At 59.5% G+C, this 57,671-nt stretch carries 50 protein-coding genes and 1 other RNA gene (1 of these 51 running past the window's edge); 18 read left to right on the top strand and 33 right to left on the bottom strand.

The window, feature by feature from the left end:
- Window positions 1-164 precede the first annotated feature (164 nt).
- From ftsZ to ACXHRN_RS06760, 6 genes are all read right to left on the bottom strand, one after another.
- Window positions 165-1,961 (bottom strand): cell division protein FtsZ, encoded by a 1,797-nt coding sequence (gene ftsZ / locus ACXHRN_RS06785; protein WP_488640569.1) that lies wholly within the window; start codon window positions 1,959-1,961, stop codon window positions 165-167.
- A gap of 143 nt (window positions 1,962-2,104) precedes the next feature.
- On the bottom strand, window positions 2,105-3,436 hold the full coding sequence (ftsA, locus tag ACXHRN_RS06780; RefSeq protein WP_488640568.1) for a cell division protein FtsA: 1,332 nt from the start codon (window positions 3,434-3,436) through the stop codon (window positions 2,105-2,107).
- Complete coding sequence (locus ACXHRN_RS06775) at window positions 3,433-4,359, bottom strand: cell division protein FtsQ/DivIB (RefSeq protein ID WP_488640567.1); 927 nt, start codon at window positions 4,357-4,359, stop codon at window positions 3,433-3,435. The genes ftsA and ACXHRN_RS06775 overlap by 4 nt, the downstream gene beginning before the upstream one ends.
- Complete coding sequence (locus ACXHRN_RS06770; protein WP_488640566.1) at window positions 4,347-5,273, bottom strand: D-alanine--D-alanine ligase; 927 nt, start codon at window positions 5,271-5,273, stop codon at window positions 4,347-4,349. The genes ACXHRN_RS06775 and ACXHRN_RS06770 overlap by 13 nt, the downstream gene beginning before the upstream one ends.
- Before the next feature lie 236 nt (window positions 5,274-5,509).
- Entirely contained in the window at window positions 5,510-6,700 is a 1,191-nt protein-coding gene (locus ACXHRN_RS06765; RefSeq protein WP_488640565.1) for a calcium-binding protein, read from the bottom strand.
- A gap of 109 nt (window positions 6,701-6,809) precedes the next feature.
- Window positions 6,810-7,715 (bottom strand): LysR substrate-binding domain-containing protein, encoded by a 906-nt coding sequence (locus ACXHRN_RS06760; RefSeq protein WP_488640564.1) that lies wholly within the window; start codon window positions 7,713-7,715, stop codon window positions 6,810-6,812.
- 107 nt (window positions 7,716-7,822) lie between these two features.
- On the opposite strand from ACXHRN_RS06760, the gene katG reads away from it, so the two are divergent.
- Window positions 7,823-10,009: a catalase/peroxidase HPI gene (gene katG / locus ACXHRN_RS06755; protein ID WP_488640563.1), complete on the top strand. Its 2,187-nt coding sequence runs from the start codon at window positions 7,823-7,825 to the stop codon at window positions 10,007-10,009.
- Window positions 10,010-10,184: 175 nt separating this feature from the next.
- Here katG and ACXHRN_RS06750 read toward each other — a convergent pair whose 3' ends face one another.
- Complete coding sequence (locus ACXHRN_RS06750; RefSeq protein ID WP_488640562.1) at window positions 10,185-10,385, bottom strand: hypothetical protein; 201 nt, start codon at window positions 10,383-10,385, stop codon at window positions 10,185-10,187.
- Between the two features lie 678 nt (window positions 10,386-11,063).
- Here ACXHRN_RS06750 and ACXHRN_RS06745 point away from each other — a divergent pair.
- Window positions 11,064-11,267: a hypothetical protein gene (locus ACXHRN_RS06745; protein WP_488640561.1), complete on the top strand. Its 204-nt coding sequence runs from the start codon at window positions 11,064-11,066 to the stop codon at window positions 11,265-11,267.
- A 211-nt stretch (window positions 11,268-11,478) separates the two neighbouring features.
- On the opposite strand, the gene ACXHRN_RS06740 is transcribed toward ACXHRN_RS06745, so the two are convergent.
- Window positions 11,479-11,715, bottom strand: a complete 237-nt coding sequence (locus ACXHRN_RS06740) for a DUF4189 domain-containing protein (protein WP_488640560.1) — start codon at window positions 11,713-11,715, stop codon at window positions 11,479-11,481.
- A 106-nt stretch (window positions 11,716-11,821) separates the two neighbouring features.
- On the bottom strand, window positions 11,822-12,580 hold the full coding sequence (locus ACXHRN_RS06735) for a MauE/DoxX family redox-associated membrane protein (RefSeq protein ID WP_488640559.1): 759 nt from the start codon (window positions 12,578-12,580) through the stop codon (window positions 11,822-11,824).
- Between the two features lie 70 nt (window positions 12,581-12,650).
- On the opposite strand from ACXHRN_RS06735, the gene ACXHRN_RS06730 reads away from it, so the two are divergent.
- Window positions 12,651-13,067, top strand: a complete 417-nt coding sequence (locus ACXHRN_RS06730; protein WP_488640558.1) for a MerR family transcriptional regulator — start codon at window positions 12,651-12,653, stop codon at window positions 13,065-13,067.
- A 3-nt stretch (window positions 13,068-13,070) separates the two neighbouring features.
- Here the strand turns inward: ACXHRN_RS06730 and ACXHRN_RS06725 are convergent, their stop codons facing one another.
- The 13 genes from ACXHRN_RS06725 to mraZ form a co-directional block, all read right to left on the bottom strand.
- Window positions 13,071-13,898: a GGDEF domain-containing protein gene (locus ACXHRN_RS06725; protein WP_488640557.1), complete on the bottom strand. Its 828-nt coding sequence runs from the start codon at window positions 13,896-13,898 to the stop codon at window positions 13,071-13,073.
- Window positions 13,899-14,025: 127 nt separating this feature from the next.
- The gene (murB, locus tag ACXHRN_RS06720) at window positions 14,026-14,997 is read right to left on the bottom strand and encodes a UDP-N-acetylmuramate dehydrogenase (RefSeq protein ID WP_488640556.1); all 972 of its coding nucleotides are present in this window, start codon (window positions 14,995-14,997) and stop codon (window positions 14,026-14,028) included.
- Complete coding sequence (gene murC / locus ACXHRN_RS06715) at window positions 14,994-16,409, bottom strand: UDP-N-acetylmuramate--L-alanine ligase (protein ID WP_488640555.1); 1,416 nt, start codon at window positions 16,407-16,409, stop codon at window positions 14,994-14,996. The genes murB and murC overlap by 4 nt, the downstream gene beginning before the upstream one ends.
- A complete protein-coding gene (gene murG / locus ACXHRN_RS06710; RefSeq protein ID WP_488640554.1) occupies window positions 16,406-17,533 on the bottom strand; it encodes an undecaprenyldiphospho-muramoylpentapeptide beta-N-acetylglucosaminyltransferase in 1,128 nt (375 codons plus the stop codon). Before murG ends, murC begins: the two co-directional genes overlap by 4 nt.
- A 5-nt stretch (window positions 17,534-17,538) precedes the next feature.
- Window positions 17,539-18,693, bottom strand: a complete 1,155-nt coding sequence (gene ftsW / locus ACXHRN_RS06705) for a putative lipid II flippase FtsW (RefSeq protein ID WP_488640553.1) — start codon at window positions 18,691-18,693, stop codon at window positions 17,539-17,541.
- A 114-nt stretch (window positions 18,694-18,807) separates the two neighbouring features.
- The gene (gene murD / locus ACXHRN_RS06700; RefSeq protein WP_488640552.1) at window positions 18,808-20,199 is read right to left on the bottom strand and encodes a UDP-N-acetylmuramoyl-L-alanine--D-glutamate ligase; all 1,392 of its coding nucleotides are present in this window, start codon (window positions 20,197-20,199) and stop codon (window positions 18,808-18,810) included.
- A gap of 6 nt (window positions 20,200-20,205) precedes the next feature.
- Entirely contained in the window at window positions 20,206-21,306 is a 1,101-nt protein-coding gene (gene mraY, locus ACXHRN_RS06695) for a phospho-N-acetylmuramoyl-pentapeptide-transferase (RefSeq protein WP_488640551.1), read from the bottom strand.
- A 21-nt stretch (window positions 21,307-21,327) separates the two neighbouring features.
- Window positions 21,328-22,752, bottom strand: coding sequence for a UDP-N-acetylmuramoylalanyl-D-glutamyl-2,6-diaminopimelate--D-alanyl-D-alanine ligase (locus ACXHRN_RS06690; protein WP_488640550.1), 1,425 nt, complete (start codon window positions 22,750-22,752; stop codon window positions 21,328-21,330).
- Between the two features lie 3 nt (window positions 22,753-22,755).
- A complete protein-coding gene (locus tag ACXHRN_RS06685; RefSeq protein WP_488640549.1) occupies window positions 22,756-24,213 on the bottom strand; it encodes a UDP-N-acetylmuramoyl-L-alanyl-D-glutamate--2,6-diaminopimelate ligase in 1,458 nt (485 codons plus the stop codon).
- Window positions 24,214-24,258: 45 nt separating this feature from the next.
- On the bottom strand, window positions 24,259-26,013 hold the full coding sequence (locus tag ACXHRN_RS06680; RefSeq protein ID WP_488640548.1) for a peptidoglycan D,D-transpeptidase FtsI family protein: 1,755 nt from the start codon (window positions 26,011-26,013) through the stop codon (window positions 24,259-24,261).
- Entirely contained in the window at window positions 26,013-26,432 is a 420-nt protein-coding gene (ftsL, locus tag ACXHRN_RS06675; protein ID WP_488640547.1) for a cell division protein FtsL, read from the bottom strand. Before ftsL ends, ACXHRN_RS06680 begins: the two co-directional genes overlap by 1 nt.
- Before the next feature lies 1 nt (window position 26,433).
- Window positions 26,434-27,450, bottom strand: coding sequence for a 16S rRNA (cytosine(1402)-N(4))-methyltransferase RsmH (rsmH, locus tag ACXHRN_RS06670; RefSeq protein WP_488640546.1), 1,017 nt, complete (start codon window positions 27,448-27,450; stop codon window positions 26,434-26,436).
- 20 nt (window positions 27,451-27,470) lie between these two features.
- Window positions 27,471-27,908 carry a division/cell wall cluster transcriptional repressor MraZ gene (mraZ, locus tag ACXHRN_RS06665; protein WP_488640545.1) on the bottom strand — a complete coding sequence of 146 codons (438 nt, stop codon included), beginning with the start codon at window positions 27,906-27,908 and terminating at the stop codon, window positions 27,471-27,473.
- Between the two features lie 614 nt (window positions 27,909-28,522).
- Between mraZ and ACXHRN_RS06660 the strand changes: the two genes are divergently transcribed.
- Window positions 28,523-29,668 (top strand): hypothetical protein, encoded by a 1,146-nt coding sequence (locus ACXHRN_RS06660; protein WP_488640544.1) that lies wholly within the window; start codon window positions 28,523-28,525, stop codon window positions 29,666-29,668.
- A 40-nt stretch (window positions 29,669-29,708) separates the two neighbouring features.
- Here the strand turns inward: ACXHRN_RS06660 and rnpB are convergent.
- Together rnpB and ACXHRN_RS06650 are read right to left on the bottom strand one after the other, a co-directional pair.
- Window positions 29,709-30,099, bottom strand: an RNA gene (rnpB, locus tag ACXHRN_RS06655) — RNase P RNA component class A.
- 80 nt (window positions 30,100-30,179) lie between these two features.
- Window positions 30,180-31,373 (bottom strand): NAD(P)/FAD-dependent oxidoreductase, encoded by a 1,194-nt coding sequence (locus tag ACXHRN_RS06650; RefSeq protein ID WP_488640543.1) that lies wholly within the window; start codon window positions 31,371-31,373, stop codon window positions 30,180-30,182.
- Window positions 31,374-31,562: 189 nt separating this feature from the next.
- Between ACXHRN_RS06650 and ACXHRN_RS06645 the strand changes: the two genes are divergently transcribed.
- Together ACXHRN_RS06645 and ACXHRN_RS06640 are read left to right on the top strand one after the other, a co-directional pair.
- A complete protein-coding gene (locus tag ACXHRN_RS06645) occupies window positions 31,563-32,678 on the top strand; it encodes a GSCFA domain-containing protein (RefSeq protein WP_488640542.1) in 1,116 nt (371 codons plus the stop codon).
- 15 nt (window positions 32,679-32,693) lie between these two features.
- A complete protein-coding gene (locus tag ACXHRN_RS06640; RefSeq protein WP_488640541.1) occupies window positions 32,694-33,383 on the top strand; it encodes a hypothetical protein in 690 nt (229 codons plus the stop codon).
- 79 nt (window positions 33,384-33,462) lie between these two features.
- Here ACXHRN_RS06640 and ACXHRN_RS06635 read toward each other — a convergent pair whose 3' ends face one another.
- On the bottom strand, window positions 33,463-34,221 hold the full coding sequence (locus tag ACXHRN_RS06635) for an N-acetylmuramoyl-L-alanine amidase (protein WP_488640540.1): 759 nt from the start codon (window positions 34,219-34,221) through the stop codon (window positions 33,463-33,465).
- Window positions 34,218-34,928, bottom strand: a complete 711-nt coding sequence (locus tag ACXHRN_RS06630) for a TerB family tellurite resistance protein (protein WP_488640539.1) — start codon at window positions 34,926-34,928, stop codon at window positions 34,218-34,220. The genes ACXHRN_RS06635 and ACXHRN_RS06630 overlap by 4 nt, the downstream gene beginning before the upstream one ends.
- A 444-nt stretch (window positions 34,929-35,372) precedes the next feature.
- Here ACXHRN_RS06630 and ACXHRN_RS06625 point away from each other — a divergent pair, with 444 nt between their 5' ends.
- The 3 genes from ACXHRN_RS06625 (at window position 35,373) to ACXHRN_RS06615 (ending at window position 38,643) form a co-directional block, all read left to right on the top strand.
- Window positions 35,373-36,248 carry a DMT family transporter gene (locus ACXHRN_RS06625; protein ID WP_488640538.1) on the top strand — a complete coding sequence of 292 codons (876 nt, stop codon included), beginning with the start codon at window positions 35,373-35,375 and terminating at the stop codon, window positions 36,246-36,248.
- 82 nt (window positions 36,249-36,330) lie between these two features.
- Window positions 36,331-37,542, top strand: coding sequence for a pyrophosphate--fructose-6-phosphate 1-phosphotransferase (locus ACXHRN_RS06620; protein ID WP_488640537.1), 1,212 nt, complete (start codon window positions 36,331-36,333; stop codon window positions 37,540-37,542).
- A gap of 387 nt (window positions 37,543-37,929) precedes the next feature.
- Window positions 37,930-38,643 (top strand): transglycosylase SLT domain-containing protein, encoded by a 714-nt coding sequence (locus tag ACXHRN_RS06615; protein ID WP_488640536.1) that lies wholly within the window; start codon window positions 37,930-37,932, stop codon window positions 38,641-38,643.
- 31 nt (window positions 38,644-38,674) lie between these two features.
- Here the strand turns inward: ACXHRN_RS06615 and ACXHRN_RS06610 are convergent, their stop codons facing one another.
- Entirely contained in the window at window positions 38,675-40,099 is a 1,425-nt protein-coding gene (locus ACXHRN_RS06610; RefSeq protein ID WP_488641848.1) for a serine hydrolase domain-containing protein, read from the bottom strand.
- Window positions 40,100-40,204: 105 nt separating this feature from the next.
- Entirely contained in the window at window positions 40,205-41,794 is a 1,590-nt protein-coding gene (locus ACXHRN_RS06605) for a putative bifunctional diguanylate cyclase/phosphodiesterase (protein ID WP_488640535.1), read from the bottom strand.
- Between the two features lie 166 nt (window positions 41,795-41,960).
- Here ACXHRN_RS06605 and ACXHRN_RS06600 point away from each other — a divergent pair, with 166 nt between their 5' ends.
- From ACXHRN_RS06600 to ACXHRN_RS06585, 4 genes are all read left to right on the top strand, one after another.
- On the top strand, window positions 41,961-43,205 hold the full coding sequence (locus ACXHRN_RS06600; protein WP_488640534.1) for a BtaA family protein: 1,245 nt from the start codon (window positions 41,961-41,963) through the stop codon (window positions 43,203-43,205).
- Entirely contained in the window at window positions 43,205-43,867 is a 663-nt protein-coding gene (locus tag ACXHRN_RS06595; RefSeq protein WP_488640533.1) for a class I SAM-dependent methyltransferase, read from the top strand. The genes ACXHRN_RS06600 and ACXHRN_RS06595 overlap by 1 nt, the downstream gene beginning before the upstream one ends.
- A gap of 187 nt (window positions 43,868-44,054) precedes the next feature.
- Window positions 44,055-44,843, top strand: coding sequence for a glycoside hydrolase family 25 protein (locus ACXHRN_RS06590; protein WP_488640532.1), 789 nt, complete (start codon window positions 44,055-44,057; stop codon window positions 44,841-44,843).
- 155 nt (window positions 44,844-44,998) lie between these two features.
- The gene (locus tag ACXHRN_RS06585) at window positions 44,999-46,195 is read left to right on the top strand and encodes a lytic murein transglycosylase (protein WP_488640531.1); all 1,197 of its coding nucleotides are present in this window, start codon (window positions 44,999-45,001) and stop codon (window positions 46,193-46,195) included.
- 107 nt (window positions 46,196-46,302) lie between these two features.
- Here ACXHRN_RS06585 and ACXHRN_RS06580 read toward each other — a convergent pair whose 3' ends face one another.
- Window positions 46,303-47,691 (bottom strand): cation:proton antiporter domain-containing protein, encoded by a 1,389-nt coding sequence (locus tag ACXHRN_RS06580; RefSeq protein WP_488640530.1) that lies wholly within the window; start codon window positions 47,689-47,691, stop codon window positions 46,303-46,305.
- Window positions 47,692-47,778: 87 nt separating this feature from the next.
- Between ACXHRN_RS06580 and ACXHRN_RS06575 the strand changes: the two genes are divergently transcribed.
- Window positions 47,779-48,699, top strand: coding sequence for a DMT family transporter (locus tag ACXHRN_RS06575; protein ID WP_488640529.1), 921 nt, complete (start codon window positions 47,779-47,781; stop codon window positions 48,697-48,699).
- 446 nt (window positions 48,700-49,145) lie between these two features.
- Here ACXHRN_RS06575 and metF read toward each other — a convergent pair whose 3' ends face one another.
- The 4 genes from metF to ACXHRN_RS06555 all read right to left on the bottom strand — a co-directional run bounded on the left by metF (window position 49,146) and on the right by ACXHRN_RS06555 (window position 53,634).
- Entirely contained in the window at window positions 49,146-50,036 is an 891-nt protein-coding gene (metF, locus tag ACXHRN_RS06570) for a methylenetetrahydrofolate reductase [NAD(P)H] (RefSeq protein ID WP_488640528.1), read from the bottom strand.
- A 1-nt stretch (window position 50,037) separates the two neighbouring features.
- Window positions 50,038-51,051 (bottom strand): ArsR/SmtB family transcription factor, encoded by a 1,014-nt coding sequence (locus ACXHRN_RS06565; protein WP_488640527.1) that lies wholly within the window; start codon window positions 51,049-51,051, stop codon window positions 50,038-50,040.
- A 184-nt stretch (window positions 51,052-51,235) separates the two neighbouring features.
- A complete protein-coding gene (gene ettA / locus ACXHRN_RS06560; protein WP_488640526.1) occupies window positions 51,236-52,885 on the bottom strand; it encodes an energy-dependent translational throttle protein EttA in 1,650 nt (549 codons plus the stop codon).
- Between the two features lie 107 nt (window positions 52,886-52,992).
- Window positions 52,993-53,634, bottom strand: coding sequence for a ribonuclease T2 family protein (locus ACXHRN_RS06555; protein WP_488640525.1), 642 nt, complete (start codon window positions 53,632-53,634; stop codon window positions 52,993-52,995).
- Between the two features lie 367 nt (window positions 53,635-54,001).
- On the opposite strand from ACXHRN_RS06555, the gene ACXHRN_RS06550 reads away from it, so the two are divergent.
- The 4 genes from ACXHRN_RS06550 to ACXHRN_RS06535 all read left to right on the top strand — a co-directional run.
- Window positions 54,002-54,949 (top strand): alpha/beta hydrolase, encoded by a 948-nt coding sequence (locus ACXHRN_RS06550; RefSeq protein ID WP_488640524.1) that lies wholly within the window; start codon window positions 54,002-54,004, stop codon window positions 54,947-54,949.
- A complete protein-coding gene (locus ACXHRN_RS06545; protein ID WP_488640523.1) occupies window positions 54,949-55,869 on the top strand; it encodes a DMT family transporter in 921 nt (306 codons plus the stop codon). The genes ACXHRN_RS06550 and ACXHRN_RS06545 overlap by 1 nt, the downstream gene beginning before the upstream one ends.
- 97 nt (window positions 55,870-55,966) lie before the next feature.
- Window positions 55,967-56,755: a TerC family protein gene (locus tag ACXHRN_RS06540; protein WP_488640522.1), complete on the top strand. Its 789-nt coding sequence runs from the start codon at window positions 55,967-55,969 to the stop codon at window positions 56,753-56,755.
- 36 nt (window positions 56,756-56,791) lie between these two features.
- Window positions 56,792-57,671, top strand: partial view of a thiamine pyrophosphate-binding protein gene (locus ACXHRN_RS06535; RefSeq protein WP_488640521.1) — the 5' portion only. The gene runs 782 nt beyond the window's last position; the window shows 880 of its 1,662 coding nt (coding positions 1-880); it begins with the start codon at window positions 56,792-56,794; the stop codon falls past the right edge of the window.

Raw genomic sequence — 57,671 nt, 5'->3', positions numbered from 1 at the left:
GGCGTTCACGCTCCCCATGCGAACCCACGCTGAAAATAGAGACGGCAGGCCCGCAATCCAAATCAATGTTTCTTTCCAATTGTAACGATATGCCAGACATAGACTGAAGGCCCGGATTTCTCCGGGCCTTCACGCTACCAGCCGGTGTAAGTGCCGGTATCAGTTCAGTTCGTCTGCCGGCGCAGAAAGGCCGGAATATCGAACTCTTCCGACTCCTGCGACTTCTGTTGAGTCGGAACCTGACGGCCCTGATCGTCGAGATTTCCCCGGCGCGGAGCGTAGAGGCTCGCTTCCGGCGACAGCGCCCGGCGCTGCTGCGAGGCAGCCGACGGAGCACCCGATGTCAGGTCGGACGGAACATGCTCTTCTTCCTTGCGGCCGAGCGACGATGTCAGGCGCTTGAGCAGGCCCATCGGGCCGCGCTCTTCTGCCTGCGCCGTGTGACCAGCTGCGCGATGCTCGATCTCGGCCTTCACCACCGGCGGAAAGTCTTCGACCTTGGGCATGCGGCTCTGTTCTGCTTCCATCCGCACGGAGGCCATCAGCGACGGTTCCGAGCGAACTTGCTGCTGGTAGGCCGGAGCGCTATCCTGCATGGCCGGGCGGACCGGTTGGGTGTAAGCAGGTTCGACCTGGTGCATGGCCGGCTGCGGAGCCGGGGCAGCGACGCGCGGAGCGGCTTCAGCCGGGGCCGCAAACAGCTTGCTGGCCGGACGGAAGCTGTCCTGGGCGGCTGGCGCCTGGGCAAATTCCTGCATCATCGGTTCGGCAACCGCGATTTCCAGTTCCCGCTCGAGTTCCATTTCCGCGGCGCGGATGGTGTCGGCGATCGGGTCCGGTTGGGCGGCCATCTGCGGCTGCGGAGCCGAAATCGGCTGCACAGGTGCGCTGATGGGCGCTGATGCGACCGGCTGGCTCACGGTAATCTGCGGCCGGACAACCGGACGCTGAGCAGCCGGTCGTACTTCAAAAGGGCGCTGATCACCCGCGGCTGTTGCGCGATCGATACCCGTCGCGACAACAGAGACGCGGATAATGCCTTCCAATGCTTCGTCGAATGTGGCGCCAAGGATGATGTTGGCGTCGGGATCGACTTCTTCACGAATACGGGTTGCCGCCTCGTCGACTTCGAAGAGGGTCATGTCGCGACCGCCGGTGATAGAGATCAGCAGGCCCTGTGCGCCCTTCATCGAGGTCTCGTCGAGTAGCGGGTTGGCAATGGCTGCTTCGGCAGCTGCCAGTGCGCGGCCCTCATTGGAGGCCTCGCCGGTACCCATCATCGCGCGGCCCATTTCCCGCATGATCGAGCGGACGTCGGCGAAGTCGAGATTGATGAGGCCTTCCTTCACCATCAGGTCGGTGATGCAGGCGACGCCGGAATAGAGCACTTGGTCTGCCATCGAGAAGGCGTCGGCAAACGTCGTCTTGTCGTTGGCGATCCGGAAGAGGTTCTGGTTCGGAATGACGATGAGCGTGTCGACGGACTTCTGCAGTTCGTTGATGCCCATGTCGGCGATGCGCATGCGGCGCTGGCCTTCGAACTGGAACGGCTTGGTGACGACGCCGACGGTCAGGATGCCCTTGGAGCGGGCGGCCTGCGCGACAACGGGTGCTGCACCCGTGCCGGTGCCGCCGCCCATGCCGGCAGTGACGAAGCACATATGCGTGCCGTTGAGGTGGTCGATGATCTCATCGAGGCACTCTTCAGCGGCTGCGCGGCCGACTTCCGGCTGCGAGCCGGCGCCGAGACCTTCTGTGACCTGCACGCCCATCTGGATGATGCGCTCGGCGCGCGTCATGGCCAGCGCCTGCGCGTCCGTGTTGGCAACAACGAAATCAACGCCCTGCAGTCCGGCATTGATCATGTTGTTGACGGCATTGCCGCCGCCGCCGCCAACGCCGAACACCGTGATGCGCGGCTTAAGCTCGGTGATATCCGGCTTGTGCAATTTGATGGTCATGATACCCGTCCTTCCTCTATTCTGACCGGATCGCCAATACCCGGCTGTAAGTCCTGATTTGCCGTTTCACGTTGCCTGGTCATTCAGGCCGTTTCCCGGCGAGTTACTTCTCGGTGCGAAAGCCGGCCATCGGCTCCGCCACCTCAAAAACTGCTCTTCAGCCACTGGCTGACACGCGCGATCCGTCCATTTCCGCCCGAAAGGGCGGACAACATGCCGTGATCGGCGGCATGAATCTCGATGTCCGCGAACTGCGGATAGATCAGCAGGCCAACGGCCGTGGAAAAGGCCGGGCCCTTTGCCGCTGGCGGCAGGCCCTTGATTCCCATGGGACGACCGATACGGACATTGCGGGCCAGAATATGGCGCGCGACTTCCGGCAGGCCGGTCAGCTGGCTCGCGCCACCCGTCAACACGACCCGCTTTCCGACAATCGGGGAAAAGCCCGACGAACGGATGCGGTCGCGAATCATCTCCAGCGTCTCCTCGACGCGGGCGCGAACGATCTTGCTGATCAGCGCGCGCGGAATTTGCGTTGGCTGCTCGTGTTCGTCGTCGCTGATCGGCGGAACCGAGATCAGTTCGCGATCGTCGGTCGAATTGGAAATCGCCGATCCGTGCATCACCTTGAGGCGCTCGGCCTCTTCAATGCGGGTCGAAAGACCGCGTGCTAGGTCAGTCGTGACGTGATGGCCACCCAGGCCGATCGCGTCGGAGTGAACGAGCTTGCCTTCTGCGAACACCGAGATCGTCGTCGTGCCGCCGCCCATGTCGATGGCTGCGCAACCGAGTTCGAGTTCGTCGTCGACGAGCGCGGCAAGGCCGCTGGCATAAGGTGTCGCCACCATGCCCTCGACCGAAAGATGGGCGCGATTGACGCAAAGCTCGATATTCTTGACGGCCATGCGTTCGGCCGTCAGCACATGCATGTCGACGCCCAGCGTATCGCCGAACATCGACACCGGATCGCCGATGCCGCGCTCGCCATCAAGCGAGAAGCCGGTGGGCAACGAATGCAATACGGCGCGATCGTTGCGCTGCGACTGCTGGCAGGCAGCCACGAGCACCTTGCGGACGTCGTCCTCGTCGACTTCCTGGCCACCGAGATCGATCGATGCGGTGTAGATATCGCTCTGCAGGCGACCGGCGGTCACGTTGACGATCAGGCTGTCAACCGTCAGCTTCGCCTGGCGCTCGGCCGTATCGACGGCATTGCGGATCACGCCTTCTAGCGCGTCGAGATCGGAAATCACGCCGGACTTGATGCCGCGCGACTTCTGGTGACCGATGCCTATGATTTCGATCTTGTGGGTACGGCCCGGCAGCACTTCCGAAGCCTCGCGCGGCGTCAGCCGGGCGATCATGCAAACGACTTTTGTCGATCCGATATCGAGGACCGACACGACGTGTGATTTCTTCGATGGCAGCGGCTTGAGCCGTGGCGTGGGGCCTCCGTTTGGACGGAAGATGCTCATATTTCTTCTCCCGCCTTCTTGATTGCCTTGGCGCGCGCCTCGACTGCCTGGGTGCGACGCTTGGCGGCATCCGGGGTCAGCTGGATGGTGGTGCGATCCTCTAGTCGAAGATCGACGGCGGCGATGTCGCGCTCGACCAATTGCTCTTCAGCATTGAACTTCGCCAGCACCGCCATAGCCTTCGCCATATCGTGTTCCGGCAGCTTGACGACCACGCCATTGTCCAGCCGGATATCCCAGCGGCGACCGGCGACGCGCATGAAGGATTTGACCCGCTTCTTGACGTCGGGCCACTGGTCGAAATCTGCCATGATCTCCTCGGCGCCGGTTTCGGCATCAAGCCCAACGAACAGCGGCAGATAGGCAAATTTGTTGTCGCGTAGCGGCGCGATCACGCTGCCGGACTTTTCGATGATCGACAGTTCCTGGCCATGCTGCCATATGCCGAAGGCAGTGCGCTCGGTGAGCTTGATCTCGATCGTGTCCGGATAGACCTTGCGGACCTCGGCATCCTTGACCCAGGGCAGCGTCTTCAACGCAGCCCGCGTGTCCACCACGTTCAGCGCCATCAGAGAGGTCGTACCATCGAGCCCGAGACGTTCAAGAATGTCGATTTCGGAGGTCTCGGCGTTGCCGGAAACCTTGACGTTGTTGATGGCAAATCCGGCAGCCGAGGTCAGTGCCTGGGTAACATCACGGCTCTCGCCGCTCAACGAGACGGTGTAGCCGGCGGCAATGCCGTAAAACGCGACGAGCGAGACGGTGCCGAGATGGCGCGGAATATTGATGCGCCCGGCCGCAAGGCTGGCGAGAAAACGAACCGCACGCCGGAGATGGCGCGGCAGGATCATCTTGTCGGTCTGGGCAGGCATTTCATCCTGCACGTAAAGTTCTGTCGATTTACGGGATTTCAACGCAAACAAGACGCGTCCTCCACCATCCACTTGAGAAATTCACCAAAGGAGTGGCCCGCGTGCTGGGCCATTTCCGGCACCAGGGAGGTGGGGGTCATACCGGGCTGGGTATTGATTTCCAGCCAGATCACTTCGCCTTCTTCCGAGAAACGATCGTCGTAGCGGAAGTCGGAACGACTGACTCCGCGGCAACCCATCGCCTTATGCGCCTTCAAAGCCAGTGTTTGTATTTTTTGGTAAATTTTTGGTGAAATTTGCGCCGGGATGACATGTTTTGAACCGCCCGAAGCGTATTTCGCGTCGTAATCGTAAAAACCGTGTCCCTGCGGCACCACTTCCGTCACGCCGAGCGCAACATCGCCCATCACGCCACAAGTCAACTCACGTCCATGGATGTAGCGCTCGACCATAACGGTGTCGCCATACTTCCACTCGCTGGAGGTTATGATCTGCGGTGGATGCGACTGGTCCTCCCTGACGATCACAACGCCGAAGGACGAGCCTTCCCGCACCGGCTTGACCACATAGGGTGTCGGCATCGGATGCGCCGAGGTGAAGTCGAAGCGGTTCATCACCTTGGCTTCGGCAACCGGCATGCCATGCGACTTGGCAACGCGCTTGGCCTGCTCCTTGTCCATGGAAAGAGCCGAAGCCAATACGCCGGAATGCGTATAGGGAATTTCGAGATATTCCAGAATGCCCTGGATCGTGCCGTCTTCGCCGAACGGCCCATGCAAAGCGTTGAACGCCACGTCGGGCTTGAGCTCGGCGAGTACCGAGGCAACATCGTGGCCGACGTCGACGCGGGTCACGTCATAACCCTCGGCCTCCAGCGCATCGGCGCAGGCCGTGCCGGACGACAGGCTTACCGGTCGCTCGGACGAAAAACCGCCCATCAACATCGCGACGCGCTTTCCGCTCATACGCATTCCCCAAAGACTCAAATTCACCGCCTACCAATTCGCGCTTGCCTGAGACTGGCGTTTGCGTGTCTCGGCACTTACGAATGGGCCTTTGCGGCACTAGAAACGATTAAGGTTAACGAAGCGTTTACTTCTATTAACATTTCTGTGGGAAGCGTTCGATTTTGTGACGCGAGCGGCACGGGATCTGACCGAGAAGCCCGCGACTGGGGCTTTCTCGACAAGGCAAGCCATTGTTAAATATCGAAATAGGCGCCCTTGAGATCGCCCACATGCAGATCTTCGATAATCAGCCTATCGTTGTCCGCAGTGATCCAGACATCCGCACCGTGATCGTCCGCATGGTGATTCTTGAGGTCGGCGAAACTGGTGATCGCTTTCCAGCCGGTCAGATCAATCGTATCTTCACCTGTGGTAAAGTCCTTGATCCGGTCGCTGTCATAGCCGGTGGCGAACATGAAGCGATCATGGTCGGCTCCTCCACGCAGCGCGTCATTGCCTGCGCCGCCATCGAGACGATCGTTACCTTGAAGGCCCGAGAGCCGGTTGTCGCCGGAATTGCCCCAGATACGGTTCACGTCTTCCGCTCCGGTGCCATTGATATTGGCCTTGCCAATCAGAAAAAGCCGCTCGGTCGTGCTGATCAGCGTGTAACTCGCCGATGACTTCACAGTGTCGATTTCAGAATCACCATAGAAGTATTCGTTCTTATCGGTGATGAACAAATCATCGCCGGCGCCGCCCGTCAGCGAACCGCTGATGACGCCGCCGCGGTTATCGAGGACGTCATCGCCGCCATGCATATCGACGCCACCATTAACGCGGCCCGTGTTGATAAACGTATCGTTGGCTTCACCGCCATCGTACCCGCCGGCGCCGATCGTGGCGACGATGAGCCCATTGTTGACTGTCCTGGTGTCGAGGCCGGCGCCCGAGGCGATGGTGATGCCATCCCCGCCAGACCAATCGGCTTTGATGAGACCGCCAACATCGTTGACGATAGTGATGCCGTCGCCCGACGCATAGATCCCTCCCTCGCCCTGGATCAGCCCACTATTATGTACCGTCGCCCCGGTGCCATAGAATGCGACAGCGTGACCGATTTTGGTAAAGATATAGCCGGCATTGTCGAGATCGCCGTTGACACTGGCCATTTCAATGCCGACGGCTGTGCCCGAGACGACACCGCCTTTGCCGATATCCATCTCGAAGTTCTCGCCTTGCGCCCAAACCCCGCCATGGCCACCGCCGCCTTCGAGAATGCCGTTAACGACGATATGATTGTTGGCCTTGGGCGCCAAGGGGTCGACAAAGCCCCAGCCGTCGGACACCGAGATACGTCCATGCAACGTGATAACATACTCGTCATTCTTCCCGCTGAGGGTGACGGTTTCAAAGCTGTCCTCGTCATAGATTGTCTTCGTCATGCGGCATCCCTTGCTTTCGAAATTCGAACCTTTCAGGCAAGCTAACGCGACAGAGCGGTCTGGTCTACCAGCAATGGAAATGAGCCCAGATGTGGCTCAACCCACACGATCACGCCGCCAGTAAAATCCTCGCAGCGCCCTGCACCATCTTCGCCAGCGCCTCGAAATCTCGCCGCCGGCCGGAGGCGCTGGAGCGCCAGATCAGGCCGATGGTGCGTGAGGGCTGCGGCTCGGCAAATGGCACGATGCGCATGCGGTTGCGCGAGCGCTCGTCGCGTACGGCGATTTCCGGAATGAGCGTGATGCCCATGCCGTGGCTGACCATCTGCAACAGCGTCGACATCGAGGTCGCGCCAAAATTGGCAACGCGCCGGCCCGCCGAGGTGCCGCAGACCGCCAGCGCCTGATCGCGCAAGCAATGGCCCTCCTCCAGCAGCAACAGTCGCTCGACATCGACATTGTTCTCGGTCATCGGCGACATCAATATGGTGTTCTCATCCTCGGAACTGGCAATCAGAAAGCGGTCTTCAAACAGTGGCAGACTATCGAAACCCTCCATCTCGATTGGCAAAGCGACGATGGCGCAATCGAGCTTTCCGTGCCTGAGGTCTTCAAGGCACCCCAGCGTCAACAGTTCCTTGAGCTCGATATTCAGCTCGGGATAGTTGGTCCGCGCATTGGGAATGAGTTCCGGCACCAGATAGGGCGCGACGGTGGGGATGATGCCCAGCCGCAATCGTCCGTTGAGCGGGCCCTGCCCTTCCCGGCCTCGCGCCTGCAGCCGATCGATACTTTCGAGAATGCCACGAATCTCGGGCAACAGTTCCGCACCTTCCTTGGTGAGGAAGGCTCCATTCCGGCCTCGCTCGACCAGCTTGGTATCAAGCGTTTTCTCAAGGTCGGCGATCTGCGCCGACAGCGCCGGCTGGCTAATGCTGACGAGATTGGCAGCCTTGCCGAAATGCCCGGTGGCGGCGAGAGCCTCGAAATAGCGCATTTGACGGATCGTGATCATGATAGGTTTTTCTTATCGATATTTCCAACAAATACAATTGGAAATTATGGAACTTTCGGCAGATAGTGCCGCCAGACCATAAGCATATGGAGGAAAAGGAGAGAAAAATGGACGCAAAAACCGAAGAGAGCGCCGGCAAGTGTCCGGTCGTACACACGACCGCTGCAAGGGCCAATCGCGACTGGTGGCCGAACCAGCTGAATGTTCAGGTGCTTCACCAGCACTCGAACCTCTCCAATCCGATGGGCGAGGCGTTCAACTACGCCGAAGAGTTCAAGAAGCTCGACATCGAGGCGCTGAAGGCTGACCTTCACGCGCTGATGACAGACTCGCAGGAATGGTGGCCGGCTGACTTCGGGCACTACGGGCCGTTGTTCATCCGCATGGCCTGGCACAGCGCCGGCACCTACCGCGTCGGCGACGGCCGTGGCGGCGCCGGAGCGGGCCAGCAGCGCTTCGCGCCGCTCAACAGCTGGCCGGACAACGTCAACCTCGACAAGGCGCGCCGGTTACTGTGGCCGATCAAACAGAAATACGGCAACAAGATCTCCTGGGCCGACCTTATGATTCTCACTGGCAACGTCGCCCTCGAATCGATGGGGTTCAAGACGTTCGGTTTCGGCGGCGGGCGTGCAGACGTCTGGGAGCCCGAACAGGACATCTACTGGGGTCCTGAAGGCAAGTGGCTGGCCGACGAGCGCTACACCGGCGAACGCGATCTCCAGAATCCGCTTGCTGCCGTCCAGATGGGCCTGATCTACGTCAATCCGGAAGGCCCGAACGGCAACCCGGATCCGCTCGCTGCGGCTCGGGACATTCGCGAGACCTTCGCGCGCATGGCCATGAACGACGAGGAAACCGTCGCACTCATCGCCGGCGGGCACACCTTCGGCAAGACCCATGGCGCCGGCGATGCGACGCTTGTCGGTTCGGAGCCTGAAGCTGCAGGTATCGAAGAGCAGGGCCTGGGCTGGAAGAACGCCTACGGCACCGGCAAAGGTGGCGACACGATAGGCAGCGGCCTGGAAGTCGTCTGGACCACGACGCCGACAAAGTGGAGCAACAACTTCTTCTGGAACCTGTTCGGCTACGAATGGGAATTGACCAAGAGCCCGGCCGGTGCACATCAGTGGAAGCCGAAGCATGACGTAGGCGCAGGCACCGTGCCGGATGCGCATGACAAGTCAAAGCGCCACGCGCCATCCATGCTGACCACCGACCTCGCGCTGCGGTTCGACCCGGCATACGAAAAGATCGCCAGGCGCTTCCACCAGAATCCGGATCAGTTCGCGGATGCCTTTGCCAGGGCCTGGTACAAGCTCACTCACCGCGACATGGGTCCGGTCGTGCGCTACCTCGGCCCGCTCGTTCCGGCTGAAGTGCTGCCGTGGCAGGATCCGATTCCGGCGATCGATCACGAACTGATCGTGGAGCAGGACATTTCTGCGCTGAAGGCAAAGATCCTCGCTTCCGGACTGTCCGTGTCCGAATTGGTCTCGACCGCCTGGGCGTCTGCCTCGACGTTCCGCAACTCCGACAAGCGCGGTGGCGCAAACGGCGCGCGCATTCGCCTCGCGCCGCAGAAGGACTGGGATGTCAACCAGCCGGCTCAATTGGCGAAGGTCCTTGAGACACTCGAAGCCATCCAGTCGGAGTTCAACGCTGCGCAGTCCGGCGGCAAGAAGGTCTCGCTTGCCGATCTGATCGTTCTCGGCGGCAGCGTTGCGATCGAGAAGGCAGCAAAAGACGGCGGGCACGATGTGACGGTACCCTTCACGCCGGGACGCATGGACGCGTCGCAGGAGCAAACCGACGTCGAGTCGTTTGCTGCGCTCGAACCGACCGCTGACGGTTTTCGCAACTATCTCCGCGGCAAGCAGCGCCTGTCCCCGGAGGAACTGTTGGTGGATCGGGCGCAATTGCAGGCACTGACAGCTCCGGAAATGACGGTTCTTGTCGGCGGCTTGCGCGTGCTGAATGCCGGGCAGCCGGCCCAAGGCGTCTTCACCAACCGACCGGAGACGCTGACGAACGATTTCTTCGTCAATCTGCTCGACATGAGCACGCAATGGCAGCCGTCAACGGGTTCCGAAAGCGTGTACGAGGGGCGTGATCGCAAGACGAACGAGGTCAAGTGGACCGCGACCCGCGTCGACCTGATCTTCGGTTCGCACTCGCAGCTCCGCGCGCTTGCGGAAGTCTATGCGCTGTCGGACACCAAGGAGAAGTTTGTGAAAGACTTCGTGGCGGCCTGGACCAAGGTTATGAATGGAGACCGGTTCGACCTCGGTTGACCGATCTTGCTTCGAGGCTGCTCAGTGCTAGCATGCCTCTAATGCCTTGAACATAATCAGGGCGGCGTTTCAAGGCGACTTGAGACGCCGCCCTTCGACTTACCACGGTCTGGCCGCATGTGAGATCCGCCGATCGACACAGGCGTCATGGAGCTTAATCCAATGCCGAGATATCCTATTCGGAATCGTCAGCCGGGTCGGGATCCTCGTCGTAGGCTCGCCACCGATTCATCACGATCTCATGAAGCGCTTCGAGTACCTCCTTGGTGCCGAAGCCCGCGTCGTTCAGCTTGGCCGCCGCTCTTGCAAGGATGTCATCAAGGCCTTCCTGCAATTCGATTAAGCGATCAGGATCGTTGATCGGGCGAACTTTCATGATTTGGTCCCCATTTCGGAATGGCAACAATCTCACCGGCGTGATGTTCCGCTTGAAATGTTTCAGCGCAATGTCGAGCAACCTTATTTGTACCGCCTGTTCCTTACTTTGCTTGGTCCCGTTGGGTGGCCTGGAGTATCTTCTCGGTGTTGCGTTGGAGATTCTCAAGATACTCGCGTGACGCACCGTTTCGCGCGGCGGCTTCGTTCATCTGCATCAATCGTTCGCGCAAAAGCACGCGAAATCTCTCGGTTGTTGGTGACGGCGGAAGCGTACGAAGCTTCAAGGGACCTTTGCTCATCATGTCCTCCCAGACGATCTGCTGTTGATCGTCTTCTGAATGAGTAAGTTTGCCAAGTGAGCGATTGCTTATACATATCGATCCACATGCATCGGTAGTTAGTACTGTCTTGAAACACAACTGCCCGACCCCATGCCCCAATCAATTTAGCTGCCTTCGACGCAGCGCCTTTGCTCTCGATCTGCTGTTCTCCAAGACCGCGCTGGCGCCCAGGTCAAAATACTCATCAAGCCGTGCCTTGCCATCTTTAGTTGCGCATCGTGCGCGTATGCACGATCTTTTGATTTGATATCAAGGCCGCTCGTGCGACAATGGGGGCGAGGGCTCGCTCAGCTGCTGTGTTTTTATCTTGAAACTCAGCCTCCCGGAGAGATCACATGAAAAACATCGGCCATAGATTTTCGTCGCTAGCAACCGTGCTGCTGATTGTTTCTTCCGCCGCAACCTTTGCACACGATAACCGCGTCAAAGACAATCAGGACGGTGCGCAAAACGATGGAAAAGCTGTTTTGTGGCACGCACGCGGCAACGGCAACGGGTGCGCGGTTGGCAACAGCCCTCCCCCAGGGACGAATTGCTAGCGGTCACGTGCTACGATCGGATGCCACGACTTGTCCCGGACTTCCGAACCAACCACGTTGTGACTGACCCCGACGGCTGGGACGATCGTGCCTGGTTATGAATGCCCGCTCGAAAATGAAAAGCGAAGCCCGCAGCGATCGCTCGCCGCGGGCTGAATTTTGTTGGGTCTCGCGGCTTGGCGAGATCGTTGCAACGGCTATCAGGCCGAGATCACGAGCCTTCGATGCATTCCGTAATTTCGCAGGTCGACTCGGTCGTGGTCTTTGCTGCGCATTCGTTCAATGCGCGTGAGGAGGCATCGTCCTGATTGTCGTAGTTGTAGCTGTAGCCGTAGGAGCCTTCCTCGGAAACCGCAATGCAACCCCAGGCACGCGCTGCGCCGGTAGAAGCGACGGCTGTTGTTGCAACAACCAGGGCTGCAAGCCCGATCCGGAAATAGTGATTCAAGTCTTCCTCCATTTATGCCTGACGGCTTCACAATTGCCAAAGCGTCATGTCATGAAATGCCCATCGAAGCCACCGAAGACCAAAAGTAACCTTACCTCGTAAGACACTACATCGCGTGGCCGATAGACCCGGCCGAGGCAAGGATCATCCACAGCGCCATGCCGACCATCATCACGTTCTCGGTCAACGACACGAAGCCGAGCGGCACATTGCTGCCACCACCGACACAGGCGCATTTCAGCTCGCGCTTGTCGATGTAGACTGCCTTGAATACCGACACCGCGCCAATACCGCCGATGAACAACGCTACGGGTACCGAAAGCCAGGTCAGCGCGCCTGCGATCATCAGGATACCGGCGCCCGCCTCGGCGAACGGATAGATGTACCCATAGGGCACCCAGCGTTTTGCCAGCAGGTCGTAGTTCAGAAACATCGTCGAGAATGTTTCGATGTTCTGCAGCTTGAGGATTGCCAACACCGCCATGCTGAACGCGATGAACCATTCGGCGGTACGAATGGTGAATGCATTGCCGAATGCAGCATAGCTGGCAGCGAGCGCCATCAACGCGGTCATCGCGAAGACCGCGATCACCGGCTTGTAGGTGGTCGCCTTCGGATCGGCGACGGCCTTGCCGAAGAAGCGCCTGACATCGTCGAAGCCACCGATGCGCTTGCCGTCGATAAAGGTTTGCGGCGTCGTCTTCACGTCATGTTCGGCCTTGAAAGCGTCGGTCTCTTCCCGTGTTTTGAGCCAGCGATCATCGACCTCGTAGCCCTGCCGTTCGAGCAAGTCCTTGGCCTTCAATCCATAGGGGCAGGTGTGGCCCTTCATGACCATGCGGTAGAGTGTAGCCTGTTTGGCCATCGTCGTATCCTCTTGTTCTCAAATCAGATACGGCCCATATAGGTTCCGTACCATAGTACGGAGTCAAGGGATGAAAAACACGACAATCAGCGGCCTTGCCAGACACGCCAATGTCGGCGTGGAAACGGTTCGCTACTATCAACGGCGCGGATTGCTGGCGACGCCGGAACGGCCCTCAAGCGGCGGAATTGCCGGTGGCGTCCGGCGTTATGGTGATGAGGATATCCGGCGGCTACGCTTCATTCGCTCGGCACAAAGCGCCGGCTTCACACTGGAAGAAATCGCCGAATTGCTGACATTGGATGCCAGCGAGGATCGCGCGCGTGCGCATGCGCTTGCCCGGGAGCGAATTGCGATGCTCGACGCGAAAATCGCCGAACTGCAAACCGCCCGCGCCTCGCTTCAACGGCTGGCGCACGATTGCAGCGGACACGGGGTTGGCCCCTGCCCGATTATTTCGGCGTTCGAGCCCGACGTGACAAGGTGAGGCTCAGATGGCCCTGCGAGTACGGAAGCCTTCATTGGCGGGCAGGATCGAACCGAGTTCGTCGGAATGAACCACGCGATCACGGCCGGACGCCTTGGCGAGATAGAGCGCCTTGTCAGCATGGTTGAGCAGGGTGGAATAGCTGATCTCGCCGTCGGACTGCGACATCCCGGCCGAAAATGTCACCCGCACATCCTGGCCGTCAAAGCTGAAGACGCGGGAGGCGAGCTGCTGACGCAAAGCATTGATCTTGTCGAGCGCTTCCGCGCTGGTGACCCCGGTCAGGACGCCGGCGAACTCCTCGCCGCCGAGGCGCGCAACGGCATGGACGCCCAGCGCTTCGGTAAACATGTCGGAAACCGCCACCAGGATCTCATCGCCCGTACCGTGTCCGTGGTTATCGTTGATACTCTTGAATCGGTCGATGTCGAACAGCACCAGCACGTAGCGGCTGTGCAGCCCGGCAATGTGGTTGACGAAGGCGCGGCGATTCATCAGGCCGGTCAGCGGATCGACCCGGCTCAGCCGCTCGAACTCGTTGCGCGACATCGAGATATCGTAGATCGCCGAACCGACGATGTAGAAGCACAGCAGAGAAATGGGACCCGCAACGAATGCGGTGACGATGGTATCGGCAACCGGATCGGGCGGGATGGTAACACCGAGCAAGCCCAGTCGCCCCATGATCTGGTAGACGGCAAAATTGAGAAGCACGGCAGCAATGGTCGTCCAGATCGAGCGACTCAGCGCAAACCAGAACACGTCCCTCCGTTTTGAGAAGCGACCCGTCTCAATCTTACGGATGATCCAGTTCTGAAGAAGGGCTATCATAGTTCCGTGCTCAATATCTCGCACATATCATGAAAGCCTAAATCTTAAGATCGCCTTTCGCGCGTCACTAGGATCAGATCGAAGTGCCAAGAAACGGAGCAAGGACGCGATGTTTTCTGGCACTGCGTCATTTTTGTTCGGGCACGAAAGTCTTCACCTCGTAGCCCGGCATGAACTGGCCGAGACGCTTGATTTCCCATTCAAGCAGGACGCCGGAATTCTCGAAAACACGCTGGCGCACCGTCTCACCCAGCCGCTCGAGATCGGAGCCGGTGGCGTGGCCTATATTGATCATGAAGTTGCAATGCATCGGCGACATTTGCGCCCCGCCGATCTGCAATCCTCGGCAGCCGGCCTCATCGATCAGCTTCCAGGCCGAATAGCCCTCGGGGTTCTTGAAGGTCGAACCACCGGTCTTTTCCTTGACCGGCTGCACCGTCTCGCGGTGATGGCGCACAGCATCCATATCGGCTCGAATCTTGGCCTTGTCCTCGGCGTAACCGTCGAAAACGCCGTGCGTGAAGATCACGTCTTCCGGGGCGGAAGAATGCCGATAGCTGTAGCCTAGATCGGTCTTCGAAATCTTCAGGATGTTACCCTTGCGGTCCACTGCCTCGACCTCAATCAGGCGCTCGCTGGTTTCCGAGCCATTGGCGCCGGCATTCATGCGCAGGGCGCCGCCGATAGCACCCGGAATGCCGTAATAGAAGGCAAAGCCACCGATGCCGTTGTCGAGCGCCATGGCCGCAAGGTTCTTGTCCGGGCAGATAGCGCCGGCGCGGATGCGGTTTTCGCCGACCAGTTCGACATCGCCGAAGCCCTTGGCCGACAGGCGAAGCACCACACCCTTGATGCCGCCGTCGCGCACCAGCAGGTTGGAGCCGACACCGATAACCGTCAGCGGCACCTCTTTCGGCAATGCCTTGAGGAAGGTCGAGAGATCGTCGACATCGTGCGGCTGGAACATCAGTTCGGCAAGGCCGCCGGCGCGAAACCAGGTGACACGATCCATCGGCGCATCCGGCGTCAAGCGACCGCGCACTTCATTCATGCTGCTGCCCAGCTGCTCGAGCAACTTTGCTCCGTCTACCTGCTTCATGCTCTTTTCCCTGAAAGGCTTGCCAGCTCTTTCGGAAGTGCGGCTGCCCAGTTTGTGATGTTTCCTGCCCCCAACAGCACGACAAAATCGCCCGGCTGGGCGAGCGACGCCACGAATGGTGCCAGCGCGTCCGGGCTCGCGAGGAATCGCGCATCCCGATGGCCGCCAGACTTGATTTTCGACACCAGTTCTTCCGATGTTACACCTTCGATCGGATCTTCGCCCGCAGAATAAATCGGCGCAATGAAGATCGTGTCGGCATCGTTGAAGCACGAGGCGAATTCTTCGAACAGGCTTGCCACGCGGCTGTAGCGGTGCGGCTGATGGATGGCGATGATCCGGCCCTTGCAACTGTCGCGCGACGCCCGCAGGACCGCCTTGATCTCGACGGGATGATGGCCGTAGTCGTCGAAGATCTGCACGCCATTCCAGTCACCGGTGAAGGTGAAACGACGCTTGACGCCGGCAAAACCCGCAAGTCCGCGCGCGATCGCCTCGCCGCTGACGCCGAGACGTTGGGCAACCGCAATCGCGGCCGTGGCATTGGAGACATTATGCTTACCGGGCATCGGCAACTTGAGATCGTTGAGCGCGATCACCTCGCCTGTACGGCGACGGCGGATCTCGATGTCGAAAATCGACGTTGCACCCTCATGACGGATGTTCTTGAAACGCACATCGGCCTGCGGGTTCTCGCCATAGGTGATGACCTTGCGATCCTCGATCTTGGAGACCATTGCCTGGACTTCCGGATGGTCGAGGCACATCACGCCAAAGCCGTAGAACGGCACATTCTCGACGAACTGGCGGAAGGCGGCACGCGCATTGTCGAACGTGCCATAGTGGTCGAGATGCTCCGGATCGATATTGGTAACCACGGCGATTTCGGCCGGCAGCTTCAGGAAGGTGCCGTCGGATTCGTCGGCCTCCACCACCATCCACTCCCCTTCGCCCATGCGCGCATTGGTGCCATAGGCATTGATGATGCCGCCGTTGATGACGGTCGGGTCGAGCCCGCCGGCCTCGAGCAGCGTGCCGACCAGCGAGGTCGTGGTCGTCTTGCCATGCGTGCCGCCGATGGCGATGGCGTTGCGGAAGCGCATGAGCTCAGCCAGCATTTCGGCCCGGCGCACCACCGGCAGAAGCTTTTCGCGCGCGGCAATCAATTCGGGGTTTGTCTTCTTGATCGCCGTCGAAACAACGACGACCTCCGCCTCACCAAGATTTTCGGCCTTGTGACCGACGAAAACATCGATGCCCTTGGCGCGCAGACGCTGCACATTGGCGCTGTCGGCCTGGTCGGAACCCTGCACCTTGTGGCCGAGATTGTGCAGCACTTCGGCGATACCGCTCATGCCGATGCCGCCGATGCCGATGAAATGGACGAGCCCGATGCTCTTGGGCATTTTCATGCGTGTGTACCTTCTTTGAATGCCGCCACTGTCTTGCCGCCGGCCACTGCCTCGACGAGATCCGCGAGTGCCGTCGCGGCCTGCGGCTTGCCGGTTTCGCGCGCAGCTTTCGCTACAGCATCGAGCCGGGCAGGGTCAGCCATGGCGGTGCGGATGATTTCGGAGAGTTTTTCCGGCGTCAGCGCCGACTGCGCGATCACTTCTGCGCCACCCTTGGCCTTGAGAGCCGCAGCATTTGCCGCCTGGTCGTGATCGAGCGCATAGGGATACGGCACCAGCACCGAAGGCCGGCCGATGACCGCGAGTTCGGAGACGGTCGATGCACCGGACCGGCAGATCACCAGATTGGCGTCAGCGATCTTGGCAGGCATGTCGGAAAAGAACGGCGAGACGTCGGCCGGCATGCCGAGCTTGCCGTAGCAGGAGGTCACTTTGTCCTTGTCTTCCGGCCGTGCCTGCTGGACGACATGGATGCGCTTGCGCATGTCGTCATCAATCAGGCAGAGCGCCGAGGGAATGGCGGCGGAAAAGAACTGCGCGCCCTGGCTGCCGCCGAATACGACGAGATTGAACACATCGTCCGGCCCGGATGGCTTATACGGCGTTGCCGATGCGGCGATCACATCCGGCCGCACAGGATTGCCGGTGACGATGGTCTTGTCGGCATATTTGCCCGAGCCTTCCGGCAGGAACCCGCCGGCGATCGCATTGACCTTCTGGGCCAGCATCTTGTTGGCCCGGCCCATCACCGCATTCTGCTCGTGGATCAGCGTCGGAATGTTCATGCCGGACGCTGCCAGCAGCGGCGGCACCGTTGGATAGCCGCCGAAACCGACCACGGCCTTCGGCTTCAGTTTGCCAAACAGGCGACGTGCGGCGCGCATGCCGCGCCAGAGCGTCAGCAGGGATCTTGCGACGGCAATGGGATTCTTCGAACCGATGGTCGCCGATGGCACGACATGGATCTCGTCGGCCGGGAATTTTCCCGCAAACCGTTCGGCCCGGCTATCCGTCACCAGATGCACGGAATAGCCGCGCGCCCTGAGTTCGTGACCCAGGGCCTCCGCCGGAAAGAGGTGCCCGCCGGTCCCACCGGCTGCCAGCACGACAACGCCTTCACTCATATACCTTACTCCGCCGGGGCAATGGCACCGGAACGGAAGAGACTGCGTTCCTGGGCCCGTTTCTCCGGCCTGTGGCGCGTCAGCGCCAAGATGAATCCAGCCGTCACGCATATGGCAATCTGCGAGGAACCGCCATAGGAAATCAGCGGCAAAGTCATACCCTTTGCAGGCAAAAGCTGCAAATTCACACCGATATTGATGATCGACTGGAAGCCGATCTGCAGCACGAGGCCGGCGACGGCAAAGCGCGTGAAGTCGTTGCGGTCTCGGAATGCATGGGCTAGCCCGCGCATGACGACGAAGAGATAGAGGCTGGCAAGCACGATGCAGAAGATGATGCCGAACTCCTCGGCCGAGACCGAAAAGACGAAGTCGGTATGGCTGTCCGGCAGGATGCGCTTGACGGTGCCTTCGCCCGGGCCGACGCCAAACCAGCCACCGCGCATGATCGCATCATGGGCGGTATCGACCTGGAACGTATTGCCCTCGCCCGTCAGGAACTGGTTGATACGTCCGGCAACGTGGGGAAAGATCGTATAGGCGATGAACAGGAACCCTGCCGCCCCACCCGCCATGACGATGATCCACAGCCACGGCATGCCGGCCATGAAGAACATGCTGCCCCACACCGCCGTGGTCAGCATCGTCTGGCCAAGGTCGGGTTCGGCGATCAGCAAGGCTGCGACCATCACGAAAAGCAGCATGGCAAACAAGTTGCCCGGAATATCGGGCTGGCGCTGATGCTCGGCAAACAGCCAGGCACAGACGACGACGAAGGCGGGCTTCATGAATTCCGAAGGCTGGATGGACAGGAACGATATCGAAATCCAGCGGCGCGAGCCCTTCACTTCCATGCCGACGAACAGCACGAGCACCATCATCAGTACAGAAATGACCAGCATGATCATCGCCGTGCGGCGCACCTGGCGTGGCGACATGAAGGACAGCCCGACCATGACCAAGATCGATGGCAGCATGAAAAGCGCATGCCGCTCGACAAAGTGGAAGCTGGGCAGGCCGATACGCTCGGCAACCGCCGGCGACGCAGCGAAGGAAAGCATGAAACCGGTGCCCAGAAGGAGGATGAACACGGCCAGGAACAGCCGGTCGATCGTCCAGAACCACTCGGCCAAAGGCCCTCTTTCCGCTCTGCTTACCATCTGGGAATCCTTTTTTCCCTCAGAATGAGGGGGACTTCTTAATATGTCATTAACCACGTGAAATCGGATGATAGACGCCGAAACATGAGGCAGGCTGAATCCCCGAAACGGGGTTCAGACCAGCATCGTGACGCCATCGAGCTTGCGCACGAGATCGACGAAATAGTCGCCGCGGACCTCGAAATTCTTGAACTGGTCGAAGCTCGCGCAAGCGGGTGACAGCATCACCACAGGTGCCGATGCACTATCGGCAGCCGCATCGGCGGCGGCATGCGCAAGTGCCTTCTCCAGCGTGCCGGAGATCTCATAGGGCACATCGACGCCGAGCGTCGCGGCAAATTGCGGCGCCGCCTCGCCGATCAGATAGGCTTTTGCGATCCGGCCATAGAGCGGCTTCAGCGTCGATATCCCGCCTTCCTTCGGCAGGCCGCCGGCGATCCAGTAGATCCGCTCGTAGCTCGACAACGCAGGCGCCGCAGCTTCCGCATTGGTGGCTTTTGAATCGTTCACGAACGTGACGCCATCGCGGCGTGCTACCGGCTGCATACGGTGCTTGAGGCCAGGAAAGGACTTCAGCCCGGCACGGATCTCATCGTCACTGACGCCAACGGCCAGGCAGGCAGCAATGGCTGCCGATGCATTCTGGGCATTGTGCGAGCCGCGCAAAGTCTGGATGCCATCGAGGTCGGCAATCTCACGAGTACCGCTAGCATTGGCAAGCAGGATCTTCTGGCCCTCGGCATAGATGCCGTTTTTCAGCGTGTGCCGACGCGATATTCTCAACACGTTGACGCCAGCCTTTTCCAGCCGGTCGGCGATCAGGCTGCAATAGCTGTCATCGTCACCGACGACGGCCGTCTTCGATCCCGCCACCAGACGTTCCTTGACCTCGGCATAGTGCTGCATCGTCCCGTGGCGATCGAGATGATCGGGCGTCAGGTTGAGCAGGATGCCGGCGGTCGGGTTCATCGTCGGCGCGAGGTCGATCTGGTAGGACGAGCATTCCACGACATAGAAGCGGTCGGCCCTGGGCGGATCGAGCGTCAGCACCGCGGTGCCGATATTGCCGCCGAGCTGTGTGTCGCGACCCGCAGATTTGAGGATGTGGGCAATCAACGCCGTGGTCGTCGATTTGCCGTTGGTGCCGGTAATGGCGATGAACGGGCAATCCGCCGCATGCGCACGGCGTTCGCGCACGAAAAGCTCGACATCGCCGATGATTTCGACGCCCGCACTATGCGCAAGATCGACAGTCCAATGTGGCTGCGGGTGGGTCAGCGGCACGCCGGGAGAGAGTACGAAGGCGGCGAAGGACGACCAGTCGACAGACCGGAGATCTGCCGTACCAATGCCCTTCTCGCCGGCATTGGCGACGGAATCCGGGTTATCGTCCCAGGCGGTAACGATCGCACCACCTGCGACGAGCGCTTCAGCCGTTGCAAGGCCAGAACCGCCCAGCCCGAAAAGCGCAACTTTCCTGCCATTGAAAGAGGTAACCGGAATCATCGGAAATCACCGCAGCTTGAGCGTGGCGAGGCCAACGAGCGCCAGGATCACCGAAATGATCCAGAAGCGGATCACCACCTGGCTTTCCGTCCAGCCCTTCTTTTCGAAATGATGGTGGATCGGCGCCATCAGGAACACCCGCTTGCCGGTGAGTTTGAAGCTGCCGACCTGGATGATGACCGACAGCGTCTCCATCACGAACACACCGCCGATGATCGCCATGACGATCTCATGCTTGGTGGCCACGGCCACCGAACCGATCAGGCCGCCAAGCGACAGCGATCCCGTATCACCCATGAAGATAGCGGCCGGTGGGGCGTTGAACCAGAGAAAGCCCAGCCCTGCCCCGACTACCGCGCTGACCAGCACGGTCAACTCCCCGGTGCCCGGCACGAAATTGATCTGCAGGTAATTGGAAAACACCGCGTTACCGGCGAGATAGGCAATTGCCCCGAAGGATGCAGAGGCGATCATCACCGGCACGATGGCAAGGCCATCGAGGCCGTCGGTGAAGTTGACCGCATTGCCGGCCGCCACGATCACGAAAGCGCCGAACACGACGAAGAAGTAGCCGAGATTGAGCAGCAGGTCCTTGAAGAACGGAAAGGCCACGGATGTGTTGAGATGAATGTTCTCCGGGCCGGTCGGGATCGTCGCCTTCATCATGAAGAACACGGCGATGCCAGCAACGATGAACTCCACCAGCATCCGCATCCGGCCGGAAAAGCCGGCCGTGGTCTGCTTGGTGACCTTGAGATAGTCGTCATAGAAACCGATGAGGCCGAAGCCGAGCATGACCAGCAGGCAGCTCACCACATAGACATTGCCGAGGTCGGCCCAGAGCAGCGACGAAGCGACGACGGCGGCCAGGATCATCAAGCCGCCCATGGTCGGCGTGCCGGCCTTCTTGAAATGCGTCTGGGGACCATCGGCGCGGATCGGCTGGCCCTTGCCCTGCCGGACCCTCAGCGAACTGATGATGCGCGGCCCGAAGAAGAACACAAAGAGGGCCGAGGTGAACAACGCGGCACCGGCCCGAAAGGTGATGTAGCGGAACAGGTTGAAAATCTGGAGATGATCCGACAACTCCACCAGCCATAACAACATCTGCCTTGGTTCCTCTCTGTATTACTCTGTCGGCTGCTCGGCCGAGAATTTCGTGGCGAGCGCCGAAACGATACGGCCAAAGCCGGTGCCATTCGACGACTTGATCATCAGCACATCGCCCGGACGCACATTTTCGAGCGCATAGGTAGCAAGATCGTCCGCCTTGTCGCGGTAGATAACGTCCATACCGTCCCCGAGCGCATCGCGCAAATGGGCCATGTCGGGTCCTGCGAGCCATACAGCATCAATTGCCGAATTACCAAGCGGTTCGGCAAGCTCGGAATGCACATCGGCGGAATATTCACCCATTTCCAGCATGTCGCCCAGCACCGCGATACGGCGACCACCCTCTTCGGGGCTGGCACCGTCAAGCAGCGCGATTGCTGCCCGCATCGAGGCGGGGTTGGCGTTGTAGCTCTCGTCGATGATGGTGAAGGGCTGGCCGTCGCGCAAAAGCTGCAGGCGCTGGCCACGTCCCTTTCCTGCACTCACATCCGCAAAGGCGGCGACGACACGATCCATATTGGCGCCGGCAAGCGAGGCGGCTGCCAGCACGGCAACCGCGTTTTCTGCGATATGCCGTCCGGCGGCATTGATCGGCACTTCGAATGTCTTGCCGAAGATCGTCGTCCAGAATACTGCGCCCTCACCTTCCGGCTGGTAGTCGACCAACCGGAAGTCGGCCTTCGCGTGCGCGCCGAACGAGTGGATGTTGGTGACGTTGGCTTCGATCGCCGCATTTTCCAGTTGCTCGAACTGCTCGATGTCGCGGTTGATCAGCGCGTGGCCACCGGCAACGATGCCCTCGAAAATTTCGGCCTTCGCCGCGGCGATCTCTTCAAGCCCCGAGAAATTGCCGAGATGGGCGGCAGCGATCGTGGTGATGATGGCGATGTGTGGCCGTACCATCTTGACCAACGGACGGATCTCGTCGGGATGGTTCATGCCGATCTCGAAAACGCCATAATCCGCATCGCGCGGCAGCCGGGCAAGCGTCAACGGCACGCCCCAGTGATTGTTGAACGAGGCGGGCGAATAATGCACGCTGCCCGACGCCGATAGCACCTGGCGCAGCATTTCCTTGGTCGTCGTCTTGCCGACAGATCCAGTCACGGCGATGATCCTGCCGGATGAACGCTCGCGCGCCGCACGGCCAAGCTTTTCCAATGCCTCGAGCACATCCGTGACGACGATCATCGGCGCCGCGATCCGGCCAAGTGCCGGAATCTTGGCCTCGCTGACCACAAGCAAAACAGCGCCATTGGCGACGGCGACACCGGCAAAATCGTGGCCGTCGACGCGATCACCCTTGATCGCGAAGAATGCTTCACCCGGTGCGATCGTGCGGCTGTCGATCGTGATGCCGGTGATGCCCTCGGGCATACCGCCGGAAGGTCTGCCGCCGGTGGCGGCGACGAGTTCATCTATCGTCCAGAGAAATGCCATGGATCAGCCTCCCAATGCTTTCCGGATTTCCTCGTGATCGGAAAAGGGCAGAACCTCGGTGCCGACGACCTGGCCTTCCTCATGGCCCTTGCCGGCCACGATCAGCGTATCGCCGGAATGCAACATCTCGACGGCCGCGCGGATCGCCTCGTGCCGGTCGCCGATCTCGGTGGCGCCTGGCGCTGCGGCCATGATTTCAGAGCGAATGGTGGTAGCGACTTCGGTACGCGGATTGTCGTCGGTAACGACAACGACGTCAGCGAGGCGCGTGGCAATGCCGCCCATGATCGGTCGCTTGCCCTTGTCGCGATCGCCGCCACAGCCGAACACCACGACGACACGGCCGGTGGTGAAGGGCCGAACGGAGAGCAGCACGTTTTCCAGCGCTTCCGGCTTGTGGGCATAATCGACATAGCAAAGCGCGCCGTCCTTCGTCTGGCCGACGAGTTCCAGACGCCCAGGTGCACCCTTGAGATGGTGAAGGGCGGCGAACGCCTTTTCGGGTGCGACGCCTGTCGAGATAGCCAGACCCGCCGAAACAATCGCATTGGCAATCTGGAAATCGCCGGCGAGCGGCAGATGCACTTCGAAAATCTCGCCTTGATGATGGATCTCGGCGACCTGCTTGTCGCGGAAGTGCTCGACCCGCTTCAGCGCAAGGAATTCGCCCTTGCGACCGACCGTGCGTAGATCGAGACCCGCAGCCCGCGCGGTAAAGGCGGCTTTGTCCGACCACTCGTCGTCGGAGTAAATCACGGCCGGCGATCCCTTGGTCATCAGCGTCTCGAACAGGCGCATCTTGCAATGGAAATATTCCTCCATCGTCGGATGATAGTCGAGATGGTCGCGGCCAAGATTGGTGAAGGCGGCGGCCGCAAGCTTGACCCCATCGAGACGGCGCTGCGAGAGGCCGTGGCTTGAAGCCTCCATCGCCGCATGCGTCACGCCATCGCGTGCGAGTTCCGCCAGCAAGGCATGGAGCGAAACGGGATCGGGCGTGGTGAGCGTGCCGTAGTCGTTCCGGTGGGGCGCGATGACTCCCGTCGTACCGATCTGCGCGGCCGAAAGGCCAGCCGCGCCCCAGATCTGTCGTGTAAACGAAACCACCGAGGTCTTGCCAGCAGTACCGGTTACGGCAACCATCGTTTCGGGTTGTGCACCGTAAAACTTTGCCGCGGCAAGCGCCAGCAACTGGCGCGGATCTGCACTTTGGATGACCGGAATGGCGAGATCAATGGGAATGGAGGCACCTTCAGCCACCACCACGGCCGCGGCACCCCGGCTTGCGGCATCGCTGATGAATTTCGTGCCATCGGTCTTGGTGCCGGAAAGAGCGACGAACAGTTGCCCCTTCTCGACCTTGCGGCTGTCAGAGGTTATGCCCGATATCTCGGTTTGGCCGATTGCCCCGCCGAGTGGCCGATCAAGGCCCGCGTCCGCCACCAGTTTGCTTAGTTCCATGTCCCGTCCCCTGCCCGGTCGAATCGTCAACGCTTTTTTTGACGTTCAATAAGACACAAGCAAGGCATTTCCGTCTTTACCAAACTTGGGCTTGACGCCAAGCAGTGCCGCGGAGCGACGAATAATGTTGCCGGCCATCACACCGGCGTTGCAGCCTGCCGTCACGCCGCAGCGCTCCTTGGCCTTCTTCGGCTCGTCTGAAATCGTCAACACCACATATTGCGGATTGTCGATCGGAAAAGCCGCCAGGAAGGCATTGAAGCGCACATTGTTGGCATAGCGTCCATGCACGACCTTTTCTGCTGTACCGGTCTTGCCACCGACGAGGAAGCCCGGAGTGTCGGCGCGGCTGCCGGAACCGTCCAGCACGTTGGCGCGGAACAGGTTACGCATATTCTCGACCGTTTGCGGCTTGACGACTAGGACGGCGTCCTCGTCCGCCTGTTCCTCGGTGCGCGGCAGGAAGGTGGGATTGATCAGCAAGCCACCATTCATCAGCGCCGCGCCGGCGACTGCGGTCTGCAACGGCGTCGTCGAAACGCCGTGACCGAAGGCCACCGTCATCGAGGTGATCTTCTTCCACACCTTGGGTTGGCTCGGGCTGGCAATCTCCGGCAGTTCCGTCTTCAGGCGGCTGAGCAGGCCGAGACGCGTCAGAAACTCCCTGTGTCCATCGACGCCGACGGTATCGGCCATGCGTGCCGAGCCGATGTTGGAGGAGTGAACGAACACGTCGCGCACCGACAGGATGCGCCGCGTGGCGTGGAAATCGTGGATGGTGAAACCGCCGATATAGAGCGGGCGCCGCGCATCGAACGTATCGTTCATGGTGATGCGGCCGTCATCGAGGGCCATGGCGATGGTAAACGCCTTGAAGGTTGAGCCCATCTCGAAGACACCACCCGACATGCGGTTCATGTCGCTCTTCGTCGCGCGGTCGATGGTGCCGGCCGGGTCGTTCGGATCAAAATCGGGCACGGATTCCATGGCGATCACTTCGCCAGTATGGATATCGAGAACCACGCCGCCCGCAGCGATCGAATTGAAGTCCCGCATGCCATTGGCGATTTCTTCATGCAGGATGTTCTGGACGCGCAGGTCGATGGAAAGCCTCACCGGCTCGAGCGCCGAAGTGCTGGTCATGCCGAGCTCGGCCAGGTCGGCCAGGCCCTGGTTGTCCAGATATTTCTCCATGCCGGTGACGCCGCGGTTGTCGATGTTGACGTAGCCCACGACATGCGCCAGCGAATTGCCCGCCGGATAGAAGCGTCGCTTGGCCGGACGGAAGCCGACACCGGGAATGCCGAGCGCCAGGATTTCCTGCTGCTGCTTCGGCGTCAGTTGGCGATGCAGCCACTGGAAATGCGATTTGCTGGTGAGCTTCTTGTAGAGCGTCTTCGCATCAAGGTCGGGCAGCACGGACGTGATCAGCTCGAGTGCTTCATCGGGATCGACGATCTTGTGCGGCTCGGCAAACAGCGACACGGTGCTGACGTCCGTGGCGAGCAGCTCGCCATTGCGATCGAGGATATCGGGGCGGGACGCGACCTGGTTCGCCGCCGGACCTATACTGGAAACGGTCAGCGGCTTCTGGATCCCATATTCCACCAGCCGGCCGCCGATAACGGCGTAAACCATCACGAAGCAGCCGATAAGGATAGTGATGCGGTTACGGGCCTGATTGCCGGATACCTTGCGAGTCCCCTGGAAGGTAAGTTGCGGCTTCGCCGGCAGACCGCGCGCGTCCGTGTTGAAATGCGCCTTGCTCTTCAGAACCATGATGCGGGAAAGGAAAGACATCAGTTTTTCACCACCGATCCTGTTGCAATCTTATCCGCTTCGTCAGCGGCCTTCTTGGCAAATGCCTTGGCTTCCTTGGGCGAAACCTTGCCGTCCTTGTCGGCATCCGCCTCGTCGTAGACGGGCAGCTCGGCCTTCAGCATCGGCAATTCGTTGGGACGGGCAAGCTGCGTCGATTCGGTCGGCACGAGCTGCAATTCGGACTGGTAGGCCGTGATCAGCTGTTGCAGCCGGCCTGGCTGAACCATCATCGACCAATCGGCCTTGAGCAGGTCGATCGTGTCCTTCTCGAGCCTAATCTGCGCCTCGAGCTTCTGTACCTCTTCCAGCTTGGCTTCGGCGCGATGCTTGATCGAATAGGTGACCGCGGCAGCCGCGGTCATGAAAACAATCAGCAGGATGTCGAGGGTTCGCAGCATATTACAGTCTCTCAATATCGGCGAGATTGGGCAGGTCGAATATCGCGAGATCCGGCTTGGCGGCCTTTGCCGTGGTCCGGATGCCGCCGCGCAGTTTTGCAGAGCGGGCACGTGGATTGATCTCAGCCTCGGCTTCGCTTGCCAGTACAGCCTGCTTGCTCGTCAGCTTGAAGATCTCCGGCGCTTGATGGACCTCCGGCAAATGCCGCGAGCCCGATGCCTTTCCGGCGCGATCGGCAAAGAAGCGCTTGACCATCCGGTCTTCCAGCGAATGGAACGACACCACCACCAGCCGGCCGCCCGGCTTCAAGGCTCGCTCGGCGGCAAACAGCGCAACGGCGAGTTCGCCAAGCTCGTTGTTGACGAAAACGCGCAACGCCTGAAACACGCGGGTGGCGGGATGGATCTTGTCGGTCATCTTGCGGGGTGTGACGATCTCGATCATGCCGGCGAGGTCGCGCGTGGTTTCGAACGGCTTGTCGAGGCGGCGCTTTTCGATGGCGCGGGCGATCCGGCTTGCCTGGCGCTCTTCGCCGAGAAACGAGAAGATGCGGATGAGGTCGCTGAGCTTGGCACGATTGACGACATCGGCGGCACTGACGCCGGCATTCGACATGCGCATGTCGAGCGGGCCATTCCGCTGGAAGGAAAAGCCGCGATCGGCCTCATCGATCTGCATGGAAGAAACACCGATATCCAGCACGACGCCGTCGAGACCGCCTTCAGGCGCGAATTTGTCCAGTGCCGAAAATTTGGTCTGGTGCAGCGTCAGCCTGCCCTTATAGCGATCGACGAGCGGCTGCGCCGCTGCAATCGCCGTGGGGTCGCGGTCGAGACCGATTACCTCGGCGCCGGCGTCGAGAATGGCGCTGGAGTATCCCCCAGCGCCAAAGGTGCCATCCAGGATGATTTGACCGGGGGCCGGCGCGAGATGCGTGAGCACCTCGGCCAGCATGACCGGAATATGGCGACTTGGTCCGCCAATGGCATCGCTAGAGTCGCTGCCACGATCCGCCATAATTCCCTTACCCCACATTCTCAGGAACCGGGGCCGTTCCCCCGCAGTTCCTCTCTTGCTGCTTTCTGGGCCGCCAGGAATTGCTCCGGCCGCCACAGCTGAAAGTAGTCCGCCCGTCCGACGAAGGTCACCTCGCCCTCGATGCCCGTATAGGAACGGATGAAATCCGTCACCATCAGGCGCCCTTCCGGATCGAGCTTCATGAAGACCCCGCCACCATGAATGAGCAGCGAAATCCTGTTCGTTGCCAGCGAAAACGGGTCCAGATCCTCGAGGCGCCGCTCGAAACGGGCGAGCAGCTCCGGACCGCCGATATTGATCGCCGGATAGTGAAAATCCTGAAAGCCATACAGCTCCTCGATACCCTGCGAAGACAAGACGCTGCGGAAGGTGGCGGGCACGGAGGCCCGACCTTTTGCATCGATCTTGTTCGTGGCACTCGAAAGGAACCGGCCCATGACGCAATACATCCGCTTCCAGGCACTCGGCTACGCGAGACGGAGCCGTCATGCACTTGATTTTGCTTGCGAACCCAAGGTCCTGTCTTGCGTTCGCAGGCAAACCGGCCAAACCCCTCGGCCGGGTCGCACCTGATATGAAGCGGGCTTCATATCGCCCTGTGAAAGTGCATCTTTGGGATACCATGGGACATTTTGGGCGTCAATGGGAATAAGCTAATGAACCGGCACTCCGGATCAATTATTCATAAGCTGTTAAGTTTAACGACCGGTTAAAAACACATTTGAAGCTCCGAAATTTGCCTAACGATTCCAGATATTTGGAAAGCGGCAGGCGAAAAATTGCGAGACCGCGGCATCCCGAAGCCGGCGTATGGCACACCGCGGCCGATCGAAACATTTCCTTGTGCTGTGCTTTTTGGGTTTCAGCCGCCTGCGGTGCTGCCCAAGCCCCTTTCGATGCCGCCCGTGCGGAATACCCACGAATAGGACTGTTTTCAACTCAACTAAAATAGAAACACATCATGAAATCGGATAGCATCCGCGCCCTGGAGAGGGGGAGGCATTGATTCATGGCCACGATCCAATTGGGCAGGGGCGGAACATACGAAACCTTGAACGACCAGGAATGGTACGAGCAGTTTTCAACCATGTCCCAGGAGAGCGAAACCACCACCAGCGCAGAGTATGAGGATGCTGGGGGCAATACGATTTCCGTGACCGGCAAAAACCTCGATTCATCCGGTCCCGGCAACGTCACCGGCGTGGTTTCGGATGTCGAGATCAGGGACAGTCATGGCAGGATCATCTTCGACGTCTCGGACTTGTCGCTGAGCTTTAGCCAGCTGAACACCAAGGCACTTGATGCCGATCCATATGCGATGCTCGAGGTCTTGCGATTTCTGATCAAGGGCAACGACACGATCACCGGCACCAATGGATCGGAGGAACTGATGACGTCGCCCGATGCCGGTAACGACATCATTAATGGTCGAGGCGGCGACGACCTGTTCCGGGCCGGCCCGGGGAACAACAGATTGAACGGCGGTGCGGGAGAGGATCAGCTCTTCTACCAGTTGACCGCATTTTGGGAACACGACTTCCCTCAGAAGAGCGGCGTCGTACTTGATGCGGCCAAAGGAACTGCCACAAACCCGTGGGGTGGTCACGATATCATTTCGAACTTCGAGAAATATCGGGGAACCGAGATGCGTGACATCTTCAGGGGCAGCAGTGTGGACGAAAAGTTCGCCCTCCTTAAAGGAAACGATGTCCTCGACGGCAGAGGTGGTACCGACACAGTCGACTACAGCTTCGATGCAAACTATGGCGGCAACAACGGTATTACTGCCAATTTCGCCAGTGGCATTGTCATCGATCCCTACGGCAACACCGACCACGTTTCCAACGTGGAATCAATTCTGGCGACCAAATTTGCGGACACGCTGAGGGGATCAAACCGCGATGAAACTTTCAGGGCGCTCGCTGGCAACGACGATATCAATGGGCTTGGCGGCCAGGACGTGTTTCTGTTCGCCGATAACTTCGACATGGACACGATCCACGGTTTCGTCGCCAAGGGCGCCGGGCACGACATCATTCAGTTTGACGATGTTGAGGTCGATGACTATTCGGACCTCAGGCAAAATCACATGACCCAGTCCGGAAATGATGTGATCATTAACCTCGGTGCCGGTGACGTCCTCACCATGGAAAACATCGACATCGACACACTCAGTGCAGCGGATTTCCTGCTTTAGGCCTCGTAGCTCAGCCCGTCGTTTGCAAGCCTGAAGGAAAAATGCCAGTTGGCCTGTAAGCCGGGTTCTGTATGGCTCCGGTTGCCCGGAACGTGGCAGCCATTCATCTGGGACGACGCTTGCGCGCCGCCTCTCGCAACCCACCCGGATGGCTGGCCCGGAAACGGGCCTGATGCTTGCGCATGCGCGCCATCCCTATTCGGTCTTGCTCCCGGCGGGGTTTGCCATGCCGTCTCTGTCGCCAGATCCGCGGTGGGCTCTTACCCCACCTTTTCACCCTTACCCGGCAAGCCGGGCGGTTCGTTCTCTGTGGCACTTTCCCTGGGGTCGCCCCCGCCGGACGTTATCCGGCGCCGTGTTTCCGTGGAGCCCGGACTTTCCTCACCCTGCGGTCTTTCGACAATGCAAAGCGCGGCTGCCCGGCCAACTGGCAGGCACCCCTTAGACCAGCGATGGCAGGATTGAAAGCGAATGCGGAGTTATTTCCGCAAAATTGCGGAAAGTTTTCCGCTCAGAGAAAACGCGGCACGAAATCTGCCGTCGGATAGCCATCATCGACGATCCGTCCGTGCAGCAGTAGTTCAGCACCCAGCCGGCCGATCTCGTCCGAACTCTTGGCCGCCGCCCCGCAGCCACCCGCCATCACACCGATCGACGGCTGTGATGTCCAGCCGATCGCGGGATAGTTGGGTGGCGTATAGGACGTGACGCAGGTCGTGTTGGTGATGCCCTTGATCTTCAGATCCGGCATCAGTTCACGCATCGTGGCGACCAGATGCGCGTGATTTACCGCATCGCCACCGGTCTGGAACCATTCGAGCACGTCGGCATGGGTCGGCAACGGAATGTCGACGATATCGCCACCGATCTTGAGATAATATTTGCCATCGGGATAGAGAATGGGCGGCAGCAGATAGATGCCCATCATGATATCTTCCGGCTCGTAGATCATCGACGGCATGGAAGACAGCCGAGCAGCCTCGTCCTCGTCGACTTCAAAGAAACTGACGGTGCGCCCATAGACCTTCAGGTCCAGCGCCTCGGGCAAAAGCCCCGGCCCGTTGGTAAAGCCACCCGCTGCCACCAGCACTTTGGCCGCGGTGATCACCTGTCCACCGGCAAGATCGATCTCGACATAGCCATCCTTCTGACGGATGGCTGTCGTATAATCACGGATCACCCTGCCGCCGGCCTTCTCCGTCAGTGCAGTCTGTGCAGCCACCAGCCGTCGCGGACTCACATGGCCCGCACGCTCGGGCTCGAACACCGCGTCGGAACCCTTGGGGAAGCTAAAATAGGGGAATTTCGCCACCAGTCCGGCATCATCATGCAATTCAGGCTTAACGCCAAGCTTGGTCGCAGCTTCACGAACATCCGCCATATATTGCTGGCTGCGTCCGGTCGTCAGGCCGGAGATCAAGCAGCCTTTCTCGCCGAAGAAGGCCACGCCACTGCGCGCTTCGACATCTCGATAGCGGGCAATCGAGCGATTGGCGAACCGCGCCCAATTCTCGTCGGGATCGATGGTGCGCGTGATCCGCCCCTCGTCGTAGTGGCTCGCGAACACCCCCTTGTGGCTCTGGCGGTCCTCGGGCTCATCCGGCCCGATCAACACCACGCCGGGCACCTGTTCAGCGAGATGACGGGCGGCGGCCGAACCGGTTAAGCCGCGGCCGACAATGGCGTATTGGAAATCGGGATTCATGATTCACCTTCGTTTTTCCACATGTTATGGAATGGCGAACCCAACGAAACAAGATGATAAGCTGTCCGGAAAGCAGCTCGATGCAATCTGACCTACCGCCTTGTGTCGACGAAAAACAAAGCTAGACTTTTACGGCATGCGCTGACAAGCTTCCGATACACCAGATAAGATTTGTGAGTGCAGGCGGCTATGAATCCGTATACCAATCTCGATAAGCGAGCCTTTTGGGCTCCTGCGGTTGCGAATCGCAACATGTTTGACATCTCTGAACTTTGGTCGCCCAAATACGATATCAAACCCAGCGATGGCGTGGCCACCTACGGATCCTGCTTTGCGCAGCATTTCGGCAGGGCGCTGCATGAGCGAGGCTTCAATTGGCTGATAAGTGAACAAGCGCCTCTCGGACTGACAGAACAGCATGCCAAAAACTTCAACTACGGTGTTTTTTCCGCGCGCACCGGCAACATCTATACAGTTTCCCTGCTAAGGCAGTGGGTGAGCTGGGCCTGTGGCGACACGATACCGCCAAACGAGATCTGGGAGAAGGATGGCCGTTTCTTCGATCCTTTCCGCCCCGTAATCGAGCCAGGCGGCTTTGCCTCGAAGGAGGAAATCTTGCGGTCTCGAGACATGGCTATCGAATCCTTTAGGGATTCGATCCTGTCTGCCAAGATTTTCGTCTTCACTCTCGGATTGACCGAGAGCTGGTTTAATCGACGGGGAAAATACGAATATCCAATGTGCCCCGGTACGGCAGCAGGCGAGTTTGATGAATCGAGACACGAGTTCTTCCAGCAGAATTACGTGTTCATTCTGGAAAACCTGACACAGGCCATTGAAAAAATCAGAACGCTGAACCCTGAGATCAAGTTCTTGCTGACGGTCTCGCCGGTCCCATTGACTGCCACGAAGTCTGGCAATCACGTGCTTGTTGCAACGATGGAATCCAAGTCGATATTGCGGGCCGTAGCTGGCCAAGTGGCACGTGAAATAGATTATGTCGACTATTTCCCATCTTATGAGATCGTCAGTTCCACTCCGTTCAGGGGCGTTTTCTTTGAGGCCAACCAACGAAGTGTCAATCATGTGGGCGTCAACCATGTGATGAGTTGCCTGTTCACATGCCTCAAGGCAGCTTTTCCCGATGTGCAGTCGTCTCAAGTTGTAAATCGCAGGCAAGCAATGAAGGAAAAAAGGCAACGTCGGATCAAGGCAAGGGAAGAAAAAGGAACCGCACCGAAACAGGCTGCCACGCGCGACGATGTAGTTTGCGAAGAAGAACTGCTAGATGCCTTTTCTCGATAAACATAGGTTCTATAAATGCGCGTATGCGTTCTTGGAAATAGCCATATTGCAAGCCTGAAACTGGGTTGGGACCAAATATTCAGCGAGTTCAGTCAGCACAAACTTATGTTCTTCGGAGCTCGGGGAAAATGGTTGTCACAGCTGAAGCTCAAGAACAAGATTTTGGTGCCACGCAATGATATTATTAGGGACAGCATAACCCGTACAAGCGGTGGGATTGGAGAAATCAAGCTAGCGGATTACGACGCATTCATCGTCTACGCATCGGCCATGCCCATTCCAGCGATGGACAGTCGCTTGTCGAGCGCAGTCAAGGCACAGCTTTGCCTGGACCTATGCGGACGGAGCGTCAATCTTAGGCTCGTTGAACTGATACGATCCGCAACAGCAGCACCAATCTACGTTGGCCACGATCCTCAGCCGGCAAAGGGGCCTGACGATCCCGTACAGCCTCAATTTTTGAGCTACGCTGATGCCTACGAGGCTTTTAGCGAGAGCCTGGGGAGAAGCGGTGTGCATTTCATAATGCAGCCGACAGTCACGCTGGACGGATGGAATACGAAGAGCGAGTTCTCGTCAGGGTCACGTCGGCTGGATATCGGCGACGAGCTATCCAACGAACTGCATCCTGATACCGATCGGTGGCATATGAACGCCACATTCGGCTCTCTTTGGCTGAGATCCGCCTTCGCGCAGATGAAGTGACCGCCAATATCGAGTGCGACGGGTCACTACCTCGCATTGACCAATCTGATTGGACCTGGTGGAATAGATTTCCGCTGGGCTAAACGCGCGGCAGCGCTGTCAGCAGCCGGTGCAATGTATCGATGGTCGAGAAATCCGCGATGCCGTCGACCAGCTCGCGGCGGAAATGGCGCTGGAAAGCTGCGACGTCGCCCTCGGTGCGATCGCAGAACTCGCCGTTGACAGGCGTATTGTAGCCATAGAGCGCCAGCATCGCCTGCAACGCCTGGACCGGCGGGCCGCCATCGCCGCGCTGGAAGAACCGGCCGCCGCCGATGGGCGCTGGCTCGACATAGTGGCCGACGCCGAAGACAGCCAATTGGTCCCACGGAAACTTCTCGCCCGGATCGACCTTGCGGACCGGCGCGACATCGGAATGCGCCAGCACCCGCTCGCTCGGGATGAAATTGCGGCTGAGGATATCCTGACAGAGGGCAGTCACGGCTTCGATCTGCAAACCAGGAAAATCCGGCAAGCCGCCGGGATGGCCGGCATTGGCGATCTCGATGCCGATCGAACAGGAATTGATGTCGGTCTCGCCCTTCCAGAAGCTCCTGCCGGCATGCCAGGCTCGCCGTGCCTCTGGAACCAGCTGGACGACGCGACCATCCTCGAACACCATGTAGTGGCTGGAGACATCACTCTCCGGCACCGTCAGCCAGTCGAGAGCCGCTTCAGCGGTCGGCATGCCGGTATAATGGAGGATGATCATGTCGGGCTGCCGGCCATCCCTGCGCTCGCCGTGATTGGGCGACGGCCGCACTTCGGCCGCGGGATAGTCCGGAAGGAAGGCAGTCATGCAGCGCGCAATTCTCTTTCGATCGCCGAATAGGCAGCGTTGAACTTCGCCATCCGATCATGGGCGATCGCATGGAAGGACGCCGGCATGCCGCGCGCGATCAGCTTGTCGGGATGGTGTTCCTTGACGAGATTGCGATATTGCTGCCGGATCGTCTGGAAATCATCCTTGCGGGATACGCCGAGCACGATATAGGGGTCGCGGCCCTCGACATAGACATGCCGCGCCGTAATCCGCTCGAACTGCTGCTCGGAGACATGGAAGATGTCAGCGACATTCTCAAGGAAGGACATCTCCTTCTCGTGGATCGCACCATCGGCCTTGGCTATGTGGAACAAGCCATCGAGAACGTTTTCCAATACCGGGCAATTGGCCTGCCGCGAGCTGCAAAGACCCGAGAGCTTTTCGGCATACGCCTCAAAGCCTGTCACATCCTGCTTGGCCAAATTATAGAGCCGCGCGACGTTCTTGGCTTCTTCCTCGGGATATTTGAACACTTCCTGGAACGCCCTGACCTCGGTCTCGGTGACCACGCCGTCCGCCTTGGCCATCTTTGCCGAAAGCGCGATCACGGCAACGGAAAATGCCACCTTGCGGCGCGTTTCCGGATCACCTTCGAACAGCGTGCGAATCGCCTCGACAAGGCACGAAAGCGTGTTCGTGGCGGTGTCGGCGACCGCATTCATTAGTTTTTCCCAGAAGGACATAGGCGCACCCGGCTGCAAATCGTGAGAGCTCGTCAAACGTTGAACAATAATCCATGGAAATGCAAGCAAATGACAGGATCAAATTTTCGTCATGTGACGGTACGCGGGAATATAGATTATCGAATTGCGCCAAAAATGAGAACGGGCCATCTCCGATGAGACAGCTCAAGCCTGGAACGGTTCGAACTGCTCGATTACGTGCAGACGCGCTTCTTGACCTTGATGACGACGCCGTCTTGCAGAGCCGGGGCAGCGAAACTGCCGGCGGCAAAGCGAGCAAGCCAAGCGCCTCCACGCGCAATATTGTTCCAAACCACATATTTTTGCAGCGGTGGCCAAACGATCCGCGGATCGATTCATCACCAGAATTATGCTGAAGTTCACGGAAACTCATTGGACCGCATGGGAATGTGCGTGCGACGACGGGTTTTTATCGGAGCATCGATGTCGCCCTCCATTTCCTCCCAGAAAACCGGACTCATCCTCGGCTTCATCGGCGTGGCAATCTTCAGCGCGACGCTGCCGATGACGCGGCTGGCGCTGGCAGGCTTTTCACCGCTGTTCGTCACCTTCGGTCGTGCGGTCATCGCCACCATCGCCGCGTCATGCTTTCTTTTCTACAACGGCAAACGCTGGCCAAAAGGTCATGGCCTTATCCTTGTGGTGATTGGCATCTGCCTTGTCTTCGGGTTTCCGGTGTTTTCGTCGATTGCCATGCAAACCTTGCCCGCGAGCCATGGCGGGGTCATTCTCGGCCTGCTGCCGCTGTTGACCTCGATCTTCGCCGCGATTGTCGAAGGCGAGCGGCCAAGCCCGCTCTTCTGGCTCTGCGGCGTGGTCGGAGCCGCTTTGGTGATTGCCTATTCGATCCGCGAGAGCGGCTTTCACCCGGCCGTTGGCGATCTCTGGCTGTTGGCGGCCGCGATTTCGGCAGGCTTCGGCTATGTACTGTCGGCGCGGCTTTCGCGAATTCTCTCCGGCTGGGAGTCGATCTCCTGGGCTTTGGTCGTCACCCTGCCCTTCACGCTGATCGGCACGATGGTGACGGCGAGCAGCGGCATCCACACGCCCGCACCGCTGGCCTATGGCGGACTTGCCTATCTTGGACTCATGTCGATGTTCGGCGGCTTCGTTTTCTGGAACGAGGGGCTGGCGCGGGGCGGCACGGCGCGTGTCTCGCAGGTGCAGCTGCTGCAAAGCTTCTTCACGCTGGGTTTTTCCACAGTGCTGCTCAGCGAGCATGTGACGCTTGAAACGGTTATATTCGCATTTCTGGTTATTTTGACGGTCTGGGCGGCGAGAAAAGCCCGTTTTTCATGATTTCTTCACTTTACAGGGCCCGCTGACTGGCCCATCCATGTGCATCATCAAGCACTTACATTAGACGCGCATGGAGATGAAAATGGCGAAACAGAAAGCTGCACTGCTCACCGCCGGCGGCCTTGCCCCCTGTCTTTCTTCCGCTGTCGGCGGGTTGATCGAGCGCTACAGCGACATCGCCCCGGACGTCGAGCTGATCGCCTATCGCTCAGGCTACCAGGGAGTACTGCTGGGAGATTCGATCCAGATCACCAAGGACATGCGCGAGCGCGCCTATCTCCTGCACCGCCATGGCGGCTCGCCGATCGGCAACAGCCGCGTCAAGCTCACCAATGCTGCCGACTGCTTCAAGCGAGGCCTGGTCAAGGAAGGTGAGAACCCGCTGCGGGTTGCGGCCGAACGGCTGACCAAGGATGGCGTCACCATCCTGCACACGATCGGTGGCGACGACACCAACACGACAGCCGCCGATCTCGCCGCCTATCTCGGCGCAAACGGCTACAATCTCACAGTGGTCGGCCTGCCGAAGACCGTCGACAACGACGTCGTGCCGATCAAGCAATCGCTGGGCGCTTGGACTGCCGCTGAAGTTGGCGCGCATTTCTTCGACCACGTCTCCAACGAACAGAGCGCCGCACCGCGCTCGCTGGTCGTCCACGAAGTGATGGGCCGTCATTGCGGCTGGCTGACGGCGGCGACCGCCCGCGCCTATATCCAGAAAACCCGGCATAACGAATATGTCGAGGGGCTGATGATGAACACCCAGCTCAAGAACATCGATGGCGTCTATATTCCCGAACTCGATTTCGATTTCGAGAGGGAAGGCGCACGTCTCAAGAAGATCATGGACAAGTCCGGCTTCGTCACCGTCTTCGTCTCGGAAGGCGCAGGCGTCGATGCGATCGTCGCCGAACGCGAAGCCGCCGGCGAGCAGATCAAACGCGACGCCTTCGGCCATGTGAAGATCGACACGATCAATGTCGGCAACTGGTTTTCCAAGCAGATAGGCCAGATCATCGGTGCGGAGCGTTCAATGGTGCAGAAATCGGGCTATTTCGCCCGTTCAGCACCCGCCAATATCGACGATCTCAGGCTCATCCAGAGCATGGTCGACCTTGCCGTCGAAAGCGCGCTGAACCGTGTTTCCGGTGTCACCGGCCATGACGAGGACAAGAACGGCAAGCTGCGCACCATCGAATTCGAGAGAATCGCCGGCGGCAAGCACTTCGACACCTCGGTTGCATGGTTTGGTGAAATGATGGATCACATCGGACAGTCGTGGTCGGAGCTCTGAAACGGAAAAATTGTGCGGCGCGCCCGGATCGCCGGGTGCGTCCCCAAATCCTTGTTTTAACAAAAGATTAGCGCCGCATACTGCCCGTTCACTCTCAATTAAAAATTGATTATATTTTTAGTTAATCGCCAAATGGTTGTTAAATTCATTGGCGAGGGTTGCCGACCAAAAGTTAATGAGGTATCAGGGCGTAACGATTTGTGAATACTTTCTGCTTCGCGGGGGGCAGAACAATCATAAAATGCGGGCATTGCCATGAGACAAAATATCAAGTTGGCCAGACAGATAGCTGTGGTCTCTGGGATCATGGGTGCGTTGGCCTCTTGTCAGTCTTCCAAGGTTTACTCCGTCGTTCCGCCTACCAAGCCTTCCACTGAAGAAATTGCAATGCTGACGCAGTTGCAGCAGACCGATACAACAGCGCTTGCGCCTGCTAATGCAGATGCCGCTGCCATGCAGACTACGCCGATCGACATGGCGACTGACAAGTCGGTGGCAATGGCCTATGCGATCCCGTCGGCCAAGCCGGCCAACGAGGCGGCCGCTGCCCTCGGACAGATTCAGCTTGCTTCTGCCGATCCAGCCATGGGCCAGGAAGCCATGGCGAATGCCGCGATCGTCAATGCCACCAACAGCAATCCGGAAGTTCTGCAGGACAGCTTCGGCCAGCCGGAACTAACGGCCAGCGCAGCGCTCGTCGAGGTGCAGCCGAAGACCCGCTCGCTCGATCCTTTCGTGACGTCGACCAAGAACACCGACCTCAACCAGTTGATCAACAAATATGCGGCGCTCTATGACGTGCCGGAATCGCTGGTCCATCATGTGGTCCGTCGCGAAACCAACTACAATCCGAGTGCGGTCCATCGCGGCAATTGGGGCCTGATGCAGATTCGCTACAACACCGCCCGCGGCCTTGGCTACCAGGGCAGCCCGACCGGACTACTCGACGCTGAGACCAATCTCAAATATGCAGTGAAGTATCTCAAAGGCGCCTGGGTGGTTGCCGAGAAAGACGCCAAGAAAGCTGATTGGCTCTATCGCACCGGCTACTATTACGAGGCCAAGAGGAAAGACCTCCTCGACGACCTCGACATGAAGTGATTTTCAGCAGACCTTTTTCTTATTTTCTTTTCTACTCTTCGCCTGCATCGCTTTCGCCTGCCGCATCCGGCACCTGCTCGTCATCTCCTGGCATTTCCCGCGCAGCGGCCATCACCTTCGAAACCATTTCTTCCGGCTCATAGCCAAGCTTTTCGGGCGTCAGGCCCATACGCACCACGACGAGCTTCTCGGACGGAATGATCGCGATATATTGGCCATCATGCCCCTGCGCCCAGAAGGTGTCCGCAGGCAGTCCCAACTTCTCGTTCGGCAGGTTCTGAGGGCCCATCTTCCAAGCCAGGCCTTCGGTATATTGGCCATTCGACAAAGACGTCGCCGTTCCGGCCATCTCCGCAAAATCCTCCGGCAGCACCTGCACGCCGTTCCAGTCGCCCTTGTCGGCCAAGAGAAGGCCGAAACGCGCCCAGTCGCGCCCAGTCGCATACATCAGCGAGCCACCTGAGAATGTACCGCTCTCGTCGGTCTCCATAACGGCGCTGCGCATGCCGATCGGCCCAAACAGTGCCTTGCGCGGGTAGGAAAGCGCTTCCTGCTCATCGGCGAAGGTATTCATCCAGATCTTGCTGAGCAGCACGGCTGAACCGGTCGTGTATTTCCACTTGGTACCCGGTGGAGCCTCAAGCAGTTTGCCTTCGACGAACTTTGACTGGTCTGGTTCGAGAAACAGCATGCGAGTGACATCGTTGACATCGCCATAGGTCTCTTCGAGGCTAAGACCGCTCTGCATCGCCATCAGGTCGGAGATCTTGATCTTGGCGCGATCATCGGTCCAGTCGGCAAACAGCTTGTCCTGATCCCAGCGAAGCTTGCCCTCGGCGACGCGGGCGCCAACCAGCGCGCCAGTCACCGTCTTGGTCATCGACCAGCCCAACAGCGGCGTATCCGCCGCATAGCCCTTGCCGTAGGTTTCGCCAACGATCTTGCCGTCCTTGACGACGACGACGGCGCGCATGCCCGGACCTGTCAAAGCCGCATCGGCCAGTACAGCGGTGACCCGGTTGTTGGGCGCGAGGCTGACCTGGTCGCCCATCGGCCATTCATAATCGGACTCGCCGACCACGGTCGGACGTGCGACCAAACGCAACTTGCGCGCAGCCTCGAGATCATGGTCCGCAACAACTGTACAGCCCAGGCCCTCGCGATAGATCGCTGTCTCCCTGGCCAGGATACCGTAGAGGCTGGCGGCATAGCCATCATCGCCGACCTTTTCGAGCTCGATATGCTTTAGCAGCGGATGTCCCGGCGCCTGAACATCGTCAGCCAGCACGGCCGCGGCATCACGATGGGCGAGGAAGGCATTGGAGCAGGCGATCTTGGCGGAGTAGGCAGCACCGACGCGGATCAGTTCCGGGGGGAAGAAATAGAGCCAGCCTGTAGCTCCAACAATGACCACGACAACCACAATGGCAAGCCACTTGGCGATTTTGCCAACCATACGCAATGCGCTACTCCTTCTTCCCGAGAAACGAGGCTTCCCGAGAAATCAGGAGCCACGATCCGGAGGAAGCGAAAGGTCTAGGTCTTCCCCGGAAATCCTGGCTCAGGCACTGAAGCGAATCTCGGGCATTGCCTCGCCCATTCCATTGGCCGCGACCAGCAATTGCTGGATCGCACCGGCAGGCACGGGCTGCGATATGAGATACCCTTGAACCGCCGCCGCGCCCAAGGAAAGCGCCATATGCATCTGGCGTTCGTTTTCCACACCTTCCACGGTGGTCGGCATGTTGTAGGCCCGGCCGAGCTTGACGATAATGTCGATGAGGTCGCCTTCGCGGCCGCCGTCGAGCATCGCATGCGTAAACGAGCGGTCGATCTTGAGGCGGTCGATCGGAAACTGGCGCAGCAAGTTGATCGAGGACAGGCCGATGCCAAAATCATCCAGCGCAATGCGCACGCCAAGATCCCTGAGGCCGGCAAGTCCTGCACCAATGGTGCCGATATCGGCAGCCAGCGTCGACTCGGTGATCTCGATCGTCAGGCGTGACGCCAATAGCCCCGATGAGGCGAGACAGTCGCCGATATGGGCGGCAAAACCGGGATCGCGGAGCTCCTCGGCACTGGCATTGATGGCAAGCCCGATATGCTCCGGCCAGGATGTTGCATCCATGATCGCCTGGGCCACGACCCAGCGGCCCACGGCGGCGATATGGCCGGCACGCGCCGCCATCGGCAGGAAATGTTCGGGAAAGATTACGCCGCGCTCGGCATGCCGCCAGCGCACCAGCGCTTCGAAGGACTGAATGTCGTTGTCGATGGCGCCGACAATCGGCTGGTATTCCAGGAAGAAATCGCCGTTTTCGAGCGCCAGCGCGATTTCGTGCTCGAATGCCATCTGTGCCTGCATGAAGCGACCGAGGCCCTCCGTGTGAAAAGCGTGTGACGAGCCCGGTATGTCCTTGGCGATATAGAGCGCGAGATCGGCGCGCTTCAATACATCAATCATCGAATGATCTCCGGCCTCGACATGAGCAATGCCGATCGAGACGCCCGTGAGTGCCCTGCCCGCCTTCAACATAAAAGCCTCGCCGGCCTTTGCCTCGATCACCTTGCACAGGCGCTCGACGTCGCGTTCGTCAGGTCGACCGCTGAGGGTGACGACGAACTCGTCACCCCCAAGTCGGAAGAGACGCACGAGGGGGCCGAGCGTCTGCTTCAGTCGGTCGGTGAACAGTCGAAGCAGTTCATCGCCGGCATCGTGGCCAAGCGTGTCGTTGACATGCTTGAATTTGTCGAGGTCGAGCAGCAGCAATGCAGGGCGAAAATCGTCCTGCGGCCGCATCTCGATAAAGCGGTCTATTTCCTTCTCCAGCGCCAGCCGGTTGGGCAGGCCCGTCAGCCGGTCATGAAGCGACAGGTTGACAAGATGACGCTCGGCCCGTTCGCGCGCCTTGAGCTTGGTGCCGAGCGACGCAATCGTCTGGCCGTACTGATACGACAGAGTTCCGGTCAGCAGCGGCACCGCGAACAGCAACACGTGCGCTGGATCACCCAGCCGCACAAAAATATCAAAATTTCCTCCGGACTGGAGGAACTCCGTGGAATAACTGATGAAGGGCAGCAACGCCCCGATTGCCGAGCCAACGAACGCATGTCGTTGGGGAATACCCGGCAGCAACGCTCGTAACATCATGTTAACCGCTCCTGCAATGAGTCCGGACGCTAGCGGCCAATCCTTAAGTTTTCCTTAGGAAGAGCGGCTCAGGGAGGCGCCAAAATGCGATATACACAAGTCCTGTCATCAAACTTTCGCCGTACTGCAATATTTCCCGCTCCAGCTAGTCACAAGGAGCGAACCAATGACGCAGATGGCGCGGCCTCGCCGCTTCGGTTTGGATGAAAAGCTGAAGGGCGCACTCCTGCAGCACAAGGCACTGAGTTTCGACGGCATGTCGGAACGGCTGTTCGGTTTGTTGTTCTCCGGCCTTGTCTATCCGCAGATCTGGGAAGACCCCGAAGTCGACATCCGCGCCATGGAGCTTCAGCCACATCACCGCGTCGCCACCATCGCCTCGGGCGGCTGCAACATGCTGACCTATCTGGCGCACGGGCTGAAATCGATCGACGTTGCCGATCTCAATGCCAGCCATATCGCCCTCAACCGCCTGAAGCTCGCAGCCTTTGCCCACCTGCCCTCGCATCCCGACATCATGCGCTTCTTCGGCATGGCCAACGAACCCGCCAATTCCAAGGCTTACGACCGTTTCATCGCATCCCATCTCGATCCGGTCAGCCGTCGCTACTGGGAAGGCCGCCGCCTCAATGGCAAGCGCCGCATCGAGGTGTTCAACGGCAATTTCTACCGCACCGGGTTGCTCGGCCGCTTCATCGGCGCCAGCCACATCGCTGCCCGCCTCTATGGCATCGACCTCGGCGAATTGATGCAAGCCCGGACAGTCGAAGAACAGCGCGACTTCTTCGATCGCAAGATCGCGCCGATCTTCGACCGCAAGGCCGTCCGCTGGATCACCGCCCGCAAGAGTTCGCTTTTCGGCCTCGGCATTCCGCCACGCCAGTTCGATGAACTTGCCAGCCTCGCCAATGAGAAGACACTCGCCAAGGTGCTGCGCGAACGGGTCGAGAAGCTCGCCTGCGACTTCCCGCTCAGCGAAAACTACTTCGCCTGGCAGGCCTTCGCGCGCCGCTATCCTGCCCCTGGCGAGGGCAAATTGCCGCCTTATCTCGCACTTGCGAACTACGCCCCGATTCGAGACAATCTCGGCAAGGTGACGATGCATCACGCCAATTTCGGCGCGGTCCTCGGCGCCAAGACAGACGGCTCGATGGATCGCTTCATCCTGCTCGATGCACAGGACTGGATGACCGACGAACAGGTCAACGAAGTCTGGGCTGAAATGACCCGCACCGCGGCTGAAGGTGCACGCATCATCTTCCGCACGGCGGCCGAAAAGAGCATCGTCGCTGGGCGCTTGCGTCCGGAGATCGACCGCCAGTGGCGCTATCTCTCGGAGCAATCGGTCAATCTCGGCAAGGCCGACCGCTCGGCGATCTACGGCGGATTCCACATCTACGAGAAAATCTGATGAGCGAAGCATCGACCCACGGCCTATCGGGCCACTCGCATCTGATGGATCAGGTGTATCGCCGCCAGCGACACATCTATGATCTCACCAGAAAATATTACCTGCTCGGCCGCGACCGGCTGATCCTGCAACTCGACATGAAGCCGGGCCAAAGCCTGATGGAAATCGGCTGCGGCACGGGTCGCAATCTGGCGGTGGCGAGCCGGCTCTACCCCGGCATCAACCTCTATGGCCTGGACATCTCCTCGGAGATGCTGGCCACCGCGCGCAAGTCCCTGGCTGGCGAAGGCAATTATGACGCCGTGCTGAAACTCGGCGATGCGGCACGCTTCACATCGGCCGATTTCCACGTGGCTGGTTTCGACCGAATCATGATCTCCTACGCGCTGTCGATGATCCCCGAATGGGAGAAGACCATCGAGATGGCGATCACGGCGCTCAATCCCGGTGGCTCACTGCATATCGCCGATTTCGGCCAGCAGAGCGGCCTACCCCGATGGTTCCGGACCTTGTTGCATAGCTGGTTGAAGCGCTTCCATGTGACGCCGCGGGCACGGATGAAGGCCGTCGTCGAAGCGGCGATCGCCGACAAGTCCTATCGGCTGGAATTCATCCCGCATGCGCGCGACTATGCCTGGATCCTCGTCGTTCACAGGATCTGACGGCCTAAATATCTGATTATTTTGACAGTTAACGTGCCATATCTTGGCATGTCAGCAAATTCCGCTTGAAACTAACGCAATTTTTACGATGATGGTGGAGAACGGAGGTTCGAGCCTCCATTCGGTATTCGCCGTCGCGGATACGCTGCAAGGGGGCGGTGTTTATTTGCGTATCTCCGGGGGATCAATGCGCCGTTTCGCACTTGTCATCCTGCCATTGCTCCTCGCATTGGCTTCCTGCACATCCACGGACTATGACCTGGTCGAAACCGCTTCGATTCGGCCGCCGCGGTTCCAAGACAAGGATCCGCAGGATTTCGGCGTCAAGACCCCGCATCATCATCCGGTCCACGGCATCGACATTTCCAAATGGAATGGCGACATCGACTGGCGGACGGCGCGCGCCTCTGGCGTCTCCTTCGTTTTCATCAAGGCGACCGAAGGCAAGGACCGGGTCGATGACCGCTTCGGCCAGAATTGGCGCGGCGCAGCCGCAGCCGGCGTGCCCTATGCACCCTATCATTTCTATTATTTCTGCTCGACCGCCGACGAACAGGCCGACTGGTTCATCCGCAACGTGCCGAAGCAGGCCATGTACCTGCCGCCGGTTCTCGACGTGGAATGGAACGGCTCGTCCAAGACCTGCAAATATCGCCCGTCGAAGGTAACCGCGGTTGCCGAATTGCAGAAATTCATGGATCGGATCGAGAGTTACTACGGCAAGCGGCCGATCATTTACACGTCAGTCGATTTCCATCGCGACGTGCTGGTCGGCGAGTTCAAGAACTATCATTTCTGGCTGCGGGCCGTCGCAGATCACCCCTCCAAGGTCTATGAGGATCGCCGCTGGGCATTCTGGCAATATACCTCGACCGGCGTGATCCCCGGCGTCAAGGGCGAGGTCGACATCAACGTCTTCGGCGGCTCGCGCAAGAATTGGCAGAACTGGGTCAACGCGGTGTCGACAGGGTCCTGACCCGCTGATCAGGACGGAGTCCTGATCCCACCGATCATCATGCCGACTCTGGACACTGTTTTATATGCAAACTGGTGCGAGCGCTCTTGCATCTGCCTTAATCTTCTGGAAAAGCTTCACCGCCCTGAAGCTAAGCTTTTCCAGAAGGTCCAACTATGCCGATCCCGCGCCACGCGCCCGCTATCCTCACTCTCGTGATCTCGTCCCTTTTTGCCGGAGCGGCGTATGCCCAAACGGCAGCATGCGGTGGCGACCTGGGTGAGTTCCTTGCCGGCGTGAAGGCTGAAGCTGTGGCGTCCGGTATTCCCGCCGCATCCGTCGACGAGGCCCTTGCTGGCGCTCGTCTCGACAAGAAGGTGCTCGGCATGGACCGCGGCCAGGGCGTCTTCCGCCAGACCTTTCTTGAATTCTCCAAGCGCACGGTCAGCCAGGCACGTCTCGATATCGGTCGCCGCAAGATGAAGGAACACGCCGACACCTTCGCCAAGGCCGAGGCCGATTACGGCGTGCCCGCCGCTGTCGTGACTGCATTCTGGGCGCTCGAGACCGATTTCGGCGCCGTTCAGGGCGATTTCAACACCCGCAACGCACTTGTTTCGCTTGCCCACGACTGCCGCCGTCCCGAGCTCTTCCGCCCGCAATTGATGTCGCTGATCAAGATGGTTGCCGATGGCGACGTCGATCCGCAAACCAACACCGGCGCTTGGGCGGGCGAAATCGGCCAGGTGCAGATGCTGCCGCGCGATATCATCAAGTTCGGCACCGACGGTGATGGCGATGGCCACATCAATCTCAAAACCAGCGAAGACGACGTCATCCTGACCGCCGCCCGTTTCATCCAGAGCCTGGGCTTCAAGCGCGGCGAGCCTTGGCTGCAGGAAGTCACCATTTCGAAGAACGTGCCTTTCGACAAATCCGGCCTCGGCGGCACGCTGACGGCAGCAGACTGGTTCAAGCTCGGCGTCCAGCCGCGTGACGGCAACACCAACTTCGGCCACCTGCAGGCAGCACTGGTGCTGCCGCAGGGCCGCTTCGGACCAGCCTTCCTGACCTATCCGAACTTCGCCATCTATCTCGAATGGAACAAGTCGTTCATCTACACGACGTCGGCCGCCTATTTCGCCACACGCCTTGCCGGTGCACCGCCCTACCAGAAGGGCAAGCCGGAACAAGGCCTGTCCGTCGACCAGATGAAGCAGCTGCAGACCAAGCTGAACGCGACCGGTCATGATGTCGGTGATATCGACGGTATCCTCGGCGGCGGCACACGCATCGCCATCCAGAAGGAACAGCAGCGGCTCGGCATGCCGGCCGATGGCTGGGCCACGCCGGATCTTCTCAACGCTCTCTAGGGCATTTCCGCTTTTCTTCGAACCGCGAAAACGCTCTATCTTCTTGTTTTACGCAATTCCGGACGCAAAACCGCTACGCAATTTTGCTGGAATTGCTCTAAGCGGCTTCATTGCCCTTTCTGCTTCCGGGCCTCGGCGCGGCGATGATAGATCGCCAGCCGTACAGCCCGGTAGCGCACCCGCAATGCATGCCCCAACCGCGATAGCAACGCGGTGCGCTTGGCGACTTCATCGATCTCATGATGGTAGGCAACCGCCAGCTGCTCTCGATAGGTCCTAAGCCCCTCCGAGGCGATATCTTCCAGCCGATGCATGATCGAAATCCAGATCGGCGACAGCAACAGGCTGAGCGCGGTCACTGCGATAGCCAACCTGTAGAGATCGAAGCCAAGTGCGCCGGCTGCCAGCCCGGCCGACGCCAGCACGAACGAAAACTCGCCAATCTGTGACATCGATAGTCCGGCAATCAGGGCGATCGACGAGCTGTAGCCGGCCTGCCGCAACAGGAAGACATTGACCACGGTCTTCAGTGCCACGACAAGGACAGACGCGCCGAGCACTTCCCACAAGTTATCCCAGATGAAATCGAGATCGATCAGCAATCCCATCGACAGGAAGAACACCACCAGCAGCACGCTTTGGATCGGCTCGATCACCGGAATGACCCGCGAGCGCAGCGTCGAGTTTCCGACCAGTATCCCGGCAATGAAGGCGCCGTAGACCGGCGAGAGCCCCGCCAGACCAGAAACCGCCGCCGCCGCAAAGCAAAGCGCCAGCGAGCCCAGCGCCAGGATCTCGATCTTGTCCTCGATCGCCTCGGCAAAGGGAAACCTGAGTTTTGGCCGACGCCCGAGCCACCACAGTAGCCAGCCAAGAATGCCGGCCGCCACCGCGATCTTGACCAGCATGGCGCCGATACTGACGCTCGCACCGCCGAGACTGCTGACGAAAATCAGCATCGGAACCACAGCGAGATCCTGCGCGATCAGCACTGCGACCGCGATCCGCCCCGCCTCACCGCGCAGCTGTCCCATCTCGTCCAGCATCTTCATCGCCACGACGGTCGATGACAGCGCGATGATGAAACCAAGGATGATCGCCTCGCTGACAGCCGCTCCCGTCAGGAAAGCCATGGCGCCGGACAGGATCATCGCAGCAGCGATCTGGCCCGTCGCCACCGTCAACGCACCTCTCAGCGTGAACACGAAGGCCTTGATCGACAGCTCCATGCCGATGAAGAACAAAAGCAGGATCACGCCCATCTCGGCAAGCAGCGTGACATTTTCGGAATTGGAAATCAGCCCTACCCCGGTTGGCCCGAGCGTGATGCCCGCGAGGATGAAGCCCACTAGCGGCGGCTGTCGCAGGCGCATGAAACCGAGCCCCAGCAGGGCCGCCACGGCAACCACGACGGCAATGGCGATCATCGATGCCTGTCCGGCATGTCCGGCAGCTTCGTGGGCAATGGTCGCTTCCAGCCTGATGTCTCCTTGCAAAGCTTTTCGGGTGGTGTCACTTAGGTGCGGGCGATAATTGAGGATATCACCCGAATCCAACTTTCCGCGATTTCAGAAATCAAGACAATGTCGAACAGCAACAATAACGTGCTTACCGCCTCTTCATGGGCGATGCTTCTCTTGCTCGGCCTGCTCTGGGGCGGCTCGTTCTTCTTTGCTCGCGTCGCGGTCCATTCGATACCACCGGTCACGCTGGCGCTGTTGCGATTCGTCATTGCCGCACTGGCGCTGCATATCTTCATTGCCGGACGCTTCAACATCTACCGGGAACTGAGGGCCCGCTGGCCATCCTTCCTGCTGCTCGGCCTGATCAACAACGCCATTCCGCACACGATGATCTTCGCCGGTCAGACGCAGATCGGCGCCGGCCTCGCCTCGATCCTCAATGCCACGACGCCGATCTGGACAGTCATCATCGCCCATTTCCTGACCACTGATGAAAAGCTCAGCGGCATAAAGATTGCCGGAACCCTCACCGGCTTGGCAGGCACCATCCTGCTGTTCAGCCCGCATATCGGCGAAAAGGCCGGCGCGCCGCTCTGGGCGATCGCACTGCCGGTCATCGCCGCCATTTCCTATGGTTTCGCTGCCATTTTCAGCCGTCGCTTCAAAGGCGTAGCGGCTCCCGTGACTGCGGCCGGACAGTTGACCGCATCGACGCTGATCATGCTGCCAGTCTCGCTGATCCTGGACCAGCCGTGGACGCTCGCCACGCCGCCCATGGCAGCTATCCTGTCGGTTCTGGCCCTGGCGCTGATCTCCACTGCCTTCGCGTACATCCTGTTCTTTCGGCTGATTTCGACCGCCGGCGCCACGAATGCCTCGCTGGTGACCCTTCTGGTGCCACCAAGCGCCATTCTGCTCGGCATTCTCTTTCTTGGCGAGCGGCTGCAGGCAGCCGAATGGGCGGGCATGCTGGTCATCGCCATCGGCCTGTTGATCCTCGACGGCAGGCTGGTTCGGCGATTCTCGCGCGCCTCGGCGTGAGCAGACTGCGAAGGGCTGGCCTGCTGAAAAGCCCAGAAATGAGGCACCTCAGGCCAACTTCCGTAACGGAAGCATAGCTTGCTGTTAACCAATCGGTCACAACTGTGAATAATTCGTGAACGGCAAATTACGTTGGAATTTCATGCTATTATCCCTGTGAATAACGCAAAGAATTCACATTTTTGTCGCATTGCAGCATACAATCCGCTTTTCAATCCTTAAGAAATGCCCCTATTATCCCTGCGTTAACACCAGCAGGAGGTCCGGATATGGGTCTTACTCAATCATTGAACGCCGTGTTGGTTGGTGCGGCATTTCTTTTCGTCGGATTGATGCTTTTCATCTGACAGCCGCGTGGGTCCCAGGCTTGATTAGCGCCTGGTCAGATATTCAACGAAGGGGCGCCGGAAGTTTTTCCGGCGCCCCTTCTTTTTTGGATAATGAAATCAGGCTGCAGCGGTCGAAGCGGTGCGGCTCACGGCGCGACGAATATCGGATTGCTCCAGCACCGCCGAGACCAGCTGTTGGCGGTTCATCGTGTAGAAATGAAACTCGGAAATGCCCAGCGCCACGAGGTCGCACACCTGCTGGCTGGCGAGGTCGGCGGCGCGCTTGGCGCGTTCCAGCGGCTGGTCGTCGACCGGCGCGAGCGCCTCTTGGACAAAATCGGGAACAGAAGCGCCGCAGAGCGACGCAAACTTCTTGACCTGGGCGAGATTGTGGATCGGCAAGATGCCCGGCACGACGGGAATATCGATGCCCGCCGCCCGCACCCGGTCGAGATAGCGCGCGAAAACCTCGTTGTCGAAGAAGAACTGGGTGAGCGCGCGCACGGCGCCCGAATCGACCTTGCGCTTGAGCATGTCGATATCAGCAGCGGTGTCACGACTTTCCGGATGCTTTTCCGGGTAGGCCGAGACGGAAATCTCATAACCGCCGAGCGCGGTCAGCGCCGCTGTCAGCTCGGCTGCATTGGCATAGCCGCCGGGATAGGGCTGATAGGCCGAGCCGACGCCACCCTGCGGATCGCCGCGAAGCGCCACGAAATGCCGGATGCCGGCCTCGCGGCATTCGGCAATTACGCGCTGGACATCGTCCTGGGTCGAGCCGACGCAGGTCAGATGCGACGCCGCTGCCAGCCCATGTTCGTGGATCAGCCGGCGAACCGTGGAAAGCGTGGTGTCGCGCGTCGTGCCGCCTGCGCCATAGGTCACCGAGACGAATTCAGGCTGCCATTGCTTGAGATCCTGAACCGCGCTTTCGAGCTGCAACTCCATCTCGGCATTCTTGGGCGGAAAGAACTCAAAGGAAATCTTGATATCGTTGTCGTTCTTCATGTTATGCCCTTCCAGCTGAAACCGCGGCCACAGGGGCGTTGGCAATTTCCAGACGCCGGTCGCGCGCCAGCCAGAGCGTGACGGTCAACGCTTCCTGGTCGCCTTGCGGCTTGAGATCGACAGTCTCGACCACATCGAGGCCAGCCTTCACCAGCCAGGTCTCCATCTGCGCATGCGAAAAGCCAAGGCGCGCGTGATGATGTTCGCCGCGCAGGTCGTCGAGGCCATGCGGGGCGAAATCGACGATCACCAGCCGTCCGCCGGGCCGCAACATCCGCGCCGCCTCTTCGATCGCAAGCTCCGGGTTTTCGAGGTAATGCAGTACCAGGTGGATCGAGACCAGATCGAACTGGCCGCCATCGAGCGGCAGGTTAAAGATATCGCCGAGGCGGATCGTCGCCTTGGTAATGCCTGACCGCTCGAGATTAGCGCGCGCCACCGCCAGCATCTCGCGGCTGGCATCCACGCCCGTACCATGCCGGTAGGTGCCTTCGAAGAGCTGCAGGAGACGTCCGGTACCGGTGCCAAGATCGAGGAATGCGTCGATCGGACGTTCGCCGACCAGCGCCTTGAGTGCGCGCTCGACCTCCGCCTCGCTGACATGCAGCTTGCGCAGATTGTCCCAGCCAGCAGCGTTGCGGCTGAAATAGGCTTGCGCCTTTTCGGCCCGCACCGCCCGCACCTGGGAAAGCCGCGACTGATCGCGCGTCATGACGGCATCGGCGCCCGAGGCTTCATCAATGATCTTGCGGACCAGGCCAGAGGCGTCGCCTTCGCGACGCAGACGAAACCACGCCCAGGCGCCTTCCTGATAACGTTTGATCAGGCCTGCTTCCGAAAGCAGTTTCAAATGGCGCGAAATGCGGGGCTGCGATTGGCCGAGAATTTCGGTAAGATCGGTGACGGTCAGGTCGCTCGAGGACAAAAGCACCAGAAGCCGCATCCGCGTCGGCTCCGCTGCCGCCTTGAGAATATCGACCAATGTGTCGAGAGAAAAGCCCTGTACCTTCGCCATAAGTCACCCAATCAAGATATAAAGATATCTTTATATGATTAGGCACATTGGCGCAAGTGGAAAATTGGATGGCGCTTTTCGAATGCTGCTGAAACGGCAAAGCCGGCCCTTTCGGACCGGCTTTCGCATAGCGATCTGACAGAATTGGCGCCCGAAAGGGGCGTCCAAAACCCGTCCAAGCAGATCAGCGCGTCAGGCGCTTGTAGGTCACGCGGCTCGGATTGATCGATTCGGCACCGAGGCGACGAACCTTGTCCTGCTCATAGTCTTCAAAGTTGCCTTCGAACCACTCGACATGGCTGTCGCCTTCGAAAGCCAGGATGTGGGTCGCCAGCCGGTCGAGGAACATGCGATCGTGGCTGATGATAATCGCGCATCCGGCGAACTTTTCGAGCGCATCTTCCAACGCACCGAGCGTTTCGGTATCGAGATCGTTGGTCGGTTCGTCAAGCAGCAAAACATTGCCGCCCGCTTTCAGCATTTTTGCCAAATGCACGCGGTTGCGCTGGCCGCCCGAAAGCGTGCCGACCTTCTGCTGCTGGTCGCCGCCCTTGAAGTTGAACGCACCGCAATAGGCGCGGGAGTTCATGTCGAACTTGCCAAGCTTGATGATTTCCGCACCGCCGGAAATCTCTTCCCAGACGGTTTTGCTGCTATCGAGAGCGTCGCGGCTCTGGTCGACATAACCCATCTGCACGGTGTCGCCGATGCGAATCGTACCGCTGTCGGGCTTTTCCTGGCCGGTGATCATCCGGAACAGCGTCGTCTTACCCGCGCCGTTCGGCCCGATCACGCCGATGATGCCGCCGGGCGGCAGCTTGAGCGACAGGCCATCGATCAGAAGTGTATCGCCGTACCCCTTGGATACGCCATCGAGTTCGATGACCACCTGCCCGAGGCGTTCGCTCACCGGAATGATGATCTGTGCTTCGCCCGGACGCTGCTTCTCGGCCGCGCTCACCAATTCATCGTAGGACTTGATACGGGCTTTGGATTTTGCTTGACGAGCACGCGGGCTGGAAGCGATCCACTCCTGTTCGCGCGAAAGCGCCTTCTGGCGGGAAGCATCCTCGCGGCCCTCCTGCAGCATGCGCTTGGCCTTGGCAGCGAGATAGGCGGTGTAGTTGCCCTCATAGGGAATACCGCGACCGCGATCGAGCTCCAGGATCCAGCTGGTGACGTTATCCAGGAAGTAGCGGTCGTGGGTGACCATCATCACGGCGCCGGGATAGGCGCGCAGATGCTTTTCAAGCCAGGCAATGGTTTCGGCGTCGAGATGGTTGGTCGGTTCGTCGAGCAGCAACAAGTCGGGCTGCGACAGCAGCAGCTTGCAGAGCGCGATGCGGCGACGCTCGCCGCCCGAAAGACTGGTGACTTCGGAATCACCCGGCGGGCAACGCAATGCATCCATTGCCATCTCCACCTGGGATTCGAGATCCCAGAGGTTCTGGGCGTCGATGACGTCCTGGAGGTGCGAGCCCTCTTCCGCCGTCTCGTCGGAATAGTTCATCATCAACTCGTTGTAGCGGTCGAGGATGGCCGTCTTGGCGGCCACGCCTTCCATCACATTTTCGAGCACCGTCTTGGACGGATCGAGCTGCGGCTCCTGCGGCAGGTAGCCGACAGTCGCGCCTTCGGCCAGCCAGGCCTCGCCGCTCCATTCCTTGTCCAGCCCCGCCATGATCCGGAGCACGGTCGACTTACCGGCGCCGTTGGGGCCGAGAATACCGATCTTGGCATCCGGATAGAAAGACAGGTGGACATTGTCCAGGACCTTCTTTGCACCATATGCCTTGTTGATGCCCGACATATGATAGATGAATTGACGTGCCATGCTAACCTCGATGAAACCGTATCCGTAATTTGCCCGGCTATGTAGGGCAAATCAGGCTGCGGGGCAATCGCAATCCGGGCTTTCGCCAAGCGCGTCACCAGCTCGGCCTATTGAAGGCCGGCTTCATCAACGACACCGCCCGGGCAACCGAACTTGGTTGTGCCCGCAGCTTCAATCATCACACCGAGATCCTGCTCACCCTCGTCCACCGCGCCGAGGCCGATCGTCAGGCCGGTGATCACCTGCCTGTCGCCGTCCTTGGCACAGCGCATCCTGATCCGCTCACCCGCCCCAGGGCCGAATGCGCTGTCGAATGCCTGCTGGATTTCGTCCTGCTTGAGAACCTTGCCGAGATTGCCCTCGAATAATGTCTGAACCTCAGAGCCGTTCAGCGCAGCAAGCAGCTTCAGTGCCCTCGCATAGTAGCCTGCTGCGACATCGCCCGAACAGGTACCGTGCTTGATCCATTCATGCCGGTCGAGGCCGGATTGCGTGCCCGGCATGGCGCGCGCAAGTTCCACCTTCAGCCCTTCGTCAAGCGCAAGTTCCGGCATATCGAGCCATTTGTGCTTCTTGTCTTCGGCCTTGAGCGCCTCGGGCACGCCGCAGTAACTCTTACGGATCTGCCATAGGCCATGCAGGGAAAACTGTCGTGCCTCCGCCCGTTCCGCAGCCTGATTCCGGCACTCCCGCAGACCCGGCCTGGTCTCGCAAAACCCGGAATGCCAGCTGACGCCGAGGATCATCATTGTCCTCCCGTCATTTTGCCTTTGTTCCGCCTTGTCGGTTGTATGGACAACCGGACCGTTCATTTCGATCGCCTGCCCTGCGGACGCGGGCAAGAAAAGACCAAAAAACAATAGGATAAATGCTGCACTTTGATACTGTCGAAATGCGATGCGGCACAGAAACATCACAGACTCCTAATGTACTACGGAACATTAACGGAACATATAGAGTATATTTTGGCAATTGTTTCAACCCAGAATTAAAAAATTTTGCATTTTTTTGCGACCGCGAAGGCTATTTGCAACCGCGAAGACGAAAATTGGCATCCTTCCCTCGGCCGACAATTCTGGATATGTGTGGTTGCCGCGACAGATCTGAGGGGAACAAATGGGCTTCATGACTGCAACTACGCATGGGAGCCCGACAGGTGCACTACTCGCTTTGCGCTGGGCCGAACCAACCTCCGCGCCCCAGGGCGTCATCGTCATCTCGCATGGCCTTGCCGAACATAGCGGCCGATATGGCCGGTTTGCGGATCACCTCGCCGCGCAAGGCTTCATGATCTATGCCCACGATCATCGCGGTCATGGCGCAACGCGGGCCGAGGGGGCGCCGATCGGCCGCTTCGCGCAAAAGAATGGCCCGCAATTGGTCGTCGACGATGTCATGGCTGTGCGCAATCTTGCGGCGGCCGAGAATCCGGGTCTGCCGATTATCCTGTTTGGCCATTCCATGGGCGGCATGATTGCCGCGGCCACGGCCGAGGCCCACCCCGACGCCTTCGATGGCCTGGCGATCTGGAATGCCGATCTCAATCCCGGCCTTGCCGGCAAGATGGGCCACCTGCTGCTGAAGATCGAGCGCGCGCTCAAGGGCTCCGATGTGCCGAGCGCCTTCGGTCCCAAATTCACCTTCCAGCAATGGGCCAAATCCGTGCCCGACCACATCACCGATTTCGACTGGCTGAGCCGCGACCAAAGGGAAGTCGAGGCCTATATCGCCGATCCGCTCTGTGGCTGGGACCCTTCAGTCTCAATGTGGCTCGATGTCATCCAGATGGCCGGCGAGGCGGGCTCCGTCACCGCACTCGGCCGGCTCAGCCGCACGATGCCCGTCAATATCGTCGGTGGCGGCCATGACCCGGCGACGTCGAATGGCGCAGCGATGGAATGGCTGGCAAGGCGAATGACGTCGATGGGTTTTCTCAATATCCACTTGACCCTCTATCCCGAGATGCGCCACGAGACGCTCAACGAGCTCGACCGGGACGATGCGATCAAGGCCTTCGCCGCCTGGGCCGACAGCGTCGTAAGCCGAGAATCCGGAATGCCCTGATGACAGACACCAGAACTGCCCCTTCCGTGCTTCCCAGCGCGGGCATCGTGCTGATGTGCGCCTCGGTTCTGACGGCACCGCTTATCGATGTGTTCTCCAAACTCTCAGTCGCCAGCATTCCTGCAGGCCAAGTCACGGCAGCGCGCTTCCTGTTTCAGGCACTGTTCGTGCTGCCATTCGTGGTGACGCGCGGCCCGCTTTTCAGCCGCTCTCTGCGCCAGACCTTCTTCCATTTCCTGCGCGGCCTGCTGATCGTCATCGGCATGACCGTCTACACCTATGCGCTGAAGACCATGCCGGTTGCCGATGCGATGGCGATCTTCTTTGTCGAGCCGGCCATCCTGACGCTGATGAGCGGCATCTTCCTCAAGGAACATGTCAGCCGTAACAAGATCATCGCCTGCGCCACCGGTTTTGGCGGTTCGCTGCTGGTCATCCAGCCGAGCTTCAGCCAGTTCGGCTGGGTTTCGCTCTTGCCGATCGTCACGGCGTTCACGGTCGCGACGTTTCTCCTGCTGACTCGGATGCTGTCGAGCAGCGAAGACCCCTGGTCGATGCAGTTCCAGTCAAGCGTCTGGGGATTGGTGGTTGCGTCGCTGCTTCTGGCGGTCGGGCATCTCGCTGAGATCCCGCTCTATGATCCGGTGATCCCGGAGATCAACACGGTCATCTATCTCGCCTGTCTTGGCCTGTCGGCCACGGTCGCCGGCATCCTGTCGATCTATGCCTATCGTGCCACGCCGGCCTCGGTGCTGGCGCCGCTGCAATATCTGGAAATCGTCACCGCCTGTATCGTCGCCTATTGGGTGTTCGGCGATTTCCCCAATCCGATGAAATGGGTGGGCATTGCCATCATCATCGGTTCGGGCCTGTTTATCATCTGGCGCGAGGACAAGCAGACCACGGTCAGCGATATCTGACGGGACAGCTCAGGTTTTTGGTCGTGGGCGCTTGCTAATGGCGCGGTGCAAACGCTATCAGCGAAGACAGCAATTTCCGCGATCATAAGGCTCAACCATGTTTGAAAACCTCTTCACGATTGACAGCCTCATCACCTTCCTGATCCTGACCGCGCTCGAAACCGTGCTCGGCTTCGACAATCTCCTCTATATCTCGATCGAGTCTAAGAAGGTCGACCCGGCCCGCGAGGCCTCCGTGCGCCGCACCGGCATCCTGCTGGCCATCGGCCTGCGCATCGTGCTGCTGTTTGTCGTGCTGCAATTGATCGCGGCCTTCCAGCAACCGATCTTGGAAGTGCATTCGCCCATATTCGGCGCCTCCGTCAGTGGCCATGCGCTGATCGTGCTGTTCGGCGGCATCTTCCTGATCTACACGGCGATCAAGGAAATCTACCACATGATCGGCTCGACTGACCTGGAGCACGGCGCCACCTCGGCCCCGCGCCGCACGGTGGCCGCGGCACTGACGTGGATCCTGATCATGAACATCGTCTTCTCCTTCGACACTGTGCTGTCGGCCGTGGCGCTGACAAAGAACTTCATCGTCATGACCGCCGCCATCATCGTCTCGGGTGCGCTGATGGTGCTGCTCGCCGATCATGTCGCCAACTTCCTCAAGAAGAACCGCATGTATGAGGTGCTCGGCCTCTTCGTGCTGCTGCTGGTCGGCTACATGCTCCTCTCCGAAGGCGGCCATCTCGCCCATCTCTCCTTCTTCGGCTTTGCTATCGAACCGATGGCGAAATCGACGTTCTACTTCGTTCTCGGAACGCTGGTGATTGTCGAAATCATCCAGAGTCGCTATCAGAAGCGGATTCTGGAGGAGCAGGACCGGGACAAGCACTAATTCCGGTCCCAGCGGGTACAAATGGAAGTGAATGATATGTCGAAGAGAACCGGCGGACAGTTGATTGTCGATGCCCTGATCGCCAATGGCGTCAAGCGCGTGTCCAGCGTCCCCGGCGAGAGCTTTCTCGCCGTGCTCGACGCGCTGCATGACACGGATATCGACGTCATGGTCTGCCGTCAGGAAGGTGGCGCGGCAATGATGGCGGACTGCTGGGGCCGGCTGACCGGCGAGCCCGGCATCTGCTTCGTCACCCGCGGGCCGGGCGCCACCAATGCCTCGGCCGGGTTGCACATCGCCCGGCAGGATTCGGTGCCGATGATCCTGTTCATCGGCCAGGTCCAGCGCGATGCGCGCGAGCGGGAAGCCTTCCAGGAAGTCGAATACCGCCGCGCCTTTACCGAGTTTGCCAAATGGGTCGTCGACATCGATGATGCCACACGTATTCCCGAGTTGGTGACCCGCGCCTTTGCCGTCGCCACATCGGGGCGTCCCGGCCCTGTCGTTGTCGCACTGCCCGAGGATATGCTCCGCGATCTGGTCGAAGCGCCAGCAGCCCAGCCCTATATGCCGGTCGAGACCCATCCCGGCCCTAAGCAAATCGCTGAACTGGGCGCCCTGCTTGAAAAGGCCGAGCGTCCGATGGTCGTGCTTGGCGGCACGCGCTGGACTGCGGAAGCGGTCGCGGATTTCACGGCATTTGCTGAACGCTGGCAATTGCCGGTCGGCTGCTCTTTCCGCCGCCAGATGCTGTTTGATCACCTGCATCCCAATTATGCCGGCGATGTCGGCATCGGCATCAACCCGGCGCTTGGCGATGCCGTCAAGAACGCGGATCTTTTGATCCTGCTCGGCGGCCGGCTCTCTGAAATGCCATCGTCGAGCTACACGCTGGTCGATATCCCCTACCCCAAGC

The sequence above is a fragment of the Shinella sp. OV683 genome, assembly GCF_057787725.1.
This window is presented reverse-complemented; position numbering and strand designations above follow the sequence as displayed.

Excerpts from the sequence above, each read along its gene's own strand:
- murG (WP_488640554.1), bottom strand. The coding sequence starts at position 17,533 with ATGAGTGAAGGCGTTGTCGTGCTGGCAGCCGGTGGGACCGGCGGGCAC.
- ACXHRN_RS06765 (WP_488640565.1), bottom strand. The coding sequence starts at position 6,700 with ATGACGAAGACAATCTATGACGAGGACAGCTTTGAAACCGTCACCCTC.
- murB (WP_488640556.1), bottom strand. The coding sequence starts at position 14,997 with ATGAAGCAGGTAGACGGAGCAAAGTTGCTCGAGCAGCTGGGCAGCAGC.
- metF (WP_488640528.1), bottom strand. The coding sequence starts at position 50,036 with ATGAAGAACGACAACGATATCAAGATTTCCTTTGAGTTCTTTCCGCCC.
- ACXHRN_RS06620 (WP_488640537.1), top strand. The coding sequence starts at position 36,331 with ATGGCGAAACAGAAAGCTGCACTGCTCACCGCCGGCGGCCTTGCCCCC.
- ACXHRN_RS06750 (WP_488640562.1), bottom strand. The coding sequence starts at position 10,385 with ATGAAAGTTCGCCCGATCAACGATCCTGATCGCTTAATCGAATTGCAG.
- ACXHRN_RS06685 (WP_488640549.1), bottom strand. The coding sequence starts at position 24,213 with ATGGAACTAAGCAAACTGGTGGCGGACGCGGGCCTTGATCGGCCACTC.
- ACXHRN_RS06615 (WP_488640536.1), top strand. The coding sequence starts at position 37,930 with ATGCTGACGCAGTTGCAGCAGACCGATACAACAGCGCTTGCGCCTGCT.
- ftsL (WP_488640547.1), bottom strand. The coding sequence starts at position 26,432 with ATGCTGCGAACCCTCGACATCCTGCTGATTGTTTTCATGACCGCGGCT.
- ACXHRN_RS06540 (WP_488640522.1), top strand. The coding sequence starts at position 55,967 with ATGTTTGAAAACCTCTTCACGATTGACAGCCTCATCACCTTCCTGATC.
- ACXHRN_RS06600 (WP_488640534.1), top strand. The coding sequence starts at position 41,961 with ATGACGCAGATGGCGCGGCCTCGCCGCTTCGGTTTGGATGAAAAGCTG.
- ACXHRN_RS06650 (WP_488640543.1), bottom strand. The coding sequence starts at position 31,373 with ATGAATCCCGATTTCCAATACGCCATTGTCGGCCGCGGCTTAACCGGT.
- murC (WP_488640555.1), bottom strand. The coding sequence starts at position 16,409 with ATGAAAATGCCCAAGAGCATCGGGCTCGTCCATTTCATCGGCATCGGC.
- rsmH (WP_488640546.1), bottom strand. The coding sequence starts at position 27,450 with ATGGCGGATCGTGGCAGCGACTCTAGCGATGCCATTGGCGGACCAAGT.
- ACXHRN_RS06595 (WP_488640533.1), top strand. The coding sequence starts at position 43,205 with ATGAGCGAAGCATCGACCCACGGCCTATCGGGCCACTCGCATCTGATG.
- ACXHRN_RS06640 (WP_488640541.1), top strand. The coding sequence starts at position 32,694 with ATGCGCGTATGCGTTCTTGGAAATAGCCATATTGCAAGCCTGAAACTG.
- murD (WP_488640552.1), bottom strand. The coding sequence starts at position 20,199 with ATGATTCCGGTTACCTCTTTCAATGGCAGGAAAGTTGCGCTTTTCGGG.
- katG (WP_488640563.1), top strand. The coding sequence starts at position 7,823 with ATGGACGCAAAAACCGAAGAGAGCGCCGGCAAGTGTCCGGTCGTACAC.
- ACXHRN_RS06575 (WP_488640529.1), top strand. The coding sequence starts at position 47,779 with ATGTCGAACAGCAACAATAACGTGCTTACCGCCTCTTCATGGGCGATG.
- mraZ (WP_488640545.1), bottom strand. The coding sequence starts at position 27,908 with ATGGGCCGGTTCCTTTCGAGTGCCACGAACAAGATCGATGCAAAAGGT.
- ACXHRN_RS06565 (WP_488640527.1), bottom strand. The coding sequence starts at position 51,051 with ATGGCGAAGGTACAGGGCTTTTCTCTCGACACATTGGTCGATATTCTC.
- ACXHRN_RS06635 (WP_488640540.1), bottom strand. The coding sequence starts at position 34,221 with ATGACTGCCTTCCTTCCGGACTATCCCGCGGCCGAAGTGCGGCCGTCG.
- ACXHRN_RS06690 (WP_488640550.1), bottom strand. The coding sequence starts at position 22,752 with ATGGCATTTCTCTGGACGATAGATGAACTCGTCGCCGCCACCGGCGGC.
- ettA (WP_488640526.1), bottom strand. The coding sequence starts at position 52,885 with ATGGCACGTCAATTCATCTATCATATGTCGGGCATCAACAAGGCATAT.
- ACXHRN_RS06770 (WP_488640566.1), bottom strand. The coding sequence starts at position 5,273 with ATGAGCGGAAAGCGCGTCGCGATGTTGATGGGCGGTTTTTCGTCCGAG.
- ACXHRN_RS06605 (WP_488640535.1), bottom strand. The coding sequence starts at position 41,794 with ATGATGTTACGAGCGTTGCTGCCGGGTATTCCCCAACGACATGCGTTC.
- ftsZ (WP_488640569.1), bottom strand. The coding sequence starts at position 1,961 with ATGACCATCAAATTGCACAAGCCGGATATCACCGAGCTTAAGCCGCGC.
- ACXHRN_RS06550 (WP_488640524.1), top strand. The coding sequence starts at position 54,002 with ATGGGCTTCATGACTGCAACTACGCATGGGAGCCCGACAGGTGCACTA.
- ACXHRN_RS06680 (WP_488640548.1), bottom strand. The coding sequence starts at position 26,013 with ATGTCTTTCCTTTCCCGCATCATGGTTCTGAAGAGCAAGGCGCATTTC.
- ACXHRN_RS06625 (WP_488640538.1), top strand. The coding sequence starts at position 35,373 with ATGTCGCCCTCCATTTCCTCCCAGAAAACCGGACTCATCCTCGGCTTC.
- ACXHRN_RS06645 (WP_488640542.1), top strand. The coding sequence starts at position 31,563 with ATGAATCCGTATACCAATCTCGATAAGCGAGCCTTTTGGGCTCCTGCG.
- ACXHRN_RS06730 (WP_488640558.1), top strand. The coding sequence starts at position 12,651 with ATGAAAAACACGACAATCAGCGGCCTTGCCAGACACGCCAATGTCGGC.
- ACXHRN_RS06630 (WP_488640539.1), bottom strand. The coding sequence starts at position 34,928 with ATGTCCTTCTGGGAAAAACTAATGAATGCGGTCGCCGACACCGCCACG.
- ACXHRN_RS06760 (WP_488640564.1), bottom strand. The coding sequence starts at position 7,715 with ATGATCACGATCCGTCAAATGCGCTATTTCGAGGCTCTCGCCGCCACC.
- mraY (WP_488640551.1), bottom strand. The coding sequence starts at position 21,306 with ATGTTGTTATGGCTGGTGGAGTTGTCGGATCATCTCCAGATTTTCAAC.
- ACXHRN_RS06725 (WP_488640557.1), bottom strand. The coding sequence starts at position 13,898 with ATGATAGCCCTTCTTCAGAACTGGATCATCCGTAAGATTGAGACGGGT.
- ACXHRN_RS06735 (WP_488640559.1), bottom strand. The coding sequence starts at position 12,580 with ATGGCCAAACAGGCTACACTCTACCGCATGGTCATGAAGGGCCACACC.
- ACXHRN_RS06545 (WP_488640523.1), top strand. The coding sequence starts at position 54,949 with ATGACAGACACCAGAACTGCCCCTTCCGTGCTTCCCAGCGCGGGCATC.
- ACXHRN_RS06555 (WP_488640525.1), bottom strand. The coding sequence starts at position 53,634 with ATGATGATCCTCGGCGTCAGCTGGCATTCCGGGTTTTGCGAGACCAGG.
- ftsW (WP_488640553.1), bottom strand. The coding sequence starts at position 18,693 with ATGGTAAGCAGAGCGGAAAGAGGGCCTTTGGCCGAGTGGTTCTGGACG.
- ACXHRN_RS06610 (WP_488641848.1), bottom strand. The coding sequence starts at position 40,099 with ATGGTTGGCAAAATCGCCAAGTGGCTTGCCATTGTGGTTGTCGTGGTC.
- ACXHRN_RS06585 (WP_488640531.1), top strand. The coding sequence starts at position 44,999 with ATGCCGATCCCGCGCCACGCGCCCGCTATCCTCACTCTCGTGATCTCG.
- ftsA (WP_488640568.1), bottom strand. The coding sequence starts at position 3,436 with ATGAGCATCTTCCGTCCAAACGGAGGCCCCACGCCACGGCTCAAGCCG.
- ACXHRN_RS06745 (WP_488640561.1), top strand. The coding sequence starts at position 11,064 with ATGAAAAACATCGGCCATAGATTTTCGTCGCTAGCAACCGTGCTGCTG.
- ACXHRN_RS06590 (WP_488640532.1), top strand. The coding sequence starts at position 44,055 with ATGCGCCGTTTCGCACTTGTCATCCTGCCATTGCTCCTCGCATTGGCT.